The 56,426-nt window shown below is 64.6% G+C and carries 51 protein-coding genes and 1 pseudogene (1 of these 52 running past the window's edge); 24 read left to right on the forward strand and 28 right to left on the reverse strand.

From position 1 onward, the window contains the following. Positions 1-123 (reverse strand): annotated as a pseudogene (locus tag JF290_RS13230) (S-(hydroxymethyl)glutathione dehydrogenase); the annotation flags it as partial. A gap of 190 nt (positions 124-313) precedes the next feature. On the opposite strand from JF290_RS13230, the gene JF290_RS13235 reads away from it, so the two are divergent. Beyond that, entirely contained in the window at positions 314-1,552 is a 1,239-nt protein-coding gene (locus JF290_RS13235; protein ID WP_199025370.1) for a DUF1963 domain-containing protein, read from the forward strand. An 11-nt stretch (positions 1,553-1,563) separates the two neighbouring features. On the opposite strand, the gene JF290_RS13240 is transcribed toward JF290_RS13235, so the two are convergent. Then, positions 1,564-2,037 (reverse strand): cytochrome c, encoded by a 474-nt coding sequence (locus JF290_RS13240; RefSeq protein WP_199025371.1) that lies wholly within the window; start codon positions 2,035-2,037, stop codon positions 1,564-1,566. An 80-nt stretch (positions 2,038-2,117) separates the two neighbouring features. On the opposite strand from JF290_RS13240, the gene JF290_RS13245 reads away from it, so the two are divergent. After that, positions 2,118-3,773, forward strand: coding sequence for a Y-family DNA polymerase (locus JF290_RS13245; RefSeq protein WP_199025372.1), 1,656 nt, complete (start codon positions 2,118-2,120; stop codon positions 3,771-3,773). Positions 3,774-3,947: 174 nt separating this feature from the next. After that, a complete protein-coding gene (locus tag JF290_RS13250) occupies positions 3,948-4,877 on the forward strand; it encodes a calcium/sodium antiporter (RefSeq protein WP_328701254.1) in 930 nt (309 codons plus the stop codon). Between the two features lie 6 nt (positions 4,878-4,883). On the opposite strand, the gene JF290_RS13255 is transcribed toward JF290_RS13250, so the two are convergent. The 4 genes from JF290_RS13255 to paaI are packed head-to-tail and all read right to left on the reverse strand — an operon-like array spanning position 4,884 to position 8,390. Next, positions 4,884-5,453 carry a TetR/AcrR family transcriptional regulator gene (locus tag JF290_RS13255; RefSeq protein WP_199025373.1) on the reverse strand — a complete coding sequence of 190 codons (570 nt, stop codon included), beginning with the start codon at positions 5,451-5,453 and terminating at the stop codon, positions 4,884-4,886. Continuing rightward, positions 5,453-6,769: a phenylacetate--CoA ligase PaaK gene (gene paaK / locus JF290_RS13260; protein WP_199025374.1), complete on the reverse strand. Its 1,317-nt coding sequence runs from the start codon at positions 6,767-6,769 to the stop codon at positions 5,453-5,455. Before paaK ends, JF290_RS13255 begins: the two co-directional genes overlap by 1 nt. Further along, positions 6,769-7,962: a 3-oxoadipyl-CoA thiolase gene (gene pcaF, locus JF290_RS13265; RefSeq protein WP_199025375.1), complete on the reverse strand. Its 1,194-nt coding sequence runs from the start codon at positions 7,960-7,962 to the stop codon at positions 6,769-6,771. The genes paaK and pcaF overlap by 1 nt, the downstream gene beginning before the upstream one ends. Next, positions 7,959-8,390 (reverse strand): hydroxyphenylacetyl-CoA thioesterase PaaI, encoded by a 432-nt coding sequence (paaI, locus tag JF290_RS13270; RefSeq protein ID WP_199025376.1) that lies wholly within the window; start codon positions 8,388-8,390, stop codon positions 7,959-7,961. The genes pcaF and paaI overlap by 4 nt, the downstream gene beginning before the upstream one ends. 117 nt (positions 8,391-8,507) lie before the next feature. Between paaI and paaZ the strand changes: the two genes are divergently transcribed. Genes paaZ through JF290_RS13285 form a run of 3 tightly spaced genes read left to right on the forward strand, consistent with a single transcriptional unit; the run spans position 8,508 to position 11,718 of the window. Continuing rightward, positions 8,508-10,535 (forward strand): phenylacetic acid degradation bifunctional protein PaaZ, encoded by a 2,028-nt coding sequence (gene paaZ / locus JF290_RS13275; RefSeq protein ID WP_199025377.1) that lies wholly within the window; start codon positions 8,508-8,510, stop codon positions 10,533-10,535. Between the two features lie 9 nt (positions 10,536-10,544). Further along, the gene (locus JF290_RS13280; RefSeq protein ID WP_199025378.1) at positions 10,545-11,342 is read left to right on the forward strand and encodes a hypothetical protein; all 798 of its coding nucleotides are present in this window, start codon (positions 10,545-10,547) and stop codon (positions 11,340-11,342) included. Between the two features lie 31 nt (positions 11,343-11,373). After that, positions 11,374-11,718: a DUF2794 domain-containing protein gene (locus JF290_RS13285; protein ID WP_199025379.1), complete on the forward strand. Its 345-nt coding sequence runs from the start codon at positions 11,374-11,376 to the stop codon at positions 11,716-11,718. Positions 11,719-11,724: 6 nt separating this feature from the next. On the opposite strand, the gene JF290_RS13290 is transcribed toward JF290_RS13285, so the two are convergent. The 3 genes from JF290_RS13290 to JF290_RS13300 all read right to left on the reverse strand — a co-directional run bounded on the left by JF290_RS13290 (position 11,725) and on the right by JF290_RS13300 (position 14,369). Next, positions 11,725-12,543 carry a C40 family peptidase gene (locus JF290_RS13290; protein ID WP_199025380.1) on the reverse strand — a complete coding sequence of 273 codons (819 nt, stop codon included), beginning with the start codon at positions 12,541-12,543 and terminating at the stop codon, positions 11,725-11,727. Next, complete coding sequence (locus JF290_RS13295; RefSeq protein WP_199025381.1) at positions 12,540-13,922, reverse strand: leucyl aminopeptidase family protein; 1,383 nt, start codon at positions 13,920-13,922, stop codon at positions 12,540-12,542. Before JF290_RS13295 ends, JF290_RS13290 begins: the two co-directional genes overlap by 4 nt. Positions 13,923-13,988: 66 nt before the next feature. Next, positions 13,989-14,369, reverse strand: a complete 381-nt coding sequence (locus JF290_RS13300; protein ID WP_199025382.1) for a hypothetical protein — start codon at positions 14,367-14,369, stop codon at positions 13,989-13,991. Positions 14,370-14,534: 165 nt separating this feature from the next. Between JF290_RS13300 and JF290_RS13305 the strand changes: the two genes are divergently transcribed. Beyond that, positions 14,535-15,185 (forward strand): carbonic anhydrase, encoded by a 651-nt coding sequence (locus JF290_RS13305; RefSeq protein WP_199025383.1) that lies wholly within the window; start codon positions 14,535-14,537, stop codon positions 15,183-15,185. An 82-nt stretch (positions 15,186-15,267) separates the two neighbouring features. Here the strand turns inward: JF290_RS13305 and JF290_RS13310 are convergent, their stop codons facing one another. Continuing rightward, positions 15,268-16,290: an aspartate-semialdehyde dehydrogenase gene (locus JF290_RS13310; protein ID WP_199025384.1), complete on the reverse strand. Its 1,023-nt coding sequence runs from the start codon at positions 16,288-16,290 to the stop codon at positions 15,268-15,270. 82 nt (positions 16,291-16,372) lie between these two features. Further along, on the reverse strand, positions 16,373-17,545 hold the full coding sequence (locus JF290_RS13315; protein WP_199025385.1) for an MFS transporter: 1,173 nt from the start codon (positions 17,543-17,545) through the stop codon (positions 16,373-16,375). Positions 17,546-17,667: 122 nt separating this feature from the next. Here JF290_RS13315 and JF290_RS13320 point away from each other — a divergent pair, with 122 nt between their 5' ends. Beyond that, positions 17,668-18,816, forward strand: coding sequence for a DUF3095 domain-containing protein (locus JF290_RS13320; protein WP_199025386.1), 1,149 nt, complete (start codon positions 17,668-17,670; stop codon positions 18,814-18,816). Here JF290_RS13320 and JF290_RS13325 read toward each other — a convergent pair. Beyond that, positions 18,797-19,576 (reverse strand): HpcH/HpaI aldolase family protein, encoded by a 780-nt coding sequence (locus JF290_RS13325; RefSeq protein ID WP_199025387.1) that lies wholly within the window; start codon positions 19,574-19,576, stop codon positions 18,797-18,799. The two genes, JF290_RS13320 and JF290_RS13325, sit on opposite strands and share 20 nt — an antisense overlap. Before the next feature lie 84 nt (positions 19,577-19,660). After that, the gene (locus tag JF290_RS13330; RefSeq protein ID WP_199025388.1) at positions 19,661-21,073 is read right to left on the reverse strand and encodes a pyridoxal phosphate-dependent decarboxylase family protein; all 1,413 of its coding nucleotides are present in this window, start codon (positions 21,071-21,073) and stop codon (positions 19,661-19,663) included. 134 nt (positions 21,074-21,207) lie between these two features. Between JF290_RS13330 and hpaR the strand changes: the two genes are divergently transcribed. The 3 genes from hpaR (at position 21,208) to cueR (ending at position 24,676) form a co-directional block, all read left to right on the forward strand. Then, a complete protein-coding gene (gene hpaR / locus JF290_RS13335) occupies positions 21,208-21,651 on the forward strand; it encodes a homoprotocatechuate degradation operon regulator HpaR (protein ID WP_199025389.1) in 444 nt (147 codons plus the stop codon). Between the two features lie 108 nt (positions 21,652-21,759). Further along, the gene (locus JF290_RS13340; protein ID WP_199025390.1) at positions 21,760-24,267 is read left to right on the forward strand and encodes a heavy metal translocating P-type ATPase; all 2,508 of its coding nucleotides are present in this window, start codon (positions 21,760-21,762) and stop codon (positions 24,265-24,267) included. 10 nt (positions 24,268-24,277) lie between these two features. Beyond that, positions 24,278-24,676: a Cu(I)-responsive transcriptional regulator gene (gene cueR / locus JF290_RS13345; RefSeq protein WP_199025391.1), complete on the forward strand. Its 399-nt coding sequence runs from the start codon at positions 24,278-24,280 to the stop codon at positions 24,674-24,676. 47 nt (positions 24,677-24,723) lie between these two features. Here the strand turns inward: cueR and JF290_RS13350 are convergent, their stop codons facing one another. The 5 genes from JF290_RS13350 to JF290_RS13370 form a co-directional block, all read right to left on the reverse strand. After that, the gene (locus tag JF290_RS13350) at positions 24,724-26,142 is read right to left on the reverse strand and encodes a hypothetical protein (RefSeq protein ID WP_199025392.1); all 1,419 of its coding nucleotides are present in this window, start codon (positions 26,140-26,142) and stop codon (positions 24,724-24,726) included. 22 nt (positions 26,143-26,164) lie between these two features. Then, positions 26,165-26,779: a polysaccharide biosynthesis/export family protein gene (locus JF290_RS13355; protein ID WP_199025393.1), complete on the reverse strand. Its 615-nt coding sequence runs from the start codon at positions 26,777-26,779 to the stop codon at positions 26,165-26,167. Between the two features lie 746 nt (positions 26,780-27,525). After that, complete coding sequence (locus JF290_RS13360; RefSeq protein WP_199025394.1) at positions 27,526-28,371, reverse strand: CpsD/CapB family tyrosine-protein kinase; 846 nt, start codon at positions 28,369-28,371, stop codon at positions 27,526-27,528. A 37-nt stretch (positions 28,372-28,408) separates the two neighbouring features. Then, positions 28,409-29,944, reverse strand: a complete 1,536-nt coding sequence (locus JF290_RS13365) for a GumC family protein (protein ID WP_199025395.1) — start codon at positions 29,942-29,944, stop codon at positions 28,409-28,411. Continuing rightward, entirely contained in the window at positions 29,945-30,802 is an 858-nt protein-coding gene (locus JF290_RS13370; protein ID WP_199025396.1) for an ExeA family protein, read from the reverse strand. It abuts the gene before it with no gap. Between the two features lie 603 nt (positions 30,803-31,405). On the opposite strand from JF290_RS13370, the gene JF290_RS13375 reads away from it, so the two are divergent. Both JF290_RS13375 and JF290_RS13380 read left to right on the forward strand, forming a co-directional pair. Continuing rightward, positions 31,406-31,981 (forward strand): sugar transferase, encoded by a 576-nt coding sequence (locus tag JF290_RS13375; protein WP_227363146.1) that lies wholly within the window; start codon positions 31,406-31,408, stop codon positions 31,979-31,981. 111 nt (positions 31,982-32,092) lie between these two features. Continuing rightward, positions 32,093-34,498 (forward strand): tetratricopeptide repeat protein, encoded by a 2,406-nt coding sequence (locus JF290_RS13380; protein WP_199025397.1) that lies wholly within the window; start codon positions 32,093-32,095, stop codon positions 34,496-34,498. A gap of 212 nt (positions 34,499-34,710) precedes the next feature. Here JF290_RS13380 and JF290_RS13385 read toward each other — a convergent pair whose 3' ends face one another. Beyond that, positions 34,711-35,388 (reverse strand): rhomboid family intramembrane serine protease, encoded by a 678-nt coding sequence (locus JF290_RS13385; protein WP_199025398.1) that lies wholly within the window; start codon positions 35,386-35,388, stop codon positions 34,711-34,713. A 235-nt stretch (positions 35,389-35,623) separates the two neighbouring features. On the opposite strand from JF290_RS13385, the gene JF290_RS13390 reads away from it, so the two are divergent. Then, complete coding sequence (locus JF290_RS13390) at positions 35,624-37,195, forward strand: hypothetical protein (protein ID WP_199025399.1); 1,572 nt, start codon at positions 35,624-35,626, stop codon at positions 37,193-37,195. 74 nt (positions 37,196-37,269) lie between these two features. Here JF290_RS13390 and JF290_RS13395 read toward each other — a convergent pair whose 3' ends face one another. The 3 genes from JF290_RS13395 to JF290_RS13405 all read right to left on the reverse strand — a co-directional run bounded on the left by JF290_RS13395 (position 37,270) and on the right by JF290_RS13405 (position 40,471). Further along, positions 37,270-37,893, reverse strand: coding sequence for a hypothetical protein (locus JF290_RS13395; RefSeq protein WP_199025400.1), 624 nt, complete (start codon positions 37,891-37,893; stop codon positions 37,270-37,272). Between the two features lie 330 nt (positions 37,894-38,223). After that, entirely contained in the window at positions 38,224-39,255 is a 1,032-nt protein-coding gene (locus JF290_RS13400; RefSeq protein ID WP_199025401.1) for an NAD-dependent epimerase/dehydratase family protein, read from the reverse strand. Positions 39,256-39,397: 142 nt separating this feature from the next. Further along, a complete protein-coding gene (locus tag JF290_RS13405; RefSeq protein WP_199025402.1) occupies positions 39,398-40,471 on the reverse strand; it encodes an OmpA family protein in 1,074 nt (357 codons plus the stop codon). Positions 40,472-40,725: 254 nt separating this feature from the next. On the opposite strand from JF290_RS13405, the gene JF290_RS13410 reads away from it, so the two are divergent. Next, positions 40,726-42,168, forward strand: coding sequence for a caspase family protein (locus JF290_RS13410; protein WP_233155371.1), 1,443 nt, complete (start codon positions 40,726-40,728; stop codon positions 42,166-42,168). 13 nt (positions 42,169-42,181) lie between these two features. On the opposite strand, the gene JF290_RS13415 is transcribed toward JF290_RS13410, so the two are convergent. Genes JF290_RS13415 through JF290_RS13440 form a run of 6 tightly spaced genes read right to left on the reverse strand, consistent with a single transcriptional unit; the run spans position 42,182 to position 46,900 of the window. Beyond that, entirely contained in the window at positions 42,182-43,621 is a 1,440-nt protein-coding gene (locus tag JF290_RS13415) for a DUF4384 domain-containing protein (protein WP_199025404.1), read from the reverse strand. Continuing rightward, a complete protein-coding gene (locus JF290_RS13420; RefSeq protein ID WP_199025405.1) occupies positions 43,618-44,031 on the reverse strand; it encodes an ExbD/TolR family protein in 414 nt (137 codons plus the stop codon). The genes JF290_RS13415 and JF290_RS13420 overlap by 4 nt, the downstream gene beginning before the upstream one ends. Further along, complete coding sequence (locus JF290_RS13425) at positions 44,028-44,456, reverse strand: ExbD/TolR family protein (RefSeq protein ID WP_199025406.1); 429 nt, start codon at positions 44,454-44,456, stop codon at positions 44,028-44,030. The genes JF290_RS13420 and JF290_RS13425 overlap by 4 nt, the downstream gene beginning before the upstream one ends. A gap of 21 nt (positions 44,457-44,477) precedes the next feature. Beyond that, complete coding sequence (locus tag JF290_RS13430) at positions 44,478-45,101, reverse strand: MotA/TolQ/ExbB proton channel family protein (protein WP_199025407.1); 624 nt, start codon at positions 45,099-45,101, stop codon at positions 44,478-44,480. A 3-nt stretch (positions 45,102-45,104) separates the two neighbouring features. After that, positions 45,105-45,524, reverse strand: a complete 420-nt coding sequence (locus tag JF290_RS13435) for a hypothetical protein (RefSeq protein ID WP_199025408.1) — start codon at positions 45,522-45,524, stop codon at positions 45,105-45,107. 41 nt (positions 45,525-45,565) lie between these two features. Then, on the reverse strand, positions 45,566-46,900 hold the full coding sequence (locus tag JF290_RS13440) for a hypothetical protein (RefSeq protein ID WP_199025409.1): 1,335 nt from the start codon (positions 46,898-46,900) through the stop codon (positions 45,566-45,568). A 185-nt stretch (positions 46,901-47,085) separates the two neighbouring features. Between JF290_RS13440 and tssA the strand changes: the two genes are divergently transcribed. The 9 genes from tssA to tssH form a co-directional block, all read left to right on the forward strand. Continuing rightward, complete coding sequence (gene tssA / locus JF290_RS13445) at positions 47,086-48,156, forward strand: type VI secretion system protein TssA (protein ID WP_199025410.1); 1,071 nt, start codon at positions 47,086-47,088, stop codon at positions 48,154-48,156. A gap of 75 nt (positions 48,157-48,231) precedes the next feature. Next, positions 48,232-48,744, forward strand: a complete 513-nt coding sequence (tssB, locus tag JF290_RS13450) for a type VI secretion system contractile sheath small subunit (RefSeq protein WP_199025411.1) — start codon at positions 48,232-48,234, stop codon at positions 48,742-48,744. 9 nt (positions 48,745-48,753) lie between these two features. Continuing rightward, positions 48,754-50,247 carry a type VI secretion system contractile sheath large subunit gene (gene tssC / locus JF290_RS13455; protein ID WP_199025412.1) on the forward strand — a complete coding sequence of 498 codons (1,494 nt, stop codon included), beginning with the start codon at positions 48,754-48,756 and terminating at the stop codon, positions 50,245-50,247. A gap of 69 nt (positions 50,248-50,316) precedes the next feature. Next, entirely contained in the window at positions 50,317-50,847 is a 531-nt protein-coding gene (locus JF290_RS13460; RefSeq protein ID WP_199025413.1) for an Hcp family type VI secretion system effector, read from the forward strand. Between the two features lie 80 nt (positions 50,848-50,927). Then, positions 50,928-51,749 carry a type VI secretion system accessory protein TagJ gene (locus JF290_RS13465; protein ID WP_199025414.1) on the forward strand — a complete coding sequence of 274 codons (822 nt, stop codon included), beginning with the start codon at positions 50,928-50,930 and terminating at the stop codon, positions 51,747-51,749. After that, the gene (tssE, locus tag JF290_RS13470; protein ID WP_199025415.1) at positions 51,742-52,239 is read left to right on the forward strand and encodes a type VI secretion system baseplate subunit TssE; all 498 of its coding nucleotides are present in this window, start codon (positions 51,742-51,744) and stop codon (positions 52,237-52,239) included. The genes JF290_RS13465 and tssE overlap by 8 nt, the downstream gene beginning before the upstream one ends. Before the next feature lie 4 nt (positions 52,240-52,243). Continuing rightward, on the forward strand, positions 52,244-54,121 hold the full coding sequence (gene tssF / locus JF290_RS13475) for a type VI secretion system baseplate subunit TssF (protein WP_199025416.1): 1,878 nt from the start codon (positions 52,244-52,246) through the stop codon (positions 54,119-54,121). Further along, positions 54,085-55,137, forward strand: coding sequence for a type VI secretion system baseplate subunit TssG (gene tssG / locus JF290_RS13480; RefSeq protein WP_199025417.1), 1,053 nt, complete (start codon positions 54,085-54,087; stop codon positions 55,135-55,137). The genes tssF and tssG overlap by 37 nt, the downstream gene beginning before the upstream one ends. Before the next feature lie 16 nt (positions 55,138-55,153). Next, positions 55,154-56,426: the 5' end (the start) of a type VI secretion system ATPase TssH gene (gene tssH, locus JF290_RS13485; protein WP_199025418.1), read on the forward strand. Its footprint extends 1,430 nt past the window's final position; 1,273 of the gene's 2,703 nt are visible here — the first part of the coding sequence; its start codon is at positions 55,154-55,156; its stop codon lies beyond the right edge, outside the window.

Here is a 56,426-nt window from a genome sequence, read left to right on the forward strand (position 1 = left end):
GTGGCACAGCCCCGTCGCCTTGATTTCAACCAGAACCTCGCCCGCCCGCGGACCCTCGAGATTGACCTCCATCACCTCCAGCGGCTTCCCCGCCTCCATCGCAACAGCCGCTCGCGTGCGCATGATCCGTCCCTTTCCACATGTTCGCTTGCGGAAATCTGCGCCAACGCGGGACGAAGTGCAAGGTCGACGCCTGCCCGGTCATCACCCCGGAGCCGACAAATTTCCGCCTGATTGCCGCGCTTGACTGGGGGTAGAGGCAGAGCGGGTGAACAGGATGGTCTGGGCGAGATACGGAGTTTTGGGAGGCGCCATGACGCTGGGCGCCGTGGTCGCGATGATGGGGCTGGATGGTTACCTGAGCGGGCGGCCCGAAACGGTGATGGGCGCGGCGCTGGGCCTGGCCGCGATCGGTCTGCTGGGCCTGCGGTTCGCGCCGGGGCTGCTGGCGGAGATCGCCGTCGCCGACACGCGGGCGCAGGCCGGGGCGGGTCGGGACACGGCCGAGGACGTGACCGCGCCGGTCGATGCGGTGCGATTGACGCCGATCGTCGGTTCCGTGGCGGGCGGATCGCGGGAGAGCCGGGTCGGAGGGTTGCCGCGCCTGCCCGATGGCGTTGACTGGCCCGAACGGGACGGTGCGCCCGGGCGGTTCCTTGCCCAGATCGCCTGCGCGGAGCTGCCGGCGGGACTTTGGGACGGGTCGGGACCACGGCAGGGCGCGCTGGCGGTGTTCCGCTTTGCGGCCACATCCGCGGGCGACTGGCCGGTGCGGGTCCTGCATGTGGACGGGGCGTTGCGTGAGCGGGCCGCGCCGAAAGGCGTGTGTCCGGAGCCGGGCTGGCCGCTGGAGGTGACTCCGGACGACGCCGCCTGCGGCACCGAGCCCGCGCCGGCCCCGGATTGGGCACGGCTTCACGCGGTCGATCTGTCGGATCCGGCCTTCCATCCGTTTGACTGGACCTCCGCTTCGCTGCTGCTGACCCGGATCGGGACGCTGCTTGGCGATGCGGCCGCGCGGCTGGACTCCGAGGGGGCGCAGGATGACCGCGCGCGGCTGGCTGCGACCGCGCGGGACCTGGCGGAGCTGACCGCCGCGCTCTGGTCCGAGCGGGCGGAGAGCGCGTTTTCGGACACCCACCGGGCGCGGCTTGTCGAAGGGCTGTCGGCACTGAGCCTGGAAGATCCGGGGAAGGCGCCTGTGCCGCTGATCCGGCATGACGGGCTGCGGTTGTCCTTTTTCACGCCGTTCGAGCGCCATTGCCGGCAGGTGCACGCGGCGGCGCCGGAGCGGCTGCCGCAAGCACAGCGCGCCCTGTTCGAACCGCTGTGGGCGCATAATGCGCGTCACGAGAGCGGCAGGATGGGGTCCATGGAGGGCATCGAGCCGGCGGAGTCACGGGAGGAGGACGCGGTCCTGCTGCTGGACCTGCCGTCGAGCGAATTGCTGGGCTGGTGCTTCGGCGCGGGTCGGTCCTTCCGGGTGTTCCTGGACCGCGATGCCTTGGCGCGCGGCGATTTTTCGGGGGCCTGGGCGCGCGTCGTCGGTTGATCGCGGCGCGGTCAGTCCATCGGCAGGCGATAGGTGTCGTGGCAGTTCAGGCAGGCCAGCAGCAGTTTCGGCAATGTCAGTCGCAAATCGGTGAGCGCGTCGGTATCGAGCCGGCGCGCCGCGCGCTGCGCGGCTTTCGCGCGGCTGCGGAAATCCCGCCAGTTCGACCAGATCTCGGGGCGGGCGTTGGATAGCGGGTCCGCATGGGGCTTGCGAAAGACCGAGGGAATCGCGCGGGTGCTGTCGATCAGGATCCGCCGCGCGGCATCGGCGCGGTCACGATCGAACAGCGCCCGGCCGCCCATCATGTCGCCCAGTGTGCCCAGCGCCGTGTTGGCGGTGTTCATCGTGGACATGCGGGTCTGGACCCCCGGTGTCGCGACGTCGCTGATCTGCCCGCTCTGGGCCAGTGCCGCGGTGGCGAGCGCGAGCGCGATCAGCAGCAGGGCGGTGACCGCGGGGAGCGGGCGGCGGGGCGGGATCATGTCATTGGCCTTCTCGCGGACTCGACTCGTCGGGTGTGGCGACTATAAAGAACAAAATATGAACATTTAGCTGTGCGGTTATGGCCAATCGTCGAATCCTGTCACTCTGGTTTCCGCGCCTGGGGGCGGAACGCCTCCTGCGCACGTCGCGGGGCGCCGAGGAGCGGCCCTTGGCCGTGGTGGCGGAACAGTCCAACATGCAGGTTATCACCTCGTTAAGCGCGGCGGCCTCCGCGAGCGGGTTGCAGGTGGGCCAGCCGGTGCGCGACGCTCATGCCATGTGCGCCGCATTGGCGACGCGGGCGCGCAACGCCCCGGCGGAGGCGGCCTTCCTGACGGCGCTGCGGCGCTGGGCGGGCAAGTTCTCGCCCTGGGTCGCGGAGCAGGACGGGGATGGGCTGGTGATCGACCTGACCGGCTGTGCGCATCTGTTCGGCGGCGAGGCGGCGCTGCTGGAGGTGGTGCAGGACGATTGCCGCGACATGGGGCTGAGCGTGCGGGTCGGCATCGCCGACACCCCGGGCGCGGCCTGGGCGGTGGCCCGGTACGCGGGGGTGGCCGCGGAACCCGAGCGCAACGGGGACGCCATTGACCAGGAGGCGCCCGCGACCCGGTCGCGGGCGGGCCGGCGGCGGCACTGGACGCGAGGCGGCGCGGCGCCGTTGCAGGCGGTGCGGGGTGGAGCAACGGAGCGGATCGTGCCGCCGGGGGAGGGCCACCGGGTGCTTGCGCCGCTGCCGGTCGCGGCGCTGCGGCTGGATCCCGAAACCACGGCGCAGCTGGGCCGGTTGGGGTTGCGGCGCATCGGTGATCTGCTGGGCCAGCCGCGCGCCGGGCTGGCGCGGCGTTTCGGGCGCGGGCTGGTGGCGCGGCTGGACCAGGCGATGGGCAGTGCGCCCGAGCCGATTTCGCCGGCGCGGGCCCCGGCGCATTTCGCCGTGCGGCTGACCCTGCCCGAGCCGATCGGGCTGACGGCGGACCTGCTGGAAGGGATCGACCGGATGCTGCCGCGTCTCTGCGCACAGCTGAAGGACAAGGGGCGCGGCGCGCGCAGCCTGCGGCTGGAGGCGCATCGCACCGACCAGAGTGCCGAGGTCGTGACCGTCGGGCTGGCCCGGCCCGGCCATGACGCGGCGCGCATCCGCCCGCTGCTGGAGATGAAGCTGGAGCAGATCGACGCGGGGTTCGGAATCGAGATGCTGCGCCTCGAGGTGATGCAGAGCGAGCCGATCCATGCCCGCCGCAGCGTCGGCCATCTGGAGGCGGGCCGGGAGGTCGATGCGCGCCTCGCCCGCCAGGGCGGGCTGGACGACCTGGTCGGGCGGCTGGGGGCGCGGATCGGGCTGGAGACGATCACCCGCTGGCACCCGGCCGACAGTCATATCCCGGAGAAGACCGCGCAGGTTCTGGCGGCGGCCTGGTCGGCCCCGGCCGAACGCTGGCCCGCCCCGGCCCGCCTGCGTCCGCTGCTGCTGTGGCGACCGGAACCGGTGGGTGCGCCGGACGCGCCGGCGGTGCCGGCGCGGTTCCGCTGGCGCGGCCGGGACTGGGCGCTGGCCGAGGCGCGCGGTCCCGAGCGGATCGCGCCGGAATGGTGGCTGGACGATCCGAACTGGCGCTCGGGCGTGCGCGATTACTGGGTCGTCACCACGCAGGCGGGGGACCGGCTCTGGCTGTTCTACGGTCATGGTGGCACGATGTCGTCGGGCTGGTTCTGCCAGGGCGGTTTCGCCTGACCGGCGCAGGTCGCGACGGGGGCAGCCGGGCGGGGGCCAGCCCCCGCGCCCCCGGAGTATTTGCACGAAGATGAAGCGGGGGACTGAATTTTCGCGCGGGGCTTGTGGCGGCGGGCGGCGCTCTCCAGATACCGGTATGTCGCAATACCCGGACTGCAACCCGGGCCATGGGGAATGACCGGGATGATGATCGTGCTGCTTCTGGGCGGGTTCGTCGGTCTGGTGATCGGCGGGGACATGCTGGTACGTGGTGCGGTCACGATCGCGCAGCGCCTGAACATATCGCCGATGGTGATCGGGCTGACCCTGGTGGGATTCGGCACCTCGATGCCGGAACTGCTGACCAGCGTGCAGGCGGCGCTGGCCGGTGCGCCGGGGATCGCGATCGGCAACGTGATCGGCAGCAACACGGCGAACATCCTGCTGATCCTCGGCCTGTCGACCTTGCTGGCGCCGATCGCGGTGCCGCGCGCCGTGTTGCGGCGGGATGGCGGCGCGGTCGCGCTGGCCACGCTGGCCTGTGTCGGGCTGAGCCTCGGCGGCCAGCTTGGCCGGGGGGCGGGGGCCGTGTTGCTCTGCGGTCTCGTGGTTTATCTGGTGCTGACCCTGTGGCGGGCGCGGGCGCCCGTGGCTGACGCGGCGTCCGCACCGGCGGGCCGGTTCGCCCTGCTGCATTTCGCCGCCGGGCTGGTGCTGACCGTCCTGGCGGCGCGGGCGCTGGTCACCGGCGCCATCGGACTGTCGGCGGAGCTGGGAATTTCCGAGGCGGTGATCGGGGTGACGGTGGTGGCGGTGGGTACCTCGCTGCCCGAACTCGTGACCTCGATCATGGCGGCACGGGCGCGGCAGGGAGACATCGCGCTGGGCAACATCCTCGGCAGCAACCTGTTCAACCTTCTCGGCATCCTGGGTGTGACGGCGCTGATCGAGCCGTTGCGGGTGCCGTCGCAGATCCTGGAGCTGGATCTCTGGGTCATGGCGGCGGCGACCCTTGCGCTGCTGGTCATGGCCTTCACCGGGAGCCGGATCGGCCGCGGCGAGGGGGCGGCGCTGTTCGCGGCCTACGTGATCTACATCGGGGTGCTGGCGCGGTCGGTGATCTGAGCCGGCTCAGAGCGCGCGCAAGCCGCCGCGCACGAAATCCGCCGCCAGGTCGCCATAGGCGGCGCGATCGAGACCCTTGCCGGGCCGGTGCCACATGTAGAACCAGTTGAGAATGCCGAAGACGGACATGGTGGCGGCGCGCAGGCGGTCGCCGCCGAGCGCCGGGTTTTCCTCGGCGATGGCGGCGGACATGATCGCGACGAGCCGGCGTTGCAGCGCGACCAGAGGCTCCTGCATGTCGGGCGGCAGGGTGGCGAGCGCGTCGAGCTGCAGCTTGTGTTCGGCATCGGCGTCCGCATAGGCGGTGAGCGTGGCGTGGATCAGGCCGGAAAGCCCGCCGGGACGGGCGGCCTCGACCATCTCGACCAGGTCGGAGAGGTGGGCGTGCAGGATGTCGTGGAGCAGGGCTTCCTTGCTGTCGTAATAGTGATAGATCAGCGCCTTGGACACGCCGCACTGGCGCGCCGCGCCGGTCATCGACGCCCGGTCATAGCCGTTTGCCGCGAAGTAGCGCGCCGCACCCTTGCGCAGGGCGGCGCGCTTTTCGTCATGGTCCCGCGCGATCCCGCGGGGCATCAGGACGGCTTGGTATTGCGTTCGTCGATGATGCGCACCGCCTTGCCCTGGCTGCGCGCGACGCTGCCCGGGTCGGTCACGTCGACCTTGACCGACACGCCGACATTGCGCTTGATCCGCGTCATCAACTCGGCGGCGGCATGGACCCGGGATTCATTGGCCGAGAAGCCCTCGGCGGCCTCGACCACGACGCGCATCTCGTCCAGCCGGTCCGGGCGGGTCAGCACGATCTGGAAATGCGGCGCAAGGCCGTGCACAGCGATCAGCTGTTCCTCGATCTGTGTCGGGAAGACGTTGACGCCGCGCAGGATGATCATGTCGTCGCTGCGCCCGGTGACCTTTTCCATCCGCCGCATGCTGCGCGCGGTGCCCGGCATCAGCCGCGTCAGGTCGCGGGTGCGGTAGCGGATGATCGGAAAGGCCTCCTTGGTCAGCGAGGTGAAGACGAGCTCGCCCTCTTCGCCATCGGCCACGGGGGCGCCGGTTTCGGGGTTGATGATCTCGGGATAGAAGTGGTCCTCCCAGATGTGCAGCCCGTCCTTGGTTTCGACGCATTCCATCGACACGCCGGGGCCCATCACCTCGGACAGGCCATAGATGTCGACCGCGTGCATGTCGAAGGCCTCCTCGATCTCGCGGCGCATGGCATTGGTCCAGGGTTCGGCGCCGAAGACGCCCACCTCGAGCGAACTGTCCCGCGGGTCGAGCCCCTGTGCCGCGTATTCGTCGAGGATCGACAGCGCGTAGGAGGGCGTCACGGTGATGCCCTTGGGTTGGAAATCGCGGATCAGGCGGACTTGGCGTTCGGTCATGCCGCCGGAAACCGGAACCGTCGAGACGCCGAGCGCGTCGGCGCCGAGATGAATGCCCAGCCCGCCGGTGAACAGCCCGTAGCCATAGGCGTTGTGCAGCATGTCGCCGGGCCGCATCCCGGCGGCGCGCAGGCTGCGGGCGACCACGCTGCCCCAAACCTGAAGGTCGTGCTCGGTATAGCCGACGACGGTCGGTTGCCCGGTCGTGCCCGAGGAGGCATGAACGCGACGCAGCTTGTCGCGCGGGACGGCGAACATGTTGAACGGGTAGTTGTCGCGCAGGTCCTGCTTCACAGTGAAGGGAAATTTCGACAGGTCCGCAAGCGACGTCAGGTCGTCCGGGTGCACGCCCGCCGCATCGAAGGCGGCCTTGTAATGAGGCACGTTCGCATAGGCATGGTTCAGCGACCATTTCAGGCGCTCAAGCTGCAGGGCGGCGATCTCGTCGCGGCTGGCGATTTCGATCGGATCAAGGTCCGCGGGCCGCGGGGTCAGGTCTTTCATCACGCTTTCTCCAGCAGCAGGGCGATACCCTGTCCGACGCCGATGCACATGGTGCAGATGGCGCGCGACAGGTCGTTTTCGGTCATGGTGAGCGAGGCGGTGAGCGCCAGGCGTGCGCCCGACATGCCCAGCGGATGACCGAGCGCGATGGCTCCGCCATTCGGGTTCACGTGGTCGGCGTCGTCCGGCAGGCCCAGCCGCCGCGTGACGGCCAGCCCCTGGGCGGCGAAGGCCTCGTTCAGTTCAACGGTGTCGATGTCGCCGATGGACAGGCCGTGCTGCGCCAGCAGTTTCTCGGTCGCGGGCGCGGGGCCGATGCCCATGATCCGGGGCGGCACGCCGACCGTCGCCATGCCGGTGATGCGGGCGCGCGGGGTCAGGCCGTATTTCGCCACCGCCGCTTCGGAAGCGACGATCACCGCCGCCGCCCCGTCGTTGACGCCCGACGCATTGCCTGCCGTGACCGTGCCGCCGGTGCGGAAGGGGGTCGGCAGGCTCGCCAGCTTGTCGAGCGTGGTCTGGCGCGGGTGTTCATCGGTGTCCACGATCACAGGATCGCCCTTGCGCTGCGGGATGGTGACCGGCGTGATCTCACGCGCCAAACGCCCGCTGGCGATGGCGGCCAGTGCGCGGGTCTGCGAGCGCAGGGCGAATTCATCCTGTGCGGTGCGTTCGATCCCGAAATCCGAGGCCACGTTCTCTGCCGTTTCGGGCATCGAGTCAGTGCCGTAGTGCTTGTGCATCTCGCGGTTCACGAACCGCCAGCCGATGGTCGTGTCGTAGATCTCGGCCTTGCGGGAAAACGCGGCGTCGGGTTTGGGCATGACCAGCGGCGCGCGGCTCATGCTTTCGACGCCGCAGGCCAGAACGACCTCCGCCTCGCCGCAGCGCACGGCGCGGGCGGCCGAGCCGATGGCGTCCAGCCCCGACCCGCAGAGCCGGTTGATGGTGGCGCCGGGCACCGTGTCGGGCAGGCCGGCCAGCAGCGCCGACATCCGGGCCACGTTGCGGTTGTCCTCGCCGGCCTGGTTGGCACAACCGGCCAGAACCTCGTCGATGACCAGCCCGTCATGGCGCGCGACGAGGGCGCGGATCACGTGCGCCAGCAGGTCGTCCGGGCGGACATGGGCAAGACTGCCGCCGTAGCGGCCGATCGGGCTGCGCAGCCCGTCGCAGAGATATGCGTGTGTCATTGGCTTTCCTCGAAATGCTGGCCCTTGATGGTGCGCGACAGGCCCCGGAACAGTGCGACCTTGCGCCCATCTTCGCCGGTGACGGTCACGTCGTAGACCCCGGAGCGTCCGGTCCGGGCGCTTTCGACCGCGTGCGCGGTCAGGCGTTCTCCGGGTTGGCCGGGTGTCAGGTAGGTGATCGCGTTCTCCTGCGCCACGGTCACCTGGTTGTAGCTGTTGCAGGCGAACGCGAAGGCGCTGTCGGCCAGGGTGAAGATGTACCCGCCGTGGCAGATACGGTGGCCGTTCAGATGATGATCCTCTACGGTGAAGGACAGTTCGGCGGTTCCTGGGCCGACCTTGTCGAGCGTCATGCCCAGCCATTTGGAGGCCGCATCCGCCGCCCACATGGCCGCCGCACTGCGGTCTGCCCGCTCCTGTGGTGTCATACGTCGCTCCCCCTCTGTCCCGACGGACTCTGCATAAAACCGACCGTGCGGTCAATAGTGTTGAAACCGGCGACAAAACCGGTCATGCTGTTCCCGAACGCAGAGGAGAGAAGCGCGATGCTGAGACCGGAAAGCTATGCAATGGGGCGCTGGGTGGCGCCGGGGTCCGGCGCGCGCGCCATCATCGGTCCGGTCACGGGGACGCGGATCGCCGAGGCCGGAAACACGGCCCTGGATATCCAGGGCATGCTGGACTGGGCGCGGAACAGCGGCGGGCCGGCCTTGCGCGCGATGACGTTCCACGATCGTGCGCGCATGATCAAGGCGCTGGCGCAGTATCTGAACGAGCGCAAGGAGGAGCTCTATGCGTTGAACCCGCTCACCGGCGCGACCCGGCGCGACGGGGCGATCGACATCGATGGCGGTATCGGGACCATGATGGTGATCGCCGCCAAGGGGCGCCGCGAAATGCCCGACGGTCATGTCTATGTCGACGGCGCGGTCGAAGCGCTTTCGCGCAAGGGCAGTTTCGTCGGCCAGCATATCGCGGTGCCGTTGCAGGGCGTGGCCGTGCATATCAACGCGTTCAACTTCCCGGTCTGGGGGATGCTCGAGAAGCTGGCCCCGACGCTGCTGGCCGGGATGCCCGCCATCGTCAAGCCGGCGACCCAGACCTGCTATCTGACCGAAGCGTGTTTCCGGATGATCGTCGAGTCGGGCCTGTTGCCCGATGGGGCGGTGCAGCTGGTGGTCGGAGGCGTCGGGGATATGCTCGACCGTCTGGGGGCGCAGGACGTGGTCAGCTTTACCGGGTCGGCGGATACCGCGCTGAAACTGCGGAGCAACCCGAACCTGATGCGCAACGCGACGCGCTTTCATGCCGAGCAGGACAGCCTGAACGCGACGATCCTCGGCCCCGATGTCGCGGTCGGCTCGCCCGCTTTTGATGTGTTCGTCAAGGAAGCGGTGAACGAGATGACCGCGAAGGCGGGGCAGAAATGCACCGCGATCCGCCGCATGATCCTGCCCGAGGCCGTGATGCCCGCGGTCGCGGACGCGCTGATGACCCGGTTGGCCGATATCCGGGTCGGCGATCCGGCGCTTGACGACGTGCGGATGGGCGCGCTGGCCTCGGCGGATCAGAAGACCGACGTGTTGCGCGTGATCGCGGCACTTGGCTCGGAAACGACGTGCCTGACCGGCGATCCCGAACAGGTCGTGCTGACAGGGGCCAGCCCCGAAGGCGCGTTCCTGGCTCCGACGCTGTTGCGTTGCGATGACCCGGACGCGGCGCAGAACGTGCACGCGCTCGAAGCCTTCGGCCCGGTGGCGACCCTGATGCCTTATCGCGATCTCGATCATGCGGCGGCGTTGGCCAATCGCGGCGGCGGATCACTGGTGGCTTCGCTTTTCACCGATGATCCCGACTGCGCGCGCCGGGTGACGCTGGCCTCTGCCGCCTGGCATGGGCGGATCTACATCAACGGCACCGTCAGCGCCGCCGAGGCGACCGGTCACGGCGCGCCGCTGCCGCACATGGTGCATGGCGGGCCCGGCCGCGCCGGCGGCGGCGAGGAACTGGGCGGTGTGCGTGGCGTGCTGCACTACATGCAACGCACGGCGGTGCAGGGCAGCCCTTCGGTGATCTCGGCGATCACCGGCCAGTGGCTGCCCGGTGCTGCGGAGGTGGCTGGCCCCGCGCATCCCTTCCAGCGGACCTTTGACGAGATCGCCATCGGCGAGACGCTTCACTCCGCGCCGCGCGAGGTCGCCCTTGCCGATATCGAGCATTTCGCCGAGTTCACCGGCGATACCTTCTATGCCCACATGGACGAGGAGGCCGCCAGGGCGAACCCCTTCTTCCCGGGACGGGTCGCACATGGCTACCTGCTTCTCAGCTTTGCCGCGGGCCTGTTCGTGCAGCCCGATCCCGGTCCGGTTCTGGCGAATACCGGGCTGAACGGGCTGAGCTTCCAGAAGCCTGTCAGCCCCGGCGACAGCATCAAGGTGCGCCTGACCTGCAAGCGCAAGACGCGCCGCACGGACGAGTATGGCGAGGTCGCCTGGCATGTGACGCTGACCAATCAGGACGACGAGCAGGTGGCGGAATACGAGCTTTTGACCATGGTGTCCTTCACGCGGTAGGGCAGGCGCATGGACCCGCTTGCCCCGCTCATAACGGCCCTGCATTCCGAAGGCCGCCTCAGGGTCTGGTCGCTGGTGATCTCCGTGTTCGGGGACCTGGTGCAGCATCGAGGGGGGCAGATTTCGACGACGCGTCTGCGCGCCGTGCTGGGCCGCATCGGCGTCGAGCAGAACGCGCTGCGCACGGCGCTGTCGCGGCTCACCGGGGATGGCTGGGTTCTGCGCGACCGCGTCGGCCGGGCCAGTCTCTACCGTCTCAGTCCGCAAGGCGCGGCGCGCTTCGCGGCGGCCACGACGCTGATCTATGCCCCGCCGCGGCAAACCCCGGTTGCGCGCTGGGCGGCGGTCGTCACACAGGACGGCAATGGCGCGCCTTCTGTTCGGCTCTGTCCCGCGGACGAGGCACCGGGCGCTGCGGATGCCCTGGTGATGGGCGAACTGGTGCAGGTCTCGCCGGCATTCCGTGCCGCGACCTTGAGCCCGGATCACCGGGCCGCGCTGGCCGCGCTGGCCCGCGATATCGCCGCGCTCGCCTCGGCGCCGCGTGATCCGCTGGATGTCGCCGCGGCGCGGGTGCTGCTGGTGCATCGCTGGCGCCGACTCGTTCTGCGCTTCGCCGAGCCCGCTGCCGAACTGATGCCCGCCGATTCGCCGCTGCACGATCCGCGCCGCGCCGTGGCTGCGACCTATGAAAGGCTCTGCCCCGGTGCGGAGGACTGGCTGGACAGCGACGCGGACGGATTGCAGCCCATGCCCGCCGCGACACGCCCGGCCTCCATTCGCTTCGGACACGGCTTGCGGGCTTGATTTGCACCGCGATTGGCGCAACTCTGGTTTCATGACCATTCAGACGCCCCATCCCGGCCCGTCCGCTTCGATCCCGGTTCAGGTCGCTTTCGACCGGCGCGAGTTGTCGGTGATCCTGTCGGTCTATGGGCGCATGGTCGCAGCGGGCGAATGGCGCGACTACGGCATTTCCTGCCTGCGCGACATGGCCGTTTTCTCGGTGTTCCGCCGCACCGCCGAAAATCCGCTCTACCGGATCGAGAAACGCCCAAAGCTGCGCAACCGGCAAGGCATGTATTCTGTCGTCGGAATAGACGGGCAGATCCTCAAGCGCGGCTCGGACCTCAAGACGGTGCTGAGGGTGCTCGAACGCAAGTTGATCCGCGCGGTGGAGTGAACGGAGTCACCCGAGCCGCTTGTGGGCGGAAAGCGGTGTCTCGGCGGCGATCCGCTCCAACGCATCCTGCATGGGTTCGTAGGCCACTGACATGCTGTGCGCGTTGGCATGGAGGATCCGGTCGGGCGAGTCGACCAGGGCGACATGGCCGGGCCAGAACAGCAGGTCGCCGCGCTGCATTGCGTCGCCGGTGACATCGCGCCCCAGGGCCTGCTGCTGCAGGTCGCTGTCGCCGGGGCAGGGATGCCCGCAGGCCACCAGCGCCGCCTGCACGAGGCCGGAACAATCGATCCCCGACCGGCTGTTGCCGCCCCAGAGATAGGGCGTGCCAAGAAACAGCGCCGCGACCGCCACCGGGTCGCCAAGGTGCACGCCGTCGGGCAACAAATGCCGGCGCGGGACAAAGCCTTCGGCGATCTCGACGAACTCGCCGTCATCGGACAGGCCTGCGATCCGGCTGCCGAAGCTGAGCGCGTGGCGGTCGGGCGACTTGATGTCGGGCGCCGCATAGACATGGGTGGCTGGCGCGCTGACCCAATGGGTGCAGTCGCGAACGTCCGCCAGCGTTTCGGCGCGCAGATAGCCGACATAGCCGTCCTTTTCCGCCTGCACGAAGCTCCACCCGTCGCGGGTGTCCAGAAGGCCGACGTGCTCGCCCCAGATCACCTGCCGGTCACGCGGCCCGCCGGGGCTGCGCATCAGGTCGACCACCGGCTGCGCAACCTGCCGGGGTGTGGGCGTCACCCGCGCAAGGCTGGGATCGGCATCGGGCAGATGTGCAGCGACGACGCGGTCGTTGGCCGGCGTGAGGCGTCGGTCGCTCACAGCCCCAGCATCTCGGGCAGGGCTTCGAGCAGTGCCCGGGCGCCCATGCCGACGCCTCCCTTGGGACGGGCCGGGGCGTTGGTCGATTGCCAGGCGAAGATGTCAAAATGCACGTAGCGCGACTGCGACACGAAACGCCTGAGAAAGAGCGCGGCTGTGATCGACCCGGCAAAGCCACCGGTGGGCGCGTTGTCCAGATCGGCGATGGCCGGTTCGATCTTGGATTCGTAAGCCTCGTGGAAGGGCAACCGCCAGACCGGATCGTCGATCTTCCGCGCGGCTGACGAAAGGGCGGTGGCCAGGGCATCATGATCTGTGAAGAACGGCGCGATATCCGAGCCCACCGCGACTCTGGCGGCCCCGGTCAGGGTCGCCATCGACACGATGAGGTCCGGCGAGTCCTCGTCAGCGAGCGCCAGCGCATCGGCGAGGACCAGCCGGCCCTCGGCATCAGTGTTGTTGTTCTCGATCGTGAGGCCCTTGCGCGAGGCGAGCACGTCGCCGGGGCGGAAGGAATTGCTCGAGACCGAGTTTTCGACCGCGGGGATCAGAACGCGCAGCCGCACCGGCAGGTTCAGCGCCATGATCATCTGGGCAAGCCCGAGGACGGTCGCGGCGCCGCCCATGTCCTTTTTCATCAGGCTCATGCTGCCGGCGGGTTTCAGGTTCAGCCCGCCGGTGTCGAAACAAACCCCCTTGCCGACCAATGTCAGGCTGGGGCCGACCTCGCCCCAGTGCATGTCGATCAGCCGGGGCGGCGTGGCCGACGCGCGCCCCACCGTATGGATCAGGGGAAAGTTGCGTTCCAGGAGGTCATCGCCAATGATCGTGTCGAAGGTCGCGCCATGCGCCTTGGCGAGCGTTTCGGCCGCTGCGGCGAGGTCTGCCGGGCTCATGTCGGCGGTCGGCGTGTTGACGAGGTCGCGGATCAGGGTTTCGGCTTCCGCCAGCACTTCAACGCGGGCCGTGTCGACGCCGGCGGGTGGCACCAGCGCGTGCGGTTTGGTCGACTTGCTCTTGTAGCGGTCGAAACGATAGCCGGTCAGCATCCAGCCGAGGCATTCCGTCTCGGCCGCCTCATCGGGCAGACCCGAGGCGATGCGATAGGTGCCTTCGGGCAACTTGGCGGCTGCATGCGCCAGGGGAAAATGCACCCGGGCGCGTTTCTCGGCGGTGCCATAGCCCGCCAGCACCATGCCGATACGTCCGCCATCGCCGGGAACCGCCAGCATCTGGCCGAGCGTGCCCGAGAAGCCGTTGAGACGCGCCCATGTCGCGACCGCCTCGTCCTGCGCCGACAGCCAGGCGTCCAGCGCGTCGCTTTCGATGACGTGCAGGGCGATGGCGTCGGCATTTTCCTCGGCGAAGGTATAGGGCATCTGAATCTCTGATCTCGGAACGGTCAGGGCGCAGCCTAGCCGTCCAATCCCTGGCCGCAAGCCCCGTCAGATCGAAAGGTCCTGAAGGTCCCAGACCGCGACCAGCGAGGTTTCGCCGATCCGGACCAGCCGGAACAGGGTCGCACCCAGCGCCGGATAGTCGCCGTTGTCGGCGGCGATGGTCACGTCGCGGGCGACACGGGCCAGGGCGTTCATCCCGATCTGGTCGGCGATGGCGATCAGCGACCGGGCGCATTTTCGCAGCGCCTGGTAGTCCCGGTCACGCCAGTGGCGCTCGCAATGCGACAACCGCACGGCCAGTTCCTCGATCGCGCGGCATACGACCTCTTCGGCGCCGCTTTCGCCCATTTGCTGATACAGCCCGTGCAACTGGTCCTGATCCAGCCGGACGGTCTCGGACTTCAACAGCCTCGTTACGTGTTCCATCACTCTCACCCATAGTTCGATCGGCCCCCACGGCTTTCGGCACATTGGCCCGGACAGGTTTGCAAAAGGTTGCTCGCAAGCCGATCTAGTGGCTCGAATTTGGATAGAATTCTGGCTATTCAGAGGGCAGAAGAGCCGGAATCTCGGCCAGAAGAGGGACAACAGATGCACCGCGTGAAACCTTTGCCAAGCTACCTCGTGCAGCGCTATCACGGCTGGAAGGCAACCACCTACCAGGAGAACCGCAGCTGGTACCGTCGCCTCGCGACCGAAGGGCAGCGTCCGCGTGCCATGGTGATTTCATGTTGCGACAGCCGCGTGCACATCACCTCGATCTTCGGCGCCGACCAGGGAGAGTTCTTCATCCACCGCAACATCGCGAACCTCGTGCCCCCTTACGAGCCGGACGGCGATCATCACGGCACCAGCGCGGCGGTGGAATACGCGGTCACGGTTCTGAAGGTGTCCCAGCTGATCGTGATGGGCCATTCGCAATGCGGCGGCATCCAGGGCTGCATAGAGATGTGCAAGGGCAATGCGCCCGAACTTGAAAAGAAGAACAGCTTCGTCGGACGCTGGATGGATATCCTGCGCCCGAAGTACGATCTGGTCGCCGACATGGACGACCGGGTCGAGCAGGCGCGCGCGCTCGAGAAGCAATCGGTCATCATCTCGCTCGAGAACCTGATGGATTTCCCGTTTGTCGTCGAGGCGGTGGACAACGGCGAACTGACGCTGCACGGGCTCTGGAACGAGATCGGCAAGGGCGAGCTGGAGTATTACGACCACGCTTCGGGCGGGTTTCACCCGGTCTGACGGCCGGACAGCGATCAGGGGCGGATGAGCCGCCCCTGACTGATGTTATCGATAGCCGCACAAGCGGCAGACGTGAACGTTCTCAGCCCTTTTTGAGCACCCGCGTTCCCAGTGTTTCGGCGATCTGGACCGCGTTCAACGCGGCACCCTTGCGCAGGTTGTCGGACACGCACCACAGGTTCAACCCGTTGTCGATGGTGCTGTCCTGCCGGATGCGGCTGATGAAGGTGGCATAGTCGCCGACGCATTCGACCGGGGTGACGTAGCCGCCGTCCTCGCGCTTGTCGATCACCATGACGCCGGGCGCCTCGCGCAGGATGTCGCGGGCCTCGTCCTCGTCGAGGTGATCCTCGAACTCGATGTTCACCGCTTCGGAGTGGCCCACGAAGACCGGAACCCGGACGCATGTCGCGGTGACCTTGATCGACGGGTCGATGATCTTCTTGGTTTCGGCCACCATCTTCCATTCTTCCTTGGTCGAGCCATCTTCCATGAAGACGTCGATATGCGGGATGACGTTGAAGGCGATCTGCTTGGTGAACTTCTTGGCGGGCTTGTCGTCGACGGGATTGTAGACCGACTTGGTCTGGTCCCACAGCTCGTCGATGCCTTCCTTGCCAGCGCCCGAAACCGACTGGTAGGTGCTGACGACAACGCGCTTGATCCGGGCCCGATCATGCAGGGGCTTGAGCGCCACCACCATCTGCGCGGTCGAGCAGTTCGGGTTGGCGATGATGTTCTTCTTGGAGTACCCGACGATCGCGTCAGCGTTCACCTCGGGCACGATCAGCGGCACGTCCGGGTCGTAGCGGTAGAGCGAGCTGTTGTCGATCACCACGCAGCCCGCCGCTGCGGCCTTGGGGGCATAATTCTTGGTTGCATCCGACCCGACGGCGAAAAGCGCCATGTCCCAGCCCGCGAAATCGAACGCGTCGAGGTCCTGGGTCTTGAGTGTCTTGTCGCCGAAGCTCACCTCGGTTCCGATCGATTTGCGGCTCGCCAGGGCGGCGATCTCATCGACCGGGAACTGGCGTTCTGCCAGGATGTTCAGCATTTCGCGGCCCACATTGCCCGTGGCGCCGACGACGACGACGCGATAACCCATGTTCTCTCTCCAGTGTTCCGCCGATGGGGCCATCGGCTGCGGCCTCATATCGGGAATGGCGGCGGGATGAAAGGGGGCCGGTTCAGTCCATGCTGTCGCGGCTGAAGCCGTAGATCAGCGTTCCGATCAGCAGCGTCAGTGCAAAGAAGCCGAAGATCGCCACATAGGGCGCCGTGGGTGCCCCGCCCGCCATCTGTTCGTGAATGCGGCCCGAGGTGAACTGCATGAGGCCCACGCCGCCGATGCCGAACAGATTCATCAGGGTGACGCCGCGTCCGACCAGGTGCGGAGGAAAGAAACTGCGCCCGTGAGCGATGATCATCGGGAAGGAGCCGCCTAGGAAGCCGATCAAGGCGATCAGCAGCACCGAGGTGACGACGCTGCTGTCGATCAGCAGGACCAGCGCGGCAAGGCAGCCGGTCCCGGCGAGGTTTCCGAAGAACACGACCCACTTGCGCGTGCCGAACACCCGGTCCATCGGTCCATAGCAGAGCGTGCCGGCGATCATCGCGACGCCCATCACGAGGGTCGCCTGGCCGATCTGGGCGGTGCTCAGCCCGAACACGTCGTCGAGATACGGCCCGATCCACAGGCCGCGCAGTGCGCCGACCGGCGCGTAGTTGACCAGCATCATCGGCAGGATCGCCCACATCACCGGCAGCCGCAGCAGGTCCAGAACCGATCCCTTCTGTTCACCCTGCGCCATGGCGGGATCTCGGACCGTGACCAGGATGCCAAGTGCAACTGTGGCCGAGAGCACCGAGAGTCCGGCCAGCGCGCCGCGCCAGCCGATCAGGTCGGCGGCCAGCGCCATCGGGTAGGAGGCCACGAGATTGCCGATCGATCCGACCCCCAGCATCAGCGCCGCCAGTGTCGCGAACCGCGCCGGCGGAAACTCGCGCGCGAAAATGTAGTAGGAGGCCATCAGCACCGGCGAACAACCGATGCCGATCAGGAACATGGCCAGCTTGATGTCGAGCGCCGAGCCCGCCAGCGCGAACAGCGCCGCACCGCCGCCGCCGCCCAGCAGCAGCAGGCTCGCGGCGGTGCGGCGCGGCCCGAGTTGGTCGAGCGCCCAGCCGACGGGCAACTGCATCAGGGCGAAAGACGCGAACCACAGGCCCGATGCCACGGCCAGATCGTCCGGCGCGACGCCGAGATCGCGTTCCAGAACCGTGCTCAGAACCGCGAGGAAGGCCCGAAAGAACTGGCTGAGCACATAAGCCAGGCAGAGCACGATCAGTCCGGCCCGCATGCGTTTTCCCCTTGCGATGACAGGGCGATGCGTGACACGTCGCTTGCATCGGCGCAAGCGGGCAGACACGCTGATGTGTCTTCCTGTTGCAGAAGCGGCTGTTACAATTCGGTATGGAGCGGATGCCAGGACACGACGCGTTTTACGACACCTTGCCGCGCGTTGACTCCTTCGCGGCCCTGACCGACCCCGCCAGCTATACACCCTTGCCCGCGGACTGGGTGATCGGCGCGGCCGACATCGTCGGATCCAGTGCCGAAATCGCCGCCGGCCGCTACAAGACGGTGAACATGGTCGGTGCGGCGGTGATCTCGGCGCAGGTCAATGGCTTTGGCGGTCGGGATTTTCCCTATGTCTTTGGGGGCGACGGCGCCACGTTTGCCTGCGGTCCGGATCTTGCGGTCGCCTCGGCGCGCACGCTCGGTGTGGTGAAACGCTGGGCCGCGTCCGAGTTCGGGCTGGAGTTGCGCGCAGCACAGGTGCCGGTCGCCAATATCCGCCGGGCCGGTCACGAGGTCTCGGTGGCGCGCTATCAGGCATCGGCGGGCGTGGATTACGGCATGTTCAGCGGCGGCGGGGTGTCATGGGCCGAACGGCAGATGAAGCTGGGCGCCTTCGCGCTGCCGCCCGCGACCGAAGACGAGGTGCCGGACCTGACCGGTCTTTCCTGCCGCTGGAACAATGCCCGCTCGCGCAATGGCACGATCCTGTCGGTTGTGGTCGATCCGACGCCCGCCGCCACGCGCGAGGCCTTTGCCGCCGTCGCGGACCAGATCATAGCCTTGGCCAACCGCCTGGATCGCGGCGGCCATCCGTTGCCGCCGAACGGTCCAGGGGTCAGTTGGCCGCCGCCGGGTCTGACGCTCGATGCACAGGTCTCACGCGGGACCACGCCGCTTCGCCGGCGGAAGCTGCAGCTGTTGGTCAGCAATCTGATGGCTTGGCTTCTGTTCCGAACCGGCATCCGGGTCGGCGGATTCGATCCGGCACATTATGCCGAGATGGTCAGCCGGAACGCGGATTTCCGCAAGTTCGACGACGGGCTCAAGATGACGCTGGACTGCGACCCGGACACGGTGCGCCGCATGACGGAACTGCTGGAGCGCGCGCAGCGCGACGGCATCGTCGAGTTCGGCCTGTTCGAGCAGGACGAAGCGATGATGACCTGTTTCGTGCCCTCGCCATTGCAGGACAACCACGTCCACCTCGTCGACGGTGCCTCGGGTGGTTATGCGCGGGCGGCTGCGCAGATCAAGTCGCTGTCGGTTTGATCCATCTCGCGGCGGTGGCGCGCGCGGCCGTAACGAGCGTGATGACGTCGATCGCGACGGCCACGAACCGCGCCCCGGCCTCGAGGTAGGACTCGGTCAGCTCTTCGTTGAGGCAGAGAATGCCCGGCACCTTGCCGGCGCGGTCGATCCGCTCAAGCATCTCCAGAATCACCGCGTGCACCTCGGGATGCGCGGGATCGCCGCGATGACCGAGGTCGGCGGCCAGGTCCGCGGGACCGATGAAGACGCAATCGACCCCCTGCACCGCGAGGATATCGTCGAGCGCGGCGAGCCCCTTGCGGTTCTCGACCTGCACGATCAGGCTGATCTGATCGTCCGCCGTCTGGGTATAGTCCGGAATGTTCGAGAAGCGCGACGCCCGGGTCGCGGTCGCGCCCACGCCGCGGATGCCATGTGGCGGATAGGTGATGGCGCGCACCAGGTCGCGCGCCTGCCCGCCGCTTTCCACCATCGGCACGAGGATCGTCTGTGCACCGACATCCAGCGCCTGCTTGATGATCCAGGGCTCACCGATCGTCACGCGCACGATCAGCGAGGAAGGGCTGGTCTGCAGTGCCATCAACTGGTTGCGGATCGAGCGGATGTCGTTGGCGGCATGTTCGCTGTCGATCACCAGCCAATCGAACCCCGCGGTGCCCATGACCTCGCTCGTCGCGGCCTCTGCGAAGCTGAGCCAGCTTCCGAAGGTGGTGTCGCCGGCCTTGAACCGCTGCTTGAGCCTGTTGATAGGTGCGGGCATGGGGCTGGTCCTCTGCGTCTGGTGCCTGTTCGCGCGCACGGTAGACGCGGCCCGCCCGGCTTGTCCATCACGGATGCGTGCGGCTCAGGTCAGGGTCGCGGCGATATCGATGATGACGTCATTGGCCATCATCACGTCGGCCTCGGTCGTGTCGAACTGCCCGGCCTGGAAGCGGATCACCAGGTCGCCATCGACACGCGTCTGGGTCAGGTAGATTCGGCCGTCATCGTTGATTGCATCGACCAGCCGCTGGTTCAGCGCGTCGAGGTCAGAGACGCTCTCCGGCGCATAGCGGAAGGTGAAGAGCGACCACATCGGCGCGGTCACGATCTCGAATCCCGGAGTCGCGGCCAGCCGGTCATGCAGGCGCCGTGACCAGGTCACGTGATCGCGGATGCGGCGGCGCAGCCCTTCCAGCCCGTAGTTGCGGATCAGGAACCAGATCTTGAGCGCCCGGAAGCGGCGGCCCAGCGGCACCGACCATTCCGAGTAGTTGATGATCCCGTCCTTGCCATGCGTCTTGAGGTACTCCGGCTGAATCGCAAGCGTGCGCACGAGGTCGTCGGGATCGCGCAGGAAATGCGCGGCGCAATCGAAAGGCACACCGAGCCATTTATGCGGGTTGAAAACGACGCTGTCGGCGCGTTCGATCCCGCGCCAATATCCGCGGAACTCGGGACAGATCATCGCCGAGCCAGCCCAGGCGGCATCCACATGGGTGAAAAGCCCGTGGCTTTCGGCCACGTCCAGACAGGTTGCGATCGGATCGGTTGCGCCTGTGCCGGTCCCGCCGACGCAGAGGATGACGCCCGCAGGGGTAAGTCCGGCGTCGAGATCGGCACGAATGGCGGCGCCGAGCGCTTCCGGGTCCATGCCGCGCCACTCTCCGGTCGTGGGGATGCGCACCAGGTTGTCCTGCCCGATGCCCGCGATCCAGATCGCCCGGTCGACCGACGTGTGAACCTCGTGCGAGCAATAGACGCGCAGCCGCTTGTTTCCGGCCAACCCGGAGCTGTTGCCGGTCCAGTCGAGCGCGCGTTCGCGCAGGGTCAGGACGGCTGCCAGCGTCGCCGAACTGGCACTGTCCTGGATCACGCCCGCGAAACCTTCGGGCAGCCCGATGGCCTGGCGCAGCCAGTCCATCATGCGCGTTTCCATCTCGGTGGCGGCGGGCGAGGTCTGCCACAACATGCACTGGGGCGCGATGGCGGCGACGAGGAATTCGGCCAGCACCGCGGGCGCCGCGGCGTTCGAGTTGAAATAGGCGAAGAAGCGGGGATGCTGCCAATGGGTGATGCCGGGCATCACGACGGTCTCGAAATCGCGAAACACCTTTTCCATGTCCTCGGGCGTTTCGGGCGGGGTCTCGGGCAGGGCGTTCAGGATCTCGCCCGGCGCGGCGCGCGACCGCACGGGCCTGTCGCCCACGGTCTGCCGATACGTCTGTGCCCAATCCGCCGCGCGGCGACCCCATTGACCGAAATCGTTCCAATCCATGCGTCATCCTCCCATCGCGCGGCCCCGCGACAGTGCCGCCAACCGGCGGGCCAGTTCAAGGGGCATCGCCCGGTTCGGGGGCCGTGCCGGATCATGGATTGCGCTGCCAGGCATTGACGGGCAAAACAGGGCTTATGAGCAAACCGATACCCAAAACCTCGCGCTCCCTTCCGATTGCCCTTTTGCGCGCCCGCGAGCGGGTGATGGGCCCGATCCGCGAAATGCTCTCCGGGGTCGGCATCACCGAACAGCAATGGCGGGTTCTTCGGGTGCTGCAGGAGGACGGGCCGCAGGAACCGACCCGGATCGCGGAACAGGCCTGCCTGCTGCTGCCGAGCCTGACACGGATCCTGCAAAAGCTCGAGGAGAAGGAACTGATCGCACGCGAACGGGACACCAGGGACCGCCGCCGTCAGATCGTGCAGATCACCGATGACGGGGCGCTGCTGATCGAGGCCAACATCGCCAAGAGCCTCGCCCTGCTGGATCGCACCCGCGACCGGATGGGGGCCGAGCGTTACGACACGCTGCTCGATCTCCTGAATGAGCTCGACGACGGCGAGAAGGGGCGGCCCTGACCGCGCCCCCGCCGTCGTTTCGCCAAAATTTTCCGTGTTCACGGCCTTGACCTTCCAGTCACGGGAAGGCCCATATGTCAGGTGATCGCGGAAAGGGATACCCCTGTCATGCCTGAAGACACGCTCGTCACGCTGCCTCTTGATGGTCTCAACTGCGCCGGTTGCGTCGGCCGTGCGGAACGCGCCGTGCAAGCTGTTCCCGGCATTGGCTCGGTCGCCGTGAACCTCGCCACGCGCAAGGGAACTGTTGACCTGGGCACGGCGCGCCTTTCGGAGGTCGCCGATGCACTGGCGCAGGCGGGGTACCCCGCGCGCCAGGAAACCGTGATGCTCGACATCTCGGGCATGACCTGCGCCGGTTGCGCCGGGCGCATCGAGCGCGCCTTGGCGACCCTTCCGGGGGTTGTGGACGCGAGCGTCAACTTCGCCAGCCGGACGGCCCATGTGACGGTGCTCTCCGGTGCCGCCGAGCAGGACACACTGGTGCGGGCGGTGTCCGACGCCGGTTACGAGGCGCGTGTGCAGACCATCGATGCACCAATGCGAGAAGATGCTTCCGAGGAGGCCGAGTTGGTTACGGCCCGCCGGGCGGCGCTGGTTGCGCTGGTTCTCGCCGCGCCGGTCTTCCTGCTGGAAATGGGCGGCCATCTCGTGCCGGCGCTGCATCACCTGATCGGACAGAGCATCGGCCATCAGACTTCATGGATGATCCAGTTCGTGCTGACCACGGCGGTTCTGGCCGGGCCAGGCCGGGCGTTCTTTGCCAAGGGTGTCCCGGCTCTGCTGCGCGGCGCGCCGGACATGAACAGCCTTGTCGCGCTGGGAACCAGTGCCGCGTGGGGCTATTCGACGGTCGCGCTCTTCGCGCCCGCATTGCTGCCCGATACGGCCCGCGCGGTCTATTTCGAGGCGGCTGCCGTGATCGTCGCGCTGGTTCTGGTGGGCCGTTGGCTGGAAGCCCGCGCGCGCGGCCGCACGGGCGCCGCGATCCGCCGGTTGGTCGGGCTGCAGCCCAAGACCACCCGCGTCGAGCGCGATGGAACGGTTATCGAAACGCCGATCGCCGAAGTCCGGGTGGAAGACATCCTGCACCTGAGACCCGGAGAGCGTGTGGCGTTGGATGGCGCCGTCATCGAGGGCGAGAGCTTCATTGATGAAAGCATGATCACCGGTGAACCCGCACCGGTTGCCAAACGGGATGGTGATTGGGTCGTGGCAGGCACGGTCAACGGCTCGGGGTTTCTGCGCTATCGTGCCGAGAAGGTCGGTCGCGACACGATGCTGGCCCAGATCATTGCGATGGTGCAGCAGGCGCAGGGCGCAAAGCTGCCGATCCAGGCGCTGGCCGACAAGGTCGTGCGTGTCTTCGTGCCCGTGGTGATGGCAATCGCTCTGCTGACCGTGGCAGTCTGGTTGCTGGTCGGTCCGGACCCGGCGCTGAGTTTCGCCCTGATCGCGGGCGTTTCGGTTCTGATCATCGCCTGTCCCTGCGCCATGGGACTTGCGACGCCGACCTCGATCATGGTCGGGACCGGACGCGCCGCGGACATGGGTGTTCTGTTTCGCCGCGGTGATGCGTTGCAAACGCTGGGCGAAGTGCGGATGCTGGCGTTCGACAAGACCGGCACGCTCACTCTGGGTCGCCCGGTGTTGACCGATTTCGTCCCTGCGCCGGGCTTGGACGAGGAGTCGCTGCTGCGAATGGTCGCCGCGGCTGAGTCCCGCTCGGAGCATCCGATCGCCCGGGCGATCATGGCCGCTGCCGAAGCGCGCGGTCTGGACCTGCCCGTGGCCGAAAAGGTCGAGGCGCTGAGCGGTCTGGGATTGCAGGCACAGGTCGAGGGGCACGCCCTTCTGATCGGCTCGGCCCGGCTGATGCGGGAGAACGGAGTTTCCTCCGAGGGCCTGTCGGCGCGATACGAGAGCCTGCAGGCGGACGGCAAGACGCCCGTTCTGGTCGCGTGCGATGGCAAGATCGCTGCGCTGTTCGGCGCCGCCGATCCGGTCAAGCCGGGGGCGCGTGCAGCGCTCGCCGCGCTGAAGGATGAAGGTGTAGAGGTGGCGATGATCACCGGCGACGCGAAAGGCACGGCGCTAGCCGTGGCTCGCCAGTTGGGCATCGACCATGTCGAGGCGGAAGTCCTGCCCGGTGGCAAGCGCGACGCCGTGCAGAGACTGCGGGCAGCGCACGGATCCGTCGGCTTCGTCGGCGACGGGATCAACGACGCGCCGGCCTTGGCCGAGGCCGATGTCGGCCTCGCGATCGGGACGGGCACGGATGTCGCGATCGAAAGCGCCGATGTCGTGCTCGTGTCGGGAGACCTGGCCGGGGCGGTCAATGCGCTGGCCATTTCCCGCGCAACCCTGCGCAACATCCGCCAGAACCTGTTCTGGGCCTTTGCCTACAATACCGCGCTGATCCCGGTGGCGGCCGGTGTTCTCTATCCGGTGACGGGCCTGATGCTGTCGCCGATGCTGGCGGCGGGGGCGATGGCGATGAGTTCGCTCTTCGTGTTGTCCAATGCGTTGCGATTGCGCGCGGTCCAACCGCTTCTCCGCGAGGAACGCCCGGCGGCGGTGTCCGACATTCCCGCGCAGCCCGTTGCAGCGGAGTGAGGCGGCCGTCATGAACATCAGCGAAGCCTCCAGCCGCACCGGTCTGCCCGCCAAGACGATCCGCTACTACGAGGAGATCGGGCTGATCAAGCCGATGCGTGGCGCCAATGGCTACCGCGCCTTTCGTGACAAGGACATCCACAAGCTAGCCTTCCTGGGCCGAGCCCGGGCACTTGGTTTTTCGATCGAGGATTGCCGCACCCTGCTTGCGCTCTACGAGGATGACGGCCGCGCCAGCGCCGACGTCAAACACGTTGCCCTGCAGCAACTCGACCAGATCGATCGGCGGCTCGAGGAGTTGAAGGAGATGCGGGCCACGCTCGCCCGGCTCGTTTCGGCCTGCGCCGGCGACAGTCGGCCCGATTGCCCGATCCTGAGCGATCTCGCGCAGCGCATGGGCGACGACTGACGGCGCGGCGCCTTGTCGGGGGGGGGGCGTCTCGGTCTGACGATCGCTCAGTTGCGGAAATCGAAATTCCGCCCGATGCCGAAGAAAATGGCGCTGGAATCCGCCTTGCCCGAGAATTCCTCGTCGAGCACCGAGTATTCGATGCCCGTGTTCATGCTCCAGTCCTGGGTCAGTTCGCGGTTGTAGACGACCAGAAGCGTGCCGCGCTTGGAGGCCTCGCTGGACGGGGCGGCTTCGCTGTAACTCAGCGACAGGTCTGCCGAGAGGCTGGATTGCTCGTTGATGTCGTATTCATACCCGGCGATCAGGATATTGGTGAACCGGTCCTCGTCGTTGCTGTCGACGAACACGTCGCGGGTCAGGCGAAAGTTGAAGTTGCTGGTGGCATACTCGCGGAACCACTCGATCCCGCCGATGGCGCGCGGGTCGGTGCTGTCAAAGCTTGTCAGACCGATATTCGCCGACAGGCCGCCATTTGGCAGGGTGATGCTGCGCGAAAACCGCAACGTGCCGCGCTCACCATCCTGGTTCTGTATAAGGTCGAAATCGACATTCGCCATACCGTTGGGCATTTCCCGGTAATAGCCGACATTGCCGCTGGGGCCGGACCGCCGGACGGATTCGCGCAGACCTGACAGCAGGTTGGTCTCGACCGTGTCCACATCGGTGTACCCGAAGCGAAGCGACACGCCCGATATCGGCGAGATCTCGCGGTCGAACCCCAGTTGAAGAGTTTGGGTCTCGCGTTCGGTATCAACCGCGTTTTCATTGGAGTAAGTGCTGTAGAACAGGTCGACCGATGCGGTCGTCAAGGCATCGAAGCGAAACAGGGCCGCCAGGCCGAAGTCGCTGGCGGCGTAATTCGTCAGGCTTGGATCCGTTTGGTCGATGTAGTTGGTGCCTGCCGTTCCGGCGAAGAGCCGCAGGCCGAAGGGAGACTGTGTTCCGGTCTCGAGTTCGACATCGAAATTGTATGCCTCACGTTCCCCCGAGCCGCGGATGTTGGAAAAATCCCGCGGCGGGCGGACGATGCCGTCCTGGTCGAGAAAGGCCCAGAGCGGGGCGGCCAACGAGATGTCGGACTGCCTGTAATCGCCATTCACAGAAAATGACGCATTCGCCGCATCGCGCCGGTAGCGCAGACCGACGAAGGGATCGACCAAGCCCGTGCTTGTGGTGTTGCCTTCGGCGATGCTGCCGAAACGCAAGGCTGCGCCCACAGCAAGGGACAATTCCTGCGCGCGCGTCTTGCTTTCGAGGCCATAGCTCAGCCGTGTGGTCGCGAGCGAGGTTGTGCCTTCGCTGGGAGTCTGAAGTCCGAGGTTGTCGCCGACGCCGAATTCCTGCTCGATGCGAAAACGCTGCTCAAGGGTCGCGCTGTCGTCCGCGACCTGCGCGAGAGCGGGACTCCCCGCACTCGCGACGCCCACTGCCAGAGTGGCGTTCACGATCAGTCGCTTGCTCAATACTGCCCCCTTGGTCGGGTTCTTATTCGAAGAGCCGTCGTTGCGGCACGATGATGACGTCGCCTTCTCTCAGAACCGGAGTGCTGATGCTGGACTTGCCGTCGATGATATCCTTGACGTTGAAGGTATAGATCTGCTGGCGTCCGCTCCCGTCCGCGCGTCGCAGCTGGAGTCGCTTGGTCGCTCCGAACCGCGTGACGCCGCCGCCTTGCGCAAGCGCCTGCAGGAAGGTGGTGCCGCGCTTGATCTCCATCGCGCCAGGATTGACGACCTCGCCCAGCATGTAGATGGTCAGCCCGTTCCCAGTGGATCCAGCAGCCGGTGACCGCGGCGTCGCAAGCTGCGCCAGCGACACGAACACGGTCGGGTCGGCGGCGAAGTTCGGGCGAAGCTGTTGCACGAGATCCGCTCGGACTTCATCAATGCTGCGCCCACTCACCCGGATGGTGCCGACCAACGGCACGGCAACGCGCCCGTCCGGCAGGACGAGGGTTTCCCGGTTGATGCTGGGGTCTTCCAGCACTTCGATCCGAACGACGTCGCCCGGCTTGATCTTGTAGCTGTCCTGCGCGGTCAGTTGGGAGGCCAGCACCGGCAGGAGGAGTAGAGTGGTGAGGACTGTCAGAAATCGTTTCATTCCGGGCTTTCTCTGGTTTAGTTCGATGCAGTTCGCCCCGATCGAAGGTTAGAGACTTTTGAGGGGCCGAGAAAGCGTTTTCAAGCTGTCGCAGCACGCCCGCGGCAAGAGAGCACCGGTCAGTGCCGATCCTGCAACAGATGATCCAATCCTTGAGGCGGCAGTGTTTCGCCTATTCGATGTGCAAAGCTGGTGAATCCTCGCCCATTGGTCGTATCGGGAAACAAGGCCGCTTTACAATCAAGGGTAGAGTTCTACAGTCGAAGAAACACCAAGAGGCATGATGGGAGCCTACCTGTGATCATCGCGTTCCTTCTTCTCGGATCTGTACCCGGACTGGCAGTCGGATCTTTCTCGATGGTTTCGGGCAACACGTTCCTCATGTCGCTGGCGGCTTACAGCTTGACCGGAACGCTGACGGTGTTGTGCTGTATGGGCTTCTACGCTTTGACGGGGCAATGTGGAGCGCAAGTGCCAGCGCAGCGCGGCTAACGCCTGCAGAGATCGCGTCGTTTCCGGCCAGTCAGGGTCACGGAAGCCGATTAAATTTCTTTTGGTTTGATCTGGGTGGCTCGGGTTCGGCCGGATTTCCCTATTGGCCTCCAGCAGATTCGCGAAGAAGGTGGCGTGTCGCTTTCAGGCTACTCCAACGCAACCCGTTTTTGGGGGCTGCCAGATAAGACCACTTTACATGGTCCCAGCATCGCTTCGCGCAATGCGCCGGTGCGACGCGGTTTTGCCTGAGTTCAGTAGTACTCGTTCTCGTATCCATGCGCGCCAGTGGTGTAACGGCACCTGTTGAGAATGATCCCCATGACGTTCGTCAGTTCGGACAGTTGTCGCTCGGCGACATCGATCTGTTCCATGGGGGTCTTTTCCGCGACGACGACGAGAAGCGCGCAGTCGACCGAGCGTAGGAAGCCATGACTGTCGTCGTTCGCCATGAGGGGTGGCATGTCAAACAGCATGAGATCCGGTTGGTAGTCCTTCTCGATCTCTTGGAGAACCGCACCCGCCTGCTGGCTTTGCAACACCTCCGAGGGTTTGTGCGAGGACTTACTGTTCAACCCGAAGGCCACGTTTCCGTGAAAGTTCAGTGCCACATCTGAAAAGTCGACGTCGCGACGCAACACGTCCGCCATTCCCTTGTCCAGATCTTGTCCGAGAACCTTACCCAGGCCCATGCGGCGCAGGTCGAAATCCATTACGATCGTGCGCAGCTCGTCCATGCGGCTGAAGCTGAAACCGAGATTCGCGGCGATCGTCGACTTCCCGCACCCGCTGCGGGGCGATACAAGCGCCACGCGGCGCCAACCTTTCTTCATCGTCTGATGCAGAATCTTCGTGCGCAGCATGTCGAAGGGAATGGCCATCTCGCCACTCGAATGCGCCACGAGGCGATTGTGCACGATCGATTTGGAATCGATTTTAAGTTCAGGCAGCGCGGTCCATTTATCCTTCAGCCTGACATCCGCCTTCGCACCGCTGACGGCCGGGCGGCGCCCTTCCGGCACCTGGGCCAATCCGGACGCCTCTCGCATTTCGCGTTGGGACCGGGCCTTTCTGATTGCCTCCTGCAGACGGTCTGTCACGATGTCCTCGTAGCGTTGGAATGGGGGAAAGTCGCGTTTACCATCTGACGCCCAACTTGTTCATCACGCGATCCGCAATCAGATCGAGCGGTTGATAATAGGTATGCACGGCGAAGACGACGAGCGGGATTCCGACCAGGATGATCAGAATGATCCCGAGCTTGATGCTGCGCTGAACGATCAGTTCGCGCCGCGTCCGCACATAGGGAAGGGTGGCGATCGGCCAGACTTCCAGTTTCCGGATCAAATCCTCGGGACGCCGCGGCGCGCTGTTGAGAAACACCATGGCGCCCACAAGGGCCATACCCATCGCGATTCCCAGCGCCGTGCCGCCGGCCGCGATCTTCATCCGGTTGGGCTTGGTCGGTTCGCTCGGAACGGCGGGTTGTTCGATCACGGAGATGCGTTCACCGCGCGACAGAAGCTCGATCCGCTCGCCGGTATCCGCATCGGCCAGCCGCTGTACCGCGGGATTGTACTGGTTGAGTGTGTTCTCGTAGTCCCGCTCCAGGTCCTCGAGGATCACTGCGTTGTTCGCGGTCTTGTCGATGGTCTCCTGCAGGCGATCGATCTCCTGCTGCAGGGATTGCTCCTGCCTCTCCAGAAGCGCCAGTCTCGTCTCGATGTTGCCGAGCTGGATCTGGAAGCCGGCGTTGGCTGTACCTCTGCCATCCTGGCTGTCTGTGTTTTCCTCGCTGCTCGCGGCAATCGTCCGCAACTGTTCGACGCGGCCCTTCAGCAGTTTGACGCGCGGATTGGTCTCCGAGTAGATCAGCAGCGCATTCTCGAGCTCGGCCTCGGCCTCGACCAGGCGTTTCTGGTCGTCGGTGAGGGTGACCGTGCCATCGGATCCGCCGAATTCGTTGAACATCGTGATCAGCTGCTCGCGCTGGGACTGGAGCGTGAAGATCTCGCGCCCGATCTCTTCCAGCCGCTGCTCGCGTTGCGCCTTCTGTTGCTGGCGGAACATCAGCGTGTCCGGAAGCGCCCCGGCGTTGGCATTCTTGAACTCGAGGATCCGGTCCGCCTGCGTTTCCAGCTGCGTCTTGAGCCGCGACACCTCCTGTTCGAAGAAATCCAGTGTCTGGCCAGCACGGGCGCGGCGGAAATTTGCGTCGTCCGCCTGGATCAGGGTCAGGTATTCGTTCAGCACCCCGGCCGCCAGCCGCGGCGTGCGTGCTTCGAAACTGATCGTCATAATGCTGGCTTCGTTCGCACGGTTGGTCTTGGACACGCGGGTCCGCGCGCGCATCGCATCGACGATCTGGTCGGCACTCATGTCTCTCTGGCCCTCCAGAACGTCGAGTCGTCGGGCGATGTCCAGAAGGTTCGCACGGGTCAGAAGGCGTTGCTCGATGATCTGGAGCCGCTGAGGGCCGGGCATCCTGACGGTGCTGGGAGCCAGCGCGTCGGGGATCTGCGGTGCCTCGACGATCAGGACCATGCGTGATTCGTATGCGGGCGGCAGCGTGAAAGCCACGAAGATCGCGACGGTTGCGACACTTGCCGCTACGATCAGGAAAGCCGGCAAACGTCTGATAAACAGCGAGAAATAATACCCGATCGAGGACATCTAGGCCTGCGCCTCCCTTTCCACAGCCCGCTGGCAGAAGAATACCCCGTCATCCACGACGGATTGAACCATGCAGGATGTCACGGTCCTGCCAGTTTCTTCGGTCCAGGAATAGAGCAACGCGAAGTCACACAGCTGGTTGATCAGCCGCGGTACACCGCCGGTGATGTCGTGAACCAACAGGCAGGCATCCGGCGTGAATTCCTTGCCCGAACCGCCTGCCGCTTTCAGCCGATGCTCGATGTATTTCATCGTCAGGTCGGGGGTCATGCGGTTGAGATGGAAGCTGGCCGACACACGTTGCGCGAGCTGGTTCATGCTGGGATGGCGCACCATGTCCCGAAGCTCGGGCTGACCGACCAGAATGAGCTGTACCAGCTCGTCCTTGTTCGAGTTGATGTTGGTGAGCATACGCAGCTCTTCCAGTCCTTCACGCGAGATGTTCTGCGCTTCGTCAAAGACCAGGACGACCCGTTTGCCCTGGGCGTATTGGTCGATCAGAAAATCCTGCAATCTCTGGAAGTTTTGCACATAGGTCGCGTCCGTTTCAAAGGGCACATCGAGCGCGTTCAGGACCCATTGCAGCAATTCGCCGCGGTTGCCCTGGGCGTTCGACACCAGCCCGACGATCACGTCGTCCTCGAGCTGCGACAGCAGGTTATGAAGGAGCGTCGTCTTGCCGGTCCCGATCTCGCCGGTCAGCAGGGTGATCGGCGCGCGCGACAGGACTCCGAACTCAAGCACCGAGTAGGCGCGACGGTGCTGCGGAGACCAGAACAGGAATTCGGGATCGGGTACGAGCGTGAACGGTCGATCACGAAGACCGAAATAGTCCTGATAGAACGAAGACTGCTTCATGGGTCGACAACTACTCAAACACTGGTTGACAATCATATAATGGCACAGATGCGGATTTTCACCGCCGACTTGTCGAGCGCACCGGGTCAGACAAGCCGGCACAACACCAAGCAGCTAGCAGTATGTGCGCAGAATCGCAACACGGCAGCGATTCCTGGCGATCGCTCGATGACTGGGTTGGGCGACGGGCAATGCGGCGTCGAGCAACCTATGCGGGAACGGCTGGGTGAGCCCTCACCCCTAAACGGTCGCGCGCTTTCATTGTCCGTGTGGAGGACGTGCCAGTGGAGTCACGCCGCAGCGTCATATTCCATTGAATATATAATATTTTCAATAGCTTGAAAATTTACCACAACATGCGAAAGACAAGAAAAGAGTTGTTTGTCTCAAATTTTTCGGTAATTATCCGGGTTACGGGGTAGAGGTTAGGCGGCTGTTTGATGCCGCCACGTGTGACGAATTTGTGTTTGCTGTGTGAGTGAGTGGAAGATGACTTTACAGATTAATGATCCGACCCGGCTACAGGCCGTGTCAATTTCAGACGTTGTTCAGACTGCCAGGGCGCGAAAGCCTGAGTTCTACGCGGGATACGGAAAGCGTTTGATGGACCTGTCCATCATCCTACTGACCGCTCCCATCACGGTGCCTTTGCTACTATTGACGGCTCTGATCGTGGCTCTTGACGGCCACAACCCCCTTTACGTCCAGAAGCGTGTCGGTCGCGGCGGTCGCATCTTCAAGATGTGGAAGTTCCGTAGCATGGTTCCCAATGCCGACCATATCCTGGAAGCCCACCTGCAGGCGCATCCTGAAGCCCGCGAAGAGTGGAACCACAGCCAGAAACTGCGCAACGATCCCAGGGTGACTCGTTTCGGCGCCCTGATCCGCAAGTGTTCGCTCGACGAACTGCCGCAGATAATCAATGTCCTGCGCGGCGACATGTCCCTGATCGGACCTCGCCCGATGATGGTTGGACAGACAAATCTGTACCCCGGCCAATGCTACTACTGGATGCGCCCCGGAATTTCCGGACTGTGGCAAGTCACCGACCGGAACGACACCGCCTTCACGGCGCGTGCCCAGTACGATGACAAATACTTTCACAATCTGTCGTTTACCAATGACTGCTCGATCATTGCCAAAACCTTTGTTGTCGTGCTTCTTGGTACAGGATACTGACACCTTGTGACGCGCGCGTCGCAGGGCAATGGCAGAGTGAAGGATTTCGTTATGAACCGATTGCAATCGCGGCTCAGTCGCGCTGGTGTCGTTTTTGCCCTTGTTGCAACCATGGGCATCACGTCCGCCTGCGATACGGCCGAAGAACGTGCGGAAGAGCACTATCAGGCGGGTCTGGAACTCCTTGAGCAAGGCGATGTGAACCGTGCTCTTGTCGAATTCCGGAACGTCTTCCAATTGAATGGCAAGCATGAAGGCGCACGGCTCGCCTATGCCCGGGTGCAACGTGAACGCGGATTGAATCAGGAAGCCTATGGCCAATACCTGCGGTTGGTCGAACAATACCCCGACAACCTGGAAGGCCGCCGCGCTCTCTCTGAAATGGCTGTCGCAGCGCGCAACTGGCAGGAAGCCGAGCGTCACGTGACCAAGGCGATCACGCTGGATCCGAACGACGTACGAATCCAGTCGATAGACAACTCCGTGAAGTATTTCCACGCGCTGCGCGACGAAGACCCGAACGCACAGGAAGCCGCGATCATCAAGGCGCAAGCTCTCGTCGAACAGGACGAGAGCCTAACAAGCGCGAGAGAGATCGTTCTCGATGACCTGCTGCGCAAGCAGGACTGGTATGCCGCGCTCGACGTGATCGAAGAGGGTCTGGCCGTCGAGCCGGACAATTTTGATCTCTACCGGATTCGGCTCGGGATCATGCAGCAGATCGGCGACCTCGACGGCATCGAGACCCAGTTGCTCGATCTGATGGACCGGTTCCCCGAAAGACGGACCACCTTCAAGCAGACTCTGGTTCGGTTCTACGTATCGCAGGGCAATATCGATGGTGCACAGGAATTCCTGCGCGACCAAGCCACGCGCGAAGGTGCCACGATCGAGGACAAGGCGCTTCTGGTCGGTTTCATCGAACAGGTCCGCGGCAAAGAAGCAGCCCTGGACGAGGTGGAGCGTCTGATCGTCGAAGGCGGAGAAGGGCTTGCCCAGTTCCGCGCGATGCGCGCCAAGCTGAACTTCGAGATGGGCGAGACAGAAGCGGCCATCGCCGAGATGGAAGCGATTACCGAAGGTGCCGAACGCAACGAAGAGACCCGCGGTTTCGAGGTCGACCTGGCGCGGATGCTGTTCCGCGAGAACAACGCCGTCGGTGCCCGTGCGCTCATCGAAACCGTGCTGTCCGAGGATCCGTCGCAGCCTGACGCGGTCAAGCTCAAGGCGAACTGGCTCATCGACGATGATGCGACCGGCGATGCCATCGTCATGCTGCGTGAGGCGCTCAACCAGAACCCCGAAGATCCCGACCTGATGTCGCTGATGGCCAAGGCCTATGAACGCGAAGGCAACCAAGACCTGCGCGAGGAGATGCTGTCGCTGGCCGTGCAGGCGTCGGGAAAGGCCCCGGCTGAATCGATCCGGTATGCCTCGAGCCTCGCCGCGGACGAAAAGCTGGTCGCTGCCGAGGGCGTTCTGATCGACTCCCTGCGGGTCAACCCGCAGAATATCCAGATCCTGACCGGGCTTGGGAACCTCTATGTGCAGATGGAGGATTGGGGCCGCGCCGAAGACGTGGTCGACTCGCTCGAAGGTATCGGCAACCCCGAAGCCACGGCGCAGGCCACAGCTTTGACCGCTCGAATCCTGACGGGCCAGGATCGAGGTGAGGATCTGACCGCCATGCTCGAAGGCATGACAGACGATCCGAACATGGGACGCAACGCGGAAATTGCCTTGCTCCGCTCGAGGCTTGCGAATGACGGGCCCGAGGCGGCGAACGAATATCTGCAGGAACTTCTTGAAAAGGATCCGGACGACCCCGCCCTGCGCTTCATCGAGGCCGGTTTCCTTGCAGGCTTCAACAAACCCGACGAGGCCGAGGCGGTGTTCCGCAGTCTTCTGGAGGAAGATCCGAACCGCGCCAACGTCTGGATCGCGCTGTACCGCATGAAGGTCCAGATGCGCGACAGTGAAGGCGCGTCGCAGGTTCTCGACGAGGCGCTGACCGCGTTGCCGGATAACGGCAACCTGCTGTGGGCCAAGGCTGGGGTGCTGGAACGTCAAGGCGACATCGAAGGCGCCATTGCGATCTACGAAGACATGTACGAGCGCAATTCGAACTCGCTGATCGTGGCGAACAACCTCGCGAGCCTGCTGGCGACGCATCGCACGGATACAGAAAGCTTGCAGCGCGCCTATACGGTCGCCCGACGTCTGCGCGAAAGCGACGTCCCGGCGTTCCAGGACACGTTCGGCTGGATCAGTTTCCGTCGCGGCGATCATGAAACCGCGCTCGACTACCTGAACGCTGCCGCGACCGGTTTGCCCAATGACGTGACGGTTCAGTATCATTATGCCGTCAACCTGGCCGCGCTGGCGCGTAATCAGGATGCGTTGGAACAGTTCAAGAAGGTTTCGGAAATGATCGATCCGGTCAATCCTCCGCCCTTTGCCGACGACGTCGCATCGGAAATCGCGCGGCTTAGCGGCGGTCCCGCATCTCAGGACTGACGTTCAGCGACGAACCGACGTTCATCCGAACACTGTTTGCCGGGCCAATTCTGTGAAGGGTTGGCCCGGTTTCTGTGGGCCGAGGCGTCGCCGCACCGTGGTGGCCATTTGTGATCGGGTGTCGGTCGTCCGGCCCGTAGAGAGGTTCAATTCGGAAGAAGGTGTCGCCATCCCTTGTGAGCGCGTCTCTGCGCAGTGCAAGAATTGATCGCCTACGTGTCCGGTGGCTCGGCGCGCGGAATGATCAGCGTCGCGGCAAGCCAACCGGTCAGGAACCCGCCGAGGTGTGTCTCCCAGGCCAGTTGCCCGTCCTGCACAACCCAGAGCAGGATGTTGAGCACCACCAAGCCGATCACGTCAAGAACCAGCGCGCGGCGGCTGTAGCCCTGTTGCGAACTGAAGAACCAGTCCTGCCATTTCCACGCGCCGACCAGGCCGAACAGTGCGCCGGACGCACCGACCATCGGTTGCGCGCTGTCGCTGAGCAGTGCGAACCCAAGGCCGCCACCGATCCCCGATATGAGGTAGAGCGCGAGAAACCATGCTTGTCCGACCCGCGCCACGAGGATCCGACCGACGAAGAAAAGCACCAGCATGTTCCCCAAAAGGTGCATCAGGCTGGCATGCAAACCTTGATACGTCAGGAACATGAGCCACGGCTGAGCCGGATAGTTCGGCCGCCAGTTGTCCAGAAGGCCGGTCCAGAACGCCCCGTTCTGATAAGCGAGCGACCGCCAGCGCGTCGTTCCGATCAGACCGTGATCCGCGGCGATCAGAACGAACTCGACGGCGCAGGTCAGGATGATGATTGCCACGACGACGGGCGCGGGCTTCCAGCCGGTGTCGGGCTGGAGGGTCGGTCGAATCGCGCTCTTGTCCTGCCCGTTCATTAGGGTTGTTTTGCCGCGCAGGCTGCAAAACGACAAGGGCAAGAGTCGCGAAGGTCCGTTTTCGGCGGCGTCGAGTCATGGATATTCGGGGACAAAGTCGCGAGCCCTCAAGCGTTTTCTGCCCTATATGCTTCTTCCGCGCGGCCGCGTCGGCACCGGAGTTGAGCTGATTTGGAGACGGGCAGGCTTGACCTGCCACCATGCGACGCGTTTGGATTCAGCGATGATCTGCTCGATGCTTAGACTGCTTGCAGCCGTCGCGATGATGGCCTGTCTCTGGCCCGCCGGAACGGTTTCCGCGCGCGAGGTCGTGCTCGGTGCCGATGATGTACGCCGGTTCGGAAGCGGTCCGCTTGTCGCCCCCGATATCCGGGCCCTGCCGGCCGATCCCGCTTTGCCCGTCATCGACCCGGCGGTCACCGGAAATGCCGCGATTCTTTTGAAGCGGTTGGTCAGTCGCGGTGTGTCGCACGGTTTCGGGGGAATCCTGTACGAGAACCGCGACCGCGGGCATTCCTCGCTGCCCGAAAGCCTGTTCCCCAACCTGACGTTTCTGAAGTACGACGACACGCTCAAGGAGCAGTGGCGCGACTATGGCCCGGCGGACGAGGTCCTTATCCCGGCGCTGCTGTTCGGCAACTCGTCCACCGCCCACACCGGAGGCGCCGAAGCCCGAAGCCTGAGTCGTTCGGCGATGACGCAGCCTGGCAAGGCGGCGCTCGCCTTTCGAAACTATGAATCCAACAGCATCTACATCTATCCCGAACACAGGGACCATGACGCCGTGGACCTCTATCCGGGCAACTGGCCCTACCAGATCATCAGCCAAGGCTCCTCCGGTTCGGATCTACCGTTCATGAAAGCGGTCGCGATGACACTCGCGGCTTTCCCCGGAGACACGCGCGCCGCGCTCGAACGGGGGGGGCTGATCGCCCCGACGGTGCAGATGATCCTGAGGCGCAACCTCTCGCCCGTGCGATCCCGCGAGGGTTACCTGTCGCCGTCGGCGCACCCGACCGTGTTCGACGCGAAATGGCTGCAGCCCGCACGTATGGTCTCGCAGGCGGCGGCGATGAGGCCCGAGGACATCGCGCCGATGGTAAAACTGCAGGTACTGGAGGATGGATTTCTGCGGCAGGCAGGGCTCGCCGGGTTGGACGAACATCTGTACACGACCCCCTCGGCCATCGCGCGCGTCTGGCGAGATATCGCGTGGGAGCGTGAGATCACGGTCTCCGCGTCACCAACCAAAGACCCGAACGGCCGCGATCTTGTGTTTGAGTGGGTGATCCTGCGTGGCGACCCGGAGCGGATCAGGATCGAACCGCTGGACCCTGAGGGCCGAGCGGCCCGGATCACGCTGGCTTGGCACGATGAGTTTACGTTGCCGCCGCTCAGTCTCGACGACAGTGTGCAGCGGCGGTCCTCACGGGTGGACATAGGTGTGTTCGCCTGGAACGGCCGCACCGAGAGTGCGCCCGCTTTTCTGTCCGTCAGTTTTCCGACCCATCAGGCGCGCGTCTACGAATCCGCGCCAGATGGCACACTGCGCATCGCGTCGATCGACTATGACGCGCAGGGCCGAGGTGCAGCGTATGACCCGTTGCTGCATTGGTCTGCGGGGTGGAGCGATCGTTTCACCTATGCTGCGGACGGAAGCCCGGCTGGCTGGACTCGGACGCAGGGTGGATCGAGCACGCGGTTCGGGCTGGGTGGCCGATCCGAAGGCGCGGCGATCACCTATGTGCTGGACCGGGGCGATTCGGGGTGGACCGTGCTTCAGGAGGTTCGGGATACCGGGAACTAGTTTTCCGCCGGTTTTCTGACGCCTTCGATCCGGTGCGCGGGGTCTACGCTGTCAGACAACCGGCAGCTACGATGTCACTCTGCCACGACGATCAGTTCGAAATCGACTGTAGCCGTACCGCCGCTGTTGGTCGCGCTGACCGTTACGATCCGCCCGTCCGTCAATGTGTGCGGATCGATGTAAAAGGCAGTCCCATCGACATATGCGCCTGCGTATCCCGTCGCGCTCAGAACCAGCTCTTCGCCGGCGAACTTGCGGCCGATATTGCCGTTGATCCTCCTTTCGTCTGAGTTCCAGGTCATCCGTCTGTCTCGGATCGGACCGATGGCAATGGGCGGGGCATGGCGCACAGTGCAGGCATCGCTCGCCACGGGCGGCCCGCCGTCCGAGGGTGTGGCGACGACGTGAAGCGCCGCCAGATCGTCTCCGGCAGCGGGCATGTAGGTCTGGGCCGTCGCGCCAGGGATCGGGCTGTCCGCAAGGTGCCATTGCCAGTTCAACGAAGCGACGGTTGCGTTCGGCGCCCCAACTGTCTCGGCCGACAGCGTCGTGCCGATCTGTGCTGTCGGTCCGTGCACGGTGTTGTCGGTCAGTCCGGACAGGACGACGGTGAAGGACGTCGGTTGCTCCGGCTTCCGTCTTTTGCGGAACCGACCACCGGCGAAACGACCTGTATCGAAACGGTTCGAGACGATCATGGGCATCCCTCCGCCAACACGAGGGGTGTCCCGTCTGCGCGCACGCCAACGACATGGAGTCGTGGTGCGCACGCGGGTGACTTTTTCGGGGGCACGGGCCGTGACGGGCGGCCGGATGCACGCAGGTGCTCCTCAATTGGGTTCGACGGTCGGTCGGTCATCGCTGGATCCTTTCGGGCGCTGATCTGAAGATGCGTAAACACAACGCTTCAGATACGCCCGCCGGATAGAAGCCCGCGTAAACCGACCGTACGGTCCTTGGTGGTGTGCTTGCGTCTGTCGGATACAGGGACGAGCGTCAGCGGCGAATAATCCCGCGACCCGTCCGGATCATGTGCCGTAGTAGTCTCGATACCACGCCACGAACTCCTGCAAGCCGTCGCGGATGTCGGTCTTTGGTGCGTACCCGGTCAATCGCTTCAAAAGGTCCGCATTCGCCCAGGTCGCGGGAACATCGCCCTTCTGCATTCCGAGGTACCGCCGCTGTGCCTTGACGCCCAAGCTGTCTTCGAGCGCGTCTATGAAATCCAGCAGACGGACCTTTTCCGAGTTTCCGATGTTCACGATCCGGAACGGGGCGACATGGGACAGGCTGTCGCCCTCGGCGATATCCGCGCTGCTGTCGGGGCGTTCGGGAACCGCATCGATCAGCAGGCGTATGCCCTGGGCCAGATCACCCACGAAGGTGAAGTCGCGATACATCTCGCCGTGGTTATAGATGTCGATGGGACGTCCTTCGAGAATCGCCTCGGTGAACTTGAAGAAGGCAAGGTCAGGACGGCCCCACGACCCGTAGACCGTGAAGAAGCGGAACATCGTTGTCGGCATGTTCCAGAGATGCGCATAGGCATGGCCCATGCTCTCTGTCGCTTTCTTGGTGGCCGCGTAGATCGTGAGCGGCTCATCCGCCTTGTCGGTCTCGCGAAACGGCATCGACTCGTTGGCACCGTAGACCGAAGAGGAGGACGCCATCAACAGGTGGCGCACCTCGATCTTTCGGGCCGCCTCCATCAGGTTGAAAGTGCCGACGACATTTCCGGTGACATAGGAGCGGGGGTCTTCAAGTGAGTAGCGCACGCCCGCCTGGCCCGCGAGGTGGACGATCACCTCGGGCCGGAAGTCGTCGACCACCTGCCACAGTCTGTCCGCATCCTCGAGCAGGCCTTCCGTGGCCGAAAAACCGTCGTGGCCAAGCAGGATTTCGTGCCGCCGTTCCTTGAGGGTGCGGTCGTAATACTCCGTCATCCCGTCATAGCCGTGCACGCGATATCCGTCACGCAACAGAACTCGCACCAGGTGGAACCCGATGAAGCCGGCGCTGCCGGTCACGAGCACGCGGGGCTGGCTGTCAGAAGATGTCATGGCGAGTCCGTCCGGCCTGAGGGCGATCGTTTGCGCCACAGATCAAAACCCGAGGGCGAGGGCAACCGTCTTGAACAGCCGACAGGTCGATTTGTCGGCCAAACGCCGTGTCACAAAGCGTTTGCTCGACGGTTCCGGTGCCTCAGTTGATGACGGAAAACTCGATGCGGCGGTTGCGGGCCTTGTTGTTCGGCGAAGTGTTATCGACCAGCGGCCGCTCCTCGCCATAGCCGACGACGCGCATCCGATCCGCCGGTATGCCCTTCTCGTTCAGGTAGGAGCCGACCGCCGCCGCGCGCCGTTCGCTCAGGCGTTGGTTGGCGACATCGCTTCCATCCGAGTCCGTGTGCCCGCCGATTTCGATCGTAAGTTCAGGGCAACGGTTGACGATGTCATAGAGGTTGTCGAGCAGCGGAGTGCTCTTGGCATCCAGACGCGCGCTGCCGGTGTTGAAATAGATGTTGCCGGTGCGCGACAGGATCTCGAAACGCCCCACACAGGCCTCGCGGTTGAGGTTGCCCTTGGTCTCGAGCGCTGCGGCGCCGGGGGCGACCACGTTGGTCAGGGCTGCCATGTCGGGCGGCGTGCCGGGGCTTGACCGGTTGAAGGTAAAGTCGAAACTGACGATCCCGAGGGGCGCGATATCGACGTTCGCCGCTTCCTGCAACTTTCCGCGCCCCTCTTCGAGATTGTGTTCCGCCAGGGTCACCGCGATCGGTGTCGTCGCCGAGACCGTCACCCGATCGTTGCTGATCAGCGTGACCGCAACTTCGGCCGTTTTCTCAACCGTTACGCCATGCAGTGACAGCACATAGGTCACGTCGATCAACTTGCGCCGTGTCTGGTGCAGGTCTTGCAGGACCTCGGGATCAAGGTTCACCGTGATCGTCGCTTCCGGGTGCAGGAAAGTCTCGAAAAAAAGGAACCGCATGCGCACATTGCGCAGATCGACCTTGGTGTCGACCGAGTCCATCAGCACCCGGATCTGCGCTTTTCCGTCCTCGGTGATCAGCCCGCTGATCGTGGCAAACGTGCTGGTCTCGGCGACATTGCCCTTCTTGATCGACATGAACCGCAATTCGGACGCTTCGGGGTCGAGCATCCAGCCGTTTTCGAAAGGGTCCGCGCTTTGCGCGACGGCCCCGGTGGCGGCGAGCAGGCTCGTCAACACGTAGAACGCGAGAGCCTTAATCCGCGTTTTCAGAATTCGGGTCATCGGGCAATCCTCCTGTCATGAGAACCGGAACGAGAGATGGTAGCAATATCTACACTAATCCGGTGCAGGTTTCCCCAACGGTAACAGGAAACTTGCGCCGTTGAACAAGAAAAGCGATAGTTGCATCGAAAATGCCATATTTGTCGAACGTCACGGCTATCGGCGCGCACAGGCCGTATGGCCACGGGTCTCGGCCATACGGGACAGGGATACGGGATCGTTCAGTGCATTCAGTTTTCAGATTCTTCTGCCTCTTGCTCACCCTGCTCGCGGCACCGGCGCTTGCGGGCGACCGGTTGGCCCTCGTGGTCGGAAACTCGGCCTATGGCGCCGTCTCCCCGCTGGCCAATCCGTCAAGTGACGCGCGTTTGATCGGCGAGGCGCTGGAAGCGCTCGATTTCAAGGTCACGCTCCTTATCGACGCTTCTCAGAACGACATGCGCCGCGGGATTTCGCAGTTCGGTCGCGAGCTGCGCGATGCCGGGCCCGAGGCAACCGGGCTTTTCTACTACGCCGGGCATGGCGTTCAGTCCTTCGGAACGAACTATCTCCTGCCGGTCGATGTCGCGCTCAACGATGCCGCCGATCTCGATCTCGTCGCGGTCGAGGCGCAGTCGGTCCTGCGCCAGATGTATTCAGCCCGGAACAAGACGAACATCGTCATCCTCGATGCGTGCCGCAACAACCCGTTCACCAACATCCCCGATTTCAACGACAACGGCCTTGCCGAAATGCAGGCACCAACGGGCACCTTCCTGGCCTATGCCACGGCCCCGGGTGGGGTCGCACTCGATGGCACCGGTGACAACAGTCCCTTCACGCAGTCGCTGGCGTCGCAGATGTCGACGCCGGGGTTGAAGGTCGAACAGGTGTTCAAGAACGTGCGGGTAGAGGTGATCGAGAAGACGGAGGGTCAGCAGACGCCATGGGATGCCTCGTCGCTGACCAATGATTTTGTCTTTGCCGAGGAAGAACCGATGACGCCCGAGCAGCTGCAGGAATTGCAGCTCTGGCGGTCGGTTCAGGCCTCGGGCGATCCGGTCCAGATCATGCTGTTCCTGCGTGGTTACCCCGAAGGGTCCTATGCACAGGAGGCCCGGTCGCTGCTTTCGGTCCTGATGGAGCGCGAGTTGAGCGATCCCGCTCCGCCCGATCCCGTCCCCGTGGCCAAGGGACCGGATGCCGCCGAACAGGCCATGTTCGAAGCGGCCCAGGCTGATGCCAGTGCGGTAGCCTATCAAGCCTATCTCGATGCCTTTCCGCAGGGTGTTTTCGCCGAGATCGCGACGCAGGAACTGGCCGCGATCCGCCTGAAGAACGGAACCGACCCGATCGGCGAAGGAGTCACGCCGCCCAAAGAGGAGCCCGCCGCCGCAGCGCCAATCGGGGCAGACACGCGGGATGAAAACATCACCTTCACGACGGTGCTGTCCTCGGATCAAGCCGCCATCTCGGGGCGCTCCATCGCCGATCTGATCAAGATGTCGCCACTCTATCCGCCGGTGGATGGGCTGCCGGAGGAATACTGGAAGGACAAGACCTGCTCAAATTGTCACCAATGGACGCAGGATCGGCTTTGCACGCAGGCGAATTCCTATCTCAGCCTCAACATGCAACGCTCGCTTGACAAGAAGCATCCGTTCGGCGGCGCCATGAAGCAAAACCTCAAGACATGGGCTGCGGGCGGCTGCCGATAGGCACGGGGCGTGGCTACCGTTCTGCGGTCGAGATCAGGAAATAGACCCATTCACCCTTGAAGCCCGGATTGCGCGCGCGGGCGTTGTCGACCCGCTCCTTCAGCCATCCGAGATAGGGAGCCGCCGGCTCAATCACCGGGCGCAAACCGTCGTAGAGAGGGTCGGTCGCCGCAAAGGCCACCGCGATCTCCTGTCCATAGGGTGGTCCGATGAACAGCTGCAGACCGTCTTCCTCAGCCGACCGCGCGCCCACGTGGAACTGCGCTTTCGCCGCGACCCTCCGGTGCGGCGTCCTATCGTTCGGAACGAGATGCAGCACGTTTCCATCCGCGTCGAAGTAGTCGACATAAATATAGGCATCGTAATCCGGAGCGGTCAGATCGAAGACCAGCCGATCGTCCTTGACGAAATCCAAAACCCGCGCCTGCGTGTCCGCACCGATCAGTCGCGGGTTGGTGATCTGGTCCGTTGATTGCGGCAGGCCGACTTCGGCGATGCCGCCAAGCGCGTCGCATTGCGGCCGCGGAAGGATCATCATGCCGTCGGAGACCGCGATGTCCGTGCCGAGCTCGGCGCGCAATGCAGACACGACCGGAGCGCGCAGGCCGTCTTCGGGGACGTGGCCATTCACCTTCAACGTGGCACTGTCCGGATCGAACAGCACCTGCAGACGCGCACAGGGCACTTGTGCCAGCAACGCCCCGATCCCGTCGCGCAGATCGTCGCTCTGATTCCGTGCGTCCCCGGGGCGCATGAAGCTCTGGAACGCTGCGAGCGATACAGGGTCGATCTGGTCATCGCCCGCTCCGCTGAAGGCCAGACTGGCCGTCATCCGCTGGGCCGAAACCGCAAGCGGCGCGGCCGCTGAGCCGACGGCTGGCAGAGGGGCAACCTGCGATGCGGGGAGGTCCATCCGGGCCAACTTCTCATCCGGCGCCGCGATTGCATTGGCAGGGGCCGGATCAGCGTCGGCGGGTGCGACCTGTGTCGTCTCGACTGCCGTGATCCCGATACGCGGCGCGGCGATCACGGATCCTGTGACCTCGACCGCCTCTGTTGGCGATACCGACACGACATCGGGTGTGGCCCGTACAGGACTGGCCGGGGCGGATTGATCCCCTAGCGCGTCCAGACGCACCGCATCGGGAGATGCGCTAGGCGTCACCTGCGCGGGAGGCGTTGAAACCGGCACCGCAGTTGTGCGCGGCGGTCCGATGGTCGCGGCCGCCGTCGCGTTCGGAGCGACGGAAGCCACCTCGTCCGCTGCCGGGGCCCGCTCCGCCGCTGCAATGCGCTCCAACCGGTAGGCTTGCACATCCAGCGCGCCCTGTGGTGTGTCCTGCGGCGTGACAGGCTGGGGGCGATAAGTCGCGCTCCAAAGTCCGAACAGCGCGGCATGGAGTGCGGCCGAGCCGGCAAGGCCGCCGATCCAAAGACGCGCGACGCCAGTCATGGCGCGCTGTCGCGTGAGGGCGTGACCACGAGCACCACGTCGCGGATGCCCAGCGTTTCGGTCAGTCCGATGAGCGGCAGTACGTGGCGCAGATCGGCGTCTCGATGGGCATTGATGCGCAGTCTCAGCATCGGGTCGCGCGACAGAGCCGCCGCAAGGGACTCGGCAATCGCATCGGTCCCGATCGCGACTCCATTCAGCGCCACTTCCCCCGCGCGCGACACCGACAGCGTTTCGCCCCCCGCCGGCATGTCCTGCCCGCTGACGGCGACGGGCGGATCGACGTCGAACGGGGCCGTGGCGTCCATGCGACCGATCAGCATGAAAAAGACCAACAGGAAGAACACCACGTCGATCAACGCGATGATGGTCTCTGACTGCGTGTTGCGGGCGGGACGGGTCAGCTTCATGGCTTTGCATCCAGCCTGATGACGCGGAGACGGCCTATCCCGGCCCGAGCGGCATGATCCATCACCGAGATCAGCGCCTGCGTGCTGGCACCGCCTGACGGCAGCACCAGCACCTGAAGTCGCGGTGCCTCGGCGAGCCGGGCGACAAGGTATCCGCTCAGATCTTCAAGCGGCACGCTGCGGCCGCGTACGATCGGCAGGCCGTTCGCTCCCAGCCGGATCAGCAGAGTTTCTGTCGGCTTGGCTTCCGGGGCGGACGTCGATGTCTCTTCTTGCCGCTTGAGCGCGGGGATCATGTCGAGGTTCAGGTAGGTCGAAGTCACCATGAAGAAGACCAGCAGGATGAGCATCACGTCGATCATCGGCACCAACGAGATCAGCGGCCCGGGCTTTCGCGGTTTCCGAAGTGCCAGACCGCTGGTCATGGGTCTCACTCCCCGTCAGGTTCAGATCGCAGGGTGGGCGTCCAGCATCATCAACTCGCCCACCGCGCTTTCGATGGATTGCGCCGCTCCGTCGATCCGCGCCGCAAACAGGCCCGCCGCCACCGCCGCGGGGATTGCGACCAGCAGGCCGGCCGCCGTGGTCAGAAGCGCTTGCCAGATGCCACCGGCCAGCACCGAGGCATTGGCCGCACCTTGCGCCAGTTCCAACTCCTGGAACGACTGGATCATGCCCAGGACCGTGCCCAGCAGGCCCAGCAGAGGCGAGACCATGGCGATCAGCTCGAGAAGGCGTAGCCCGCTGCCGAGGCGTGCCAGTTCCTCATTGCCCCGCCGCGTCAGGTCGGCGTCGAGGGCGGTGCCCCTGATGCCCTTTGACAGCGCCTCCATTGCCCGCCCGGTGATCCTGTCCGCTGGCGACTTGCCTTGCGCCAGTTGGGCTGCCGCGCCGGCCGTGTCACCGGCCTTCCACGCCTGAAACGCCGCGGCGCGGCGTGGCTGTCCGGATCGGCAATGCCACAACTGCGCGATCTTGACGAGGATCAGCACCCAGGACAGCAGCGACATCACCGCGAGAACGGCGAGGATCGGCCCGCCCGCGCCGAGGTCTTCGAAGGCGATCGGCATCGGTTACTTCACCAGCGCGGCAGAAGTCTTGCTGCCCAGATCGAGAATGGGGAAACAGTCCATTTCCTCGGCATTCTGCGGCTTGCAGGACGGCAGGTCGTGCAGAAGGATTTCCGAGATGTCGCCACAGGCGGTATCGGGAATCTCGAACAGCTTCAGCGTCGTGCGAGCCACTGGCAGCGGTGCCGCGTCGATCGACAGCAGCCGGTCGATGACGCCGGCCCCATCGAGGATCGCGAGCGACATTTCGAAACCGTCGAAACTGGTTTCGGTGTCGTTCCGGAACAGGAAGAAGGCACGGCAGTCGCCGCTTTCCATCTCTTCGAACTTGTTGAGCTCGACCGACAGGCGACCTTCGGCCGCCCAGCTCGCCCCAGGCAGGCAGAGCAGGATCGCGAGAGCGAGGCGACTGGCTTTGGTCATGGCGGTCTCCGTTTGGCGGTCTGGTCGGGTGGTCGGGTCACTCACGCCGCGAGTGCGGCGCTGACCTGTTGCAGCGACGACAGGGTCGATCCGCGGATGTCGGTCTTGACGAAACCGTTCTTATCGACCGCCTTGAAGAAGTCGCTGTCCAGGGTGTCTCTGTAGGATTGGATGATCCGTTCGGCCTCTTGCATGAGAGCGGCGCGCTGTGCCGGATCCGACGTGTCGTCGAGTTGCCGCAAGGTGTCTTCGAGATCGCCGTCGATGTCCTGGATGTAGTCGAACAGCATATCGGTTCGTCCCGCCACGTCTTCCAGGCCTTCCTGTCCGGCGATCGCGGTTTCAATCGCGGACTTCAGTGTTTCGATTTCCGCGCGCATGGTGGCGCGAGCGGTGATCCACTCCGTGCGCAACTTGGCATAGGACGTTGCATCGGTCGCCGGGGCGTCGGCAGCGCCGGGGGCGATCTTGGCGAGCGCGGCTTCGATCTTGGCGAGGAGCGCCTCTGCGGACTCGTGGTTCTTGTCCCTGATCTGCTGGACCGCCGCTCCCAGCGCCGTCGTGAGCTTGTCGCGTGCGGGGGCCGCAACCTCGGTCAGCGCACCCTGGATCGTCTTGGCTCGCTGCGCCAGGGCGCGCAGGTCCGGTTGACCCGCCGCTGGCGCGGGCTCGGCAGTCGGTTCGGGCGCAGGCGCAGCCTTTGCCTGCAGCTTGGCGACGGCAGCCTCAAGCGCCGAGATCGTGGTGTCGGCCTGTTCGAGTGCGGCGGCCTTGATCTGCGCGACTGCGCCGGCCATCACCTTCTTCAACTTCGCGGCGGCGTCTGCCTCTGCCGCCGCGATCGCCGGCTGAAGGGCCTTGAGACGCGCCGCAAGTGCTTTCGCATCGGGAACGGGCGTCTCAGGTGCGGTTTCGGTTTCCGGTTCCTCTACATCCTCCGCCTCTGGTGTATCGAAATCATCTTCCGCATCACCTTCCGCCGCGAGATCGGCATCATCCTCGATGTCCTCCGGATCGGGAGGCAGATCCTCGATATCGCTGTCCAGAATTTCGCCATCCGCGTCGAGGATCACGACATTGGCGGTGATCTTCTGGGATTTGAGGTATTTCTTCAGAAGTTTGGCCATTTGCGGGACCGTGCGCCCGCAGCTCATCTCGAGCGTGCGCCCCTTCACCTCGAAGGTTCCGAACGCGACCTTGGGAGACTCGCCTTCCTTTCGCGCGAGCTTGCCCAGCATCTCGGGGCTCTTACGCCGGTGGATCATGAAAACGTGGTTGTTCTGCGGTCCGGGACAGAAGGCGAAAGACAGGGCCTGCTTCTTGCCCAGCTTGACCATCTTCTTCAGAGCCGCGCCTTCGACCTGCAGATCGTCCATTTCAACACCTCCCTCCAAACCCTTCTCTGGGCCCGAAATTCAATTGACTTTGAGAAGACGATAAGGCTGACTTAGCGTCAAGGAATTGTTTTTTCCTGTTGTGTGAACTGCATTACAGCACGCGGGGTAGGATTTGGGTTCATGTGTGTTTGCGGTTCTCGCAGGCCGCCGCGAGGGGAGACACGATGGACCCGGAAGTCCTACTGCAGATCAAGAGTGACGACGCACCGAGCGGCGAAAATCTTGAGTATGATCCGGCTTTCATGGAAATGGAACTGGCGGCCCAGCCGGTCGAAGCGCAGGAGATGGGTGACTCGGTCACCCAGGGACAAGATCCGGACTATTCCGATGTCGTCGACAAGGCGCTCGATGTGCTGCAGCGGAGCCATGATTTGCGCGCGGCCGTGTTCCTGGCGGATGGTCTGCTCCATACAGAGGGTCTTGGCGGCTTCGCGAAAACGACCGCGCTTCTGCGCGGGATGCTCGAACGCCACTGGGAAACCTGTCATCCCGAGCTTGACGAGGATGACGACGACGATCCGACGATGCGGGTGAACACGATCCAGGGGCTGTGCGGTCAGCCCGGCGGCATGGCCGGGGCTTCGCCGCTCTACCGATCGCTGCGGCGCGCCCCGCTGACCGACAGCCGCGGCTTCGGCCGTTTCTCGATCCGCGACATAGAGGTGTCCGAGGGGCAGATCACCCTTCCCGACGGCGAAACCGGTCCCGACACCGCGACCATCGCCGCGGCCTTCAAGGACACACCGGCTGAAACGCTGGCCGAAGAGCTCGCCGCGATCCGGGCCGCCCGCGCCGATATCGCTGCAATCGTCGACGTGTTCGACGAGCGTACACCGGGGCAGGGTCCCGAGCTGGACCCGTTGATCAAGGCGCTCGATCTGATGGGGCGCCGGGTCGCGGAGCATGCCGGCCCGGGCGCGGATGAGGCGTCGGCGCTTGAGGGCGACGCGGCATCGGACGTGCCGCCCGCACCCGCTGCCGGCGGCGGCGGGGGAACCGGCGCGATCACCTCGCGCACCGATGTCTCGGCGGCATTGGATCGGATCATGGCCTATTACCGGCAGCACGAACCTTCCAGCCCGATCCCGATCCTGTTGGAGCGCGCCAAGCGGCTGGTCCACGCGGACTTCCTGACGATCATGCGGGACATGGCGCCCGAGGGGCTGGAGAATGTGAGGCTCGTTGGCGGTTTGACCGGTCGGGACGATGACGACGATGATGATGACGATGACTGACGGGAATGATCCGCTCCCGATTTTCGCGGGGCGGACCACAGCAAGACCAGAAACAGGGACATGAAGGAGCACTAGATGGCGGACAGTTCACAGAAGTTCATCGCGCGCAACCGCGCGCCAAGGGTCCAGATCGAATATGACGTGGAATTGTACGGCGCCGAGAAGAAGGTGCAGTTGCCCTTCGTCATGGGCGTGATGAGCGACCTCGCCGGCAAGTCCGAAGTTCCGCAGCCGGCCGTCGCGGACCGAAAGTTCCTCGAGATCGACGTCGACAATTTCGATGACCGGATGAAATCGATGAAGCCGCGCGCGGCTTTCACCGTTCCCAACACCCTGACCGGCGAAGGCAATCTCGCGGTCGACATCATTTTCGAAAGCATGGACGACTTCTCGCCCGCCGCCATCGCCGCAAAGGTCGAACCGCTGCGCGAGTTGCTCGAGGCGCGCACCCAACTGTCCAACCTGATGACCTACATGGACGGCAAAACCGGGGCCGAGGACCTGATCAGCAAGATCATCACCGATCCGTCGTTGCTCAAGACGCTGGCCGCTCAGCCGGCGCCCAAAGCCGACAGCGACGAGGAATAGGAGAGACACATGGCCGAAGAACAAGCCAAGACAGAAGCTGCCGGTGAAGCCACCGCCTTCGGATCCTCGGAATTCGCCGATCTGCTGCAAAAGGAATTCCGCCCGAAATCGGACCAGGCCAAGACCGCGGTGGAAACTGCCGTAAAGACTCTTGCCGAACAGGCGCTCGCCAATGCCGCGCTGGTGTCCGATGACGCGCTGCGCTCGATCGAGAGCATCGTGGCCGAGATCGACAAGAAGCTGACCGAACAGGTCAACCAGATCCTGCACCATCCCGATTTCCAGCAGATGGAAAGCGCCTGGCGCGGCCTGCATTACCTGGTGAACAACACCGAAACGGACGAGATGCTCAAGATCCGGGTGATGAACATCAGCAAGAAGGACATGCACAAGACCCTGCGCAAGTTCAAGGGAACGGCCTGGGACCAGTCCCCGATCTTCAAGAAGATCTACGAAGAGGAGTTCGGCCAGTTCGGCGGGGAACCCTATGGCACCCTCGTCGCGGACTACCATTTCGACCACAGCCCGCCCGATGTCGAGCTTCTGACCGAAATGTCCAAGATCGCGGCGGCGGCCCACGCGCCGTTGATCACCGGCGCGCAGCCCAGCCTGTTCCAGATGGACAGCTGGAGCGAACTGGCAAACCCGCGCGACCTCACCAAGATCTTCCAGACACCGGAATACGCATCGTGGCGGTCCCTGCGCGAAAGCGAGGATTCCAAGTATGTCGGCCTCGCAATGCCCCGGTTCCTCGGGCGTTTGCCCTACGGGTCGAAAACCGATCCGGTGGAGGCCTTCGCGTTTGAGGAAGACACCGAGGGTGCGGACAGCAGCAAGTACGGCTGGGTCAATGCCGCCTATGGGATGGCCGTGAACATCAACCGGTCGTTCAAGGAATATGGCTGGTGCTCGCGGATCCGCGGCGTCGAAAGCGGCGGCGCGCTGGAGAACCTTCCGAGCCATACTTTCCCAACCGATGACGGTGGCGTCGATCAGAAATGCCCGACCGAGATCGCGATCAGCGACCGGCGCGAGGCGGAACTGGCCAAGAACGGCATGATGCCCCTGATCCACCGCAAGAATTCCGACCTGGCGGCGTTCATCGGTGCGCAGTCTCTGCACAAGCCGGCGGAATATGACGACCCGGACGCGACCGCCAACGCCAACCTGGCCGCGCGTCTGCCCTATCTCTTCGCAACCTGCCGTTTCGCGCATTACATGAAATGCATGGTTCGCGACAAGATCGGCTCCTTCAAGAGCCGCAACGACATGCAGAACTGGCTCCAGACCTGGATCAGTCAGTATGTCGACACCAATGCCGACGTCTCAAACGAGAGGGTCAAGGCGCAAAAGCCGCTCGCCTCTGCCGAAGTCGTCGTCGAGGAAGTGGAAGGCAACCCCGGCTACTATTCGTCGAAATTCTACCTTCGCCCTCACTACCAGCTCGAGGGGCTCACCGTGTCTCTCAGGCTGGTGTCCAAACTGCCTTCGGAAAAGGGGTAATTGGTCCGCCTCTCCAAGGCAGTCTCGTGAAGATCGACGCATTGCGTCACAACCAAAAAAGGAAAACAGATGGAAAACGCATTTATCATGATCACCGATGCCCCCGGCGAAAGCCTGGTGAAGCTGCCCGAAGAATCCGGCGGCAAGGGCAAAGGCGGATGGATCCCGCTCAAGACCGTGTCCTTCAATGTGGAGCGCACGCTTGACATGTCCGACCTCGGCACCACTCAGCGCGGCTATGCCAACGCCAATTTTGGCAAGATCGCCGTGACATCCGAACTCAGCCTTGCGTCGCCCAAACTGATGCTGTCGGTGGCCGACGGCACTGTGCGCAAGAAGACCGTCATTCATCTTTGCCGGTCTGGTTCGGGCAGCACCGGCATGGAGCCGTATCTCACCTTCACGCTGCACCATTCGGTGATCGACAAGTACGAAGTGTCCGGCGGCGAGGAACAGATCCCGGAAGAGAATTGGGAACTGGCCTATCGCCAGATCGAGGTCGCCTACCTCGCCGGCGATCCGAAGACCGGTGAACTGGGCAAGGATGGCAAGAAGTCCGACTTCGCCTGGGACATCATGAAGAACGAAATGGGCAGCTGATCCCTCGCTGCATGGCATAGCGCATCCCGGCGCCAGTCGCCGGGATGCCCCAGATTGGTTTTGACAACCGGATTTTGAACATGACCCCTGAAGAGCTCTTGAAATCGGGCGACCCGGACGCGGCGCTCAAGGCGCTTCAGGACAAGGTGCGCGCCGATCCGGCGGATCCGAAGCTGCGCATTTTCCTGTTTCAGCTGCTCTGCGTTCTGGGCGACTGGAAACGCGCCATCACCCAGCTCAAGCTGAGTGCGGAAATGGACCCGATGGCCACGATGATGGCGCAAACCTATCGCGAGGCGATCATCTGCGAGGTCTATCGCGAAAAGGTTTTCGCCGGCGAGAAGGACCCCCTGATTTTCGGAGAGCCCGAGGAATGGCTCGCCCTGTTGATCGAGGCCCAGAAAACGCTCGCCGCAGGGGCGCCCGAAAAGGCGTCTGACCTGCGGGCCCGCGCCTTTGACGCCGCGCCCGCCTGTTCCGGCATGATTGACGGACAGCCCTTTGCCTGGATCGCGGATGCCGACATGCGGCTTGGTCCGGTGCTTGAGATCATCGTGAACGGGCGCTATTTCTGGCTGCCCTTCAGCGCCATCGGCCAGTTGACGATGGAGGAACCGTCCGATCTGCGCGACGCGGTCTGGACCGCCGCCACCCTGACCCTGCGGAACGGCGGCGAGGTCGCTGCCCTGATCCCGACCCGGTATGTCGGAACCACGCAGAGCGGCGATGCCGCCGCACGGCTCGGGCGCGCGACAACGTGGGCCGATGCCGGAGCCGAGACGTTCATTGGCACCGGCCAGCGCGTCCTGGCGACCGACCAGGCCGATATCGCTCTGATGGACGTGCGCAGCCTGACCATGGAGGGCGCTCCGGCGAAAGAGCGCGCGGCCGAAGATGGCTGACAAGACTCTCGTGGATCGACTCCAGCCTTCGTTGCTGGACCGGTTGACCGACAACGCGCCCGGCGAACTCAAGGAAACGCGCGAGTCCCGCGTGATCGATCTGTCTCGCCTGCGCGACATTATCCAGCGCGACCTGTCTCTGCTGCTGAACACCACCAACATCGAAAGCTCGATCGATACCGAGGCGATGCCCAATGTCGCGCGCTCCGTCCTGAACTACGGCTTGCGTGAGGTATCGGGCGAGTACTCCACAGCAATTCGCGCGGAACTGATCCGGCGGTCGATCCAGAAGGCCATCGAGGTGCACGAGCCGCGCATCATCAAGGGAACGGTCGAAGTCACGCTCAGCCCGGATGACAGCCAGAAGGATATGACCGTCGCGCTGATCATCCGCGCCGACATGTGGGCCCAACCGATGCCGCTCGAACTCTACCTGCGCAGCAAGGTCGATGTGATCACTGGCGAAGTCTCGATGGAAAGGAGCCGCTGACGTCATGGATACGCGGCTGATGAAGCACTACGAGAACGAACTCGTCTATCTCCGCGACATGGGGGCGGAGTTCGCCGCCGCTTATCCGAAGGTCGCCAGCCGCTTGGGAATGGAGGGGATCGAGGTGCTCGATCCCTATGTCGAACGGTTGATCGAGGGCGTGGCGTTCCTGTCGGCCCGCGTGCAGCTCGAACTCGAGCTGCAGTATCCGTCCTTCACCAGCAACCTGCTGGAAATCGTCTATCCGCACTACCTCGCTCCGACGCCCTCGATGATGATCGCGGCGTTCGAACCCGATGTCGGCAACTCGGCGGTCAAGGGCGGCTATACGCTCCCGCGCCACACCTCGCTCCGAAGCCGCCAGATGGAGGGCGAGCACAATCCCTGCGAATTCCGGACAGCGGCCGATTTGACCCTTTGGCCGATCGAGATCGCCGAGGCCGAGTATGTCGACGGACGCGGCGAGCTGGTGGCCGCAGGCGTCGCCGGCCAGACCGCGGCCCGTGCCGGGGTGCGGTTGCGGCTGCGGCGCACCGATGGCGAGCCGATCTCGGCGCTGCCGATGGAAAAGGTAACGCTCTACCTCAACAACGCGGGCGGCAACAGCTGGGCGCTGCTGGAGCTGCTCAGCACCCAGTCGATCGGTCTCTGCGGGCGATCGACGGATCGGCGCGCCGACTGGGCCGAGCCCTTGCCCGCGGGCGAGGTCGTGCAGCGGGGCTTTGACCGGGATGAGGCACTGCTGCCGACGCCACGCCAGTCCTTCGACGGCTACAGGCTGCTGCAGGAATACTTCGCAATGCCCGAACGGTTCCTGTTCGTGGAATTGCGTGGGCTCGCGCCGGCGCTGAAGCGGGCGAGCGGTTCGGATGTCGACATCTATATTCTGCTGGCGGATGGTCGGCGCGACATCGCATCGACCGTCGTCCCGGATGCCTTCACGCCGAACGCGGTTCCGGCCGTGAACCTGTTTCACAAGCGCTGTGACCGGGTTCTGATCAGCGGGCGCGAGGCGGAGCAGCATGTGGTTCCCAGCCGAACGGCGCCAATGGATTTCGAGGTCCACAGCCTCGAAAGCGTGGTCGGGATCAGCGGATCGGGGGCCGAGGACGTGGTGTTCCGCCCGTTCTACTCGGCAAGCGACCTGACCGCGGCGGGGGAAACGCACCCGGCCTACTACACGGTCAGCCGTCGCATGCGGCAGCGCTCCGAAAAGGAGCGTCTGCGCGGCGTGCGCACGTCCTACCTGGGTTCCGAGGTCTACCTCACCCTGGTGGACCGGGCGCAGGCGCCGTATGCTGCCGACCTCGATCAACTCGCGGTGCAGGCGCTCTGTTCGAACCGCGATCTGCCGATGCTCCTGGCGACCGGCGACGCCAACGTGTTCAGCATCCCCAAGGGCGGACCGGTCAAGTCGATCCGCCTGCCGGTCTCGCCGACCCGGCCGCATCCGACGCTGGCGCAGGGCGATACCGCGTGGCGGCTGATCAGCCATCTCAGCCTCAACTACCTGTCGATCGCCGAGTCCGGCGCGGGCGAACCCGCGGCCGCGCTGCGCGAACTGGTCGGGCTTTACGCGCCGTTGGGTGATCGAGTGACCGAGAAGCAGCTCGAAGGGATCGAGTCAGTGAGCAGCCGGCCCATCGTGCGGCGGATGAGCGATGACATCCTGTCGACCGCCGTGCGCGGCATCGAAGTGACCATCGGATTTGACGAAAGCTTTTTCGAAGGCAGCAGCGCCTACGTGCTGGGGGCGGTGCTTGAACGCTTCATGCGCCGCTATGCCTCCATCAACAGTTTTACGGAAACCGTTCTGAAAACGCAGAATCGCGGGGAAATTGCCAGATGGCGACCGGAGACCGGTCTCGGCCGGACGATTTGAGCCATTTTGAAAGGCTGTCGGCGGAGCCTGAGAAACATCATGTTTTTCAGGCGCTTCGGGTGATCGAAGCGGTCTATTCCGATGCGCCGCGTCTGGGTGAAAGCCGCCGCCCGCGCGAGGACAAGGTGCGACTGGGGCAGGAGGCTGAACTGGTCTTCGCACCCTCCACCATCGCGGCGTTCAAGCCGCCCTCGAACGGCAAACCCGCGCGGCTCGTCAACCGCTTCTTCGGCCTGTTCGGGCCCAACGGACCATTGCCGCTCCACATGACGGAATACGCGCGCGACAGGGTGCGTAACCACCGCGATCCGACGATCATCGCCTTCGCGGACATGATCACGCACCGGATGATGAGCTTGCTCTATCGCGCGTGGACGACGGGACAGCCGGCGCCCAGCTTCGACCGCACCGATGATCCGATGGCGCGCAAAGTGGCGGCGCTCTCGGGCTATCACGGCACGCACCTGCGTGATCGCGACGCTATGCCGGACCTGGCCAAGTTGCATTTCACCGGCCATCTCGCCCGGGGCGCGCGCTCGCCCGAAGGGCTGGTCGCGATCCTGTCGGCCTTCTTCGATGTGCCGGTGCGGCTGCAGCAGTTCGTCGGCAGCTGGCTGGACCTCGAACCGGGCGACCGCTGGCAACTTGGCGCCGGCGGCACATTGGGACGCAGCACCAGCATCGGCAGCCGGGTCTGGTCTCGGGCGGCCAAGTTCCGCCTGCGGATCGGCCCCTTGCCGATGGCCGATTACGAGCGGCTGCTGCCGGGCGGCGACTCGCTGGCCCGGCTTCAGGCCATTGTGCGCAATTATGTCGGCGACAGTCTCGACTGGGATGTGAACCTCGTCCTCAAGGGTGATGACGTTCCACGCGCCTGCCTCGGCACGACGACCCGGCTCGGTCATACCAGTTGGGTGCGCTCACGCTCCGACGCCGACGAGACCCGCCCGGACGCCGCGGATCTCTATCTCTACCCACAGATTGCCACGACGCCGGACACGCGGCGAACGCATTGATACGGAAGGATAATACATGAGTGAGATCAGTCGCGTAGCCCTCTTCGGAAAGCTGAACAAGCTCGGTTACCAGGCCGTCGAAAGCGCCACCGTCTTCTGCAAGATGCGCGGCAATCCCTATGTCGAAGTGGTGCACTGGATGCACCAGATCCTGCAGGGGCAGGACAGCGACCTGCACCGCATTGTCGACCATTTCGACCTCGATGCGGGCAAGATCGCCGCCGAGATGACCCGTGCGCTCGATGCCTTGCCGCGCGGAGCCAGCGCGATCTCCGACCTGTCCGATCACTTGATGGATGCGATGGAGCGGGGCTGGGTCTGGGGCTCCCTGCTGTTCAGTTCGAGCCAGGTGCGCACCGGGCACCTGCTGTTGGGGATGCTGAAGACGCCGGCCTTGCGCAACATCCTCGCGTCGATCTCGCCCGAGCTGGCCCGCATCAAGCCCGATGAACTGGCCGATCAGTTCGCCAATGCCACCGCCGGATCGCCGGAAGAAACGCTGCGCCCGCAGGATGGCAGCCAGACCGGCGGCGGTGCCGAACCGGGCGAAGCCAGTGGCGCGCGTGCGGCACAACTGGGCGGGACCGAGGCGCTGGACCAGTTCTGCACCGACCTGACCGAACAAGCCCGGAATGGCGAAATCGACCCTATCGTGGGCCGCGACGAGGAGATCCGCCAGATCGTCGACGTGCTGATGCGGCGGCGCCAGAACAACCCGATCCTGACCGGCGAGGCCGGGGTCGGAAAAACCGCAGTGGTCGAAGGGTTCGCGCTGCGTATCGCGCGCGGCGACGTGCCTCCGGCGCTTCAGAACGTGCGCCTGCTGACGCTGGACGTCGGGCTGTTGCAGGCCGGAGCCAGCATGAAGGGCGAGTTCGAGAACCGCCTGCGCCAGGTCATCGACGAGGTACAGGCCAGTCCGACGCCCATCGTCATGTTCGTCGATGAAACGCACACGCTGGTCGGTGCAGGCGGCGCGGCCGGAACCGGTGACGCTGCCAACCTGCTGAAGCCCGCGCTGGCTCGCGGCACCCTGCGCACCATCGGCGCGACCACCTGGGCCGAATACAAGAAATACATCGAAAAGGACCCGGCCCTGACCCGGCGGTTCCAGGTCGTGCAGGTTGACGAGCCCGGGATCGACAAGGCGATCCTTATGATGCGTGGCATCGCCTCGATGCTGGAAAAACACCACCGCGTGCAGGTGCTGGATGAAGGCATCGAAGCCGCCGTGCAGCTTTCGGCCCGCTATATCCCGGCGCGGCAATTGCCGGACAAGTCGGTCAGCC

The sequence above is a fragment of the Sedimentitalea arenosa genome, from assembly GCF_016428585.1.
Taxonomy (GTDB): domain Bacteria; phylum Pseudomonadota; class Alphaproteobacteria; order Rhodobacterales; family Rhodobacteraceae; genus Sedimentitalea; species Sedimentitalea arenosa.

Excerpts from the sequence above, each read along its gene's own strand:
- JF290_RS13235 (WP_199025370.1), top strand. The coding sequence starts at position 314 with ATGACGCTGGGCGCCGTGGTCGCGATGATGGGGCTGGATGGTTACCTG.
- JF290_RS13240 (WP_199025371.1), bottom strand. The coding sequence starts at position 2,037 with ATGATCCCGCCCCGCCGCCCGCTCCCCGCGGTCACCGCCCTGCTGCTG.
- JF290_RS13245 (WP_199025372.1), top strand. The coding sequence starts at position 2,118 with ATGGCCAATCGTCGAATCCTGTCACTCTGGTTTCCGCGCCTGGGGGCG.
- JF290_RS13250 (WP_328701254.1), top strand. The coding sequence starts at position 3,948 with ATGACCGGGATGATGATCGTGCTGCTTCTGGGCGGGTTCGTCGGTCTG.
- JF290_RS13255 (WP_199025373.1), bottom strand. The coding sequence starts at position 5,453 with ATGCCCCGCGGGATCGCGCGGGACCATGACGAAAAGCGCGCCGCCCTG.
- paaK (WP_199025374.1), bottom strand. The coding sequence starts at position 6,769 with ATGAAAGACCTGACCCCGCGGCCCGCGGACCTTGATCCGATCGAAATC.
- pcaF (WP_199025375.1), bottom strand. The coding sequence starts at position 7,962 with ATGACACACGCATATCTCTGCGACGGGCTGCGCAGCCCGATCGGCCGC.
- paaI (WP_199025376.1), bottom strand. The coding sequence starts at position 8,390 with ATGACACCACAGGAGCGGGCAGACCGCAGTGCGGCGGCCATGTGGGCG.
- paaZ (WP_199025377.1), top strand. The coding sequence starts at position 8,508 with ATGCTGAGACCGGAAAGCTATGCAATGGGGCGCTGGGTGGCGCCGGGG.
- JF290_RS13280 (WP_199025378.1), top strand. The coding sequence starts at position 10,545 with ATGGACCCGCTTGCCCCGCTCATAACGGCCCTGCATTCCGAAGGCCGC.
- JF290_RS13285 (WP_199025379.1), top strand. The coding sequence starts at position 11,374 with ATGACCATTCAGACGCCCCATCCCGGCCCGTCCGCTTCGATCCCGGTT.
- JF290_RS13295 (WP_199025381.1), bottom strand. The coding sequence starts at position 13,922 with ATGCCCTATACCTTCGCCGAGGAAAATGCCGACGCCATCGCCCTGCAC.
- JF290_RS13300 (WP_199025382.1), bottom strand. The coding sequence starts at position 14,369 with ATGGAACACGTAACGAGGCTGTTGAAGTCCGAGACCGTCCGGCTGGAT.
- JF290_RS13305 (WP_199025383.1), top strand. The coding sequence starts at position 14,535 with ATGCACCGCGTGAAACCTTTGCCAAGCTACCTCGTGCAGCGCTATCAC.
- JF290_RS13310 (WP_199025384.1), bottom strand. The coding sequence starts at position 16,290 with ATGGGTTATCGCGTCGTCGTCGTCGGCGCCACGGGCAATGTGGGCCGC.
- JF290_RS13315 (WP_199025385.1), bottom strand. The coding sequence starts at position 17,545 with ATGCGGGCCGGACTGATCGTGCTCTGCCTGGCTTATGTGCTCAGCCAG.
- JF290_RS13320 (WP_199025386.1), top strand. The coding sequence starts at position 17,668 with ATGCCAGGACACGACGCGTTTTACGACACCTTGCCGCGCGTTGACTCC.
- JF290_RS13325 (WP_199025387.1), bottom strand. The coding sequence starts at position 19,576 with ATGCCCGCACCTATCAACAGGCTCAAGCAGCGGTTCAAGGCCGGCGAC.
- JF290_RS13330 (WP_199025388.1), bottom strand. The coding sequence starts at position 21,073 with ATGGATTGGAACGATTTCGGTCAATGGGGTCGCCGCGCGGCGGATTGG.
- hpaR (WP_199025389.1), top strand. The coding sequence starts at position 21,208 with ATGAGCAAACCGATACCCAAAACCTCGCGCTCCCTTCCGATTGCCCTT.
- JF290_RS13340 (WP_199025390.1), top strand. The coding sequence starts at position 21,760 with ATGCCTGAAGACACGCTCGTCACGCTGCCTCTTGATGGTCTCAACTGC.
- cueR (WP_199025391.1), top strand. The coding sequence starts at position 24,278 with ATGAACATCAGCGAAGCCTCCAGCCGCACCGGTCTGCCCGCCAAGACG.
- JF290_RS13355 (WP_199025393.1), bottom strand. The coding sequence starts at position 26,779 with ATGAAACGATTTCTGACAGTCCTCACCACTCTACTCCTCCTGCCGGTG.
- JF290_RS13365 (WP_199025395.1), bottom strand. The coding sequence starts at position 29,944 with ATGTCCTCGATCGGGTATTATTTCTCGCTGTTTATCAGACGTTTGCCG.
- JF290_RS13370 (WP_199025396.1), bottom strand. The coding sequence starts at position 30,802 with ATGAAGCAGTCTTCGTTCTATCAGGACTATTTCGGTCTTCGTGATCGA.
- JF290_RS13375 (WP_227363146.1), top strand. The coding sequence starts at position 31,406 with ATGGACCTGTCCATCATCCTACTGACCGCTCCCATCACGGTGCCTTTG.
- JF290_RS13380 (WP_199025397.1), top strand. The coding sequence starts at position 32,093 with ATGGGCATCACGTCCGCCTGCGATACGGCCGAAGAACGTGCGGAAGAG.
- JF290_RS13385 (WP_199025398.1), bottom strand. The coding sequence starts at position 35,388 with ATGAACGGGCAGGACAAGAGCGCGATTCGACCGACCCTCCAGCCCGAC.
- JF290_RS13390 (WP_199025399.1), top strand. The coding sequence starts at position 35,624 with ATGCTTAGACTGCTTGCAGCCGTCGCGATGATGGCCTGTCTCTGGCCC.
- JF290_RS13395 (WP_199025400.1), bottom strand. The coding sequence starts at position 37,893 with ATGATCGTCTCGAACCGTTTCGATACAGGTCGTTTCGCCGGTGGTCGG.
- JF290_RS13400 (WP_199025401.1), bottom strand. The coding sequence starts at position 39,255 with ATGACATCTTCTGACAGCCAGCCCCGCGTGCTCGTGACCGGCAGCGCC.
- JF290_RS13405 (WP_199025402.1), bottom strand. The coding sequence starts at position 40,471 with ATGACCCGAATTCTGAAAACGCGGATTAAGGCTCTCGCGTTCTACGTG.
- JF290_RS13415 (WP_199025404.1), bottom strand. The coding sequence starts at position 43,621 with ATGACTGGCGTCGCGCGTCTTTGGATCGGCGGCCTTGCCGGCTCGGCC.
- JF290_RS13420 (WP_199025405.1), bottom strand. The coding sequence starts at position 44,031 with ATGAAGCTGACCCGTCCCGCCCGCAACACGCAGTCAGAGACCATCATC.
- JF290_RS13425 (WP_199025406.1), bottom strand. The coding sequence starts at position 44,456 with ATGACCAGCGGTCTGGCACTTCGGAAACCGCGAAAGCCCGGGCCGCTG.
- JF290_RS13430 (WP_199025407.1), bottom strand. The coding sequence starts at position 45,101 with ATGCCGATCGCCTTCGAAGACCTCGGCGCGGGCGGGCCGATCCTCGCC.
- JF290_RS13435 (WP_199025408.1), bottom strand. The coding sequence starts at position 45,524 with ATGACCAAAGCCAGTCGCCTCGCTCTCGCGATCCTGCTCTGCCTGCCT.
- JF290_RS13440 (WP_199025409.1), bottom strand. The coding sequence starts at position 46,900 with ATGGACGATCTGCAGGTCGAAGGCGCGGCTCTGAAGAAGATGGTCAAG.
- tssA (WP_199025410.1), top strand. The coding sequence starts at position 47,086 with ATGGACCCGGAAGTCCTACTGCAGATCAAGAGTGACGACGCACCGAGC.
- tssB (WP_199025411.1), top strand. The coding sequence starts at position 48,232 with ATGGCGGACAGTTCACAGAAGTTCATCGCGCGCAACCGCGCGCCAAGG.
- tssC (WP_199025412.1), top strand. The coding sequence starts at position 48,754 with ATGGCCGAAGAACAAGCCAAGACAGAAGCTGCCGGTGAAGCCACCGCC.
- JF290_RS13460 (WP_199025413.1), top strand. The coding sequence starts at position 50,317 with ATGGAAAACGCATTTATCATGATCACCGATGCCCCCGGCGAAAGCCTG.
- JF290_RS13465 (WP_199025414.1), top strand. The coding sequence starts at position 50,928 with ATGACCCCTGAAGAGCTCTTGAAATCGGGCGACCCGGACGCGGCGCTC.
- tssE (WP_199025415.1), top strand. The coding sequence starts at position 51,742 with ATGGCTGACAAGACTCTCGTGGATCGACTCCAGCCTTCGTTGCTGGAC.
- tssF (WP_199025416.1), top strand. The coding sequence starts at position 52,244 with ATGGATACGCGGCTGATGAAGCACTACGAGAACGAACTCGTCTATCTC.
- tssG (WP_199025417.1), top strand. The coding sequence starts at position 54,085 with ATGGCGACCGGAGACCGGTCTCGGCCGGACGATTTGAGCCATTTTGAA.